At 69.6% G+C, this 57671-nt stretch carries 46 protein-coding genes (2 of these 46 running past the window's edge); 22 read left to right on the plus strand and 24 right to left on the minus strand.

The features are described from left to right. Positions 1 to 1857 carry the 3' portion of a phosphoenolpyruvate--protein phosphotransferase gene (gene ptsP / locus KO481_RS17760; protein WP_215918261.1) on the plus strand. Its footprint begins 876 nt before the window's first position, so 1857 of the gene's 2733 nt are visible here — the last part of the coding sequence; the start codon falls outside the window, past its left edge; the stop codon is at positions 1855 to 1857. An 89-nt stretch (positions 1858 to 1946) separates the two neighbouring features. Here ptsP and KO481_RS17765 read toward each other — a convergent pair whose 3' ends face one another. After that, the gene (locus KO481_RS17765) at positions 1947 to 3182 is read right to left on the minus strand and encodes a S1C family serine protease (RefSeq protein WP_215918262.1); all 1236 of its coding nucleotides are present in this window, start codon (positions 3180 to 3182) and stop codon (positions 1947 to 1949) included. Positions 3183 to 3418: 236 nt separating this feature from the next. On the opposite strand from KO481_RS17765, the gene KO481_RS17770 reads away from it, so the two are divergent. Then, complete coding sequence (locus tag KO481_RS17770) at positions 3419 to 5116, plus strand: molybdopterin-dependent oxidoreductase (protein ID WP_215918263.1); 1698 nt, start codon at positions 3419 to 3421, stop codon at positions 5114 to 5116. 280 nt (positions 5117 to 5396) lie between these two features. On the opposite strand, the gene KO481_RS44800 is transcribed toward KO481_RS17770, so the two are convergent. From KO481_RS44800 to KO481_RS17795, 5 genes are all read right to left on the minus strand, one after another. Continuing rightward, positions 5397 to 7778 (minus strand): DHA2 family efflux MFS transporter permease subunit, encoded by a 2382-nt coding sequence (locus KO481_RS44800; RefSeq protein WP_215918264.1) that lies wholly within the window; start codon positions 7776 to 7778, stop codon positions 5397 to 5399. A 77-nt stretch (positions 7779 to 7855) separates the two neighbouring features. Continuing rightward, on the minus strand, positions 7856 to 8554 hold the full coding sequence (locus tag KO481_RS17780) for a PadR family transcriptional regulator (protein WP_215918265.1): 699 nt from the start codon (positions 8552 to 8554) through the stop codon (positions 7856 to 7858). 244 nt (positions 8555 to 8798) lie between these two features. Then, positions 8799 to 12620 (minus strand): multifunctional oxoglutarate decarboxylase/oxoglutarate dehydrogenase thiamine pyrophosphate-binding subunit/dihydrolipoyllysine-residue succinyltransferase subunit, encoded by a 3822-nt coding sequence (locus tag KO481_RS17785; RefSeq protein WP_215918266.1) that lies wholly within the window; start codon positions 12618 to 12620, stop codon positions 8799 to 8801. A 243-nt stretch (positions 12621 to 12863) separates the two neighbouring features. After that, on the minus strand, positions 12864 to 16625 hold the full coding sequence (locus KO481_RS17790) for an ABC transporter ATP-binding protein (protein WP_215918443.1): 3762 nt from the start codon (positions 16623 to 16625) through the stop codon (positions 12864 to 12866). Between the two features lie 292 nt (positions 16626 to 16917). After that, the gene (locus KO481_RS17795; protein ID WP_215918267.1) at positions 16918 to 17550 is read right to left on the minus strand and encodes a DUF8737 domain-containing protein; all 633 of its coding nucleotides are present in this window, start codon (positions 17548 to 17550) and stop codon (positions 16918 to 16920) included. Positions 17551 to 17632: 82 nt separating this feature from the next. On the opposite strand from KO481_RS17795, the gene KO481_RS17800 reads away from it, so the two are divergent. Beyond that, entirely contained in the window at positions 17633 to 17971 is a 339-nt protein-coding gene (locus tag KO481_RS17800) for a winged helix-turn-helix transcriptional regulator (protein ID WP_215918268.1), read from the plus strand. A gap of 19 nt (positions 17972 to 17990) precedes the next feature. Here KO481_RS17800 and KO481_RS17805 read toward each other — a convergent pair whose 3' ends face one another. The 3 genes from KO481_RS17805 to KO481_RS17815 are packed head-to-tail and all read right to left on the minus strand — an operon-like array spanning position 17991 to position 20445. Then, positions 17991 to 18791: an ABC transporter permease gene (locus KO481_RS17805; RefSeq protein ID WP_215918269.1), complete on the minus strand. Its 801-nt coding sequence runs from the start codon at positions 18789 to 18791 to the stop codon at positions 17991 to 17993. Continuing rightward, entirely contained in the window at positions 18788 to 19732 is a 945-nt protein-coding gene (locus KO481_RS17810) for an ATP-binding cassette domain-containing protein (protein WP_215918270.1), read from the minus strand. The genes KO481_RS17805 and KO481_RS17810 overlap by 4 nt, the downstream gene beginning before the upstream one ends. Beyond that, complete coding sequence (locus tag KO481_RS17815) at positions 19732 to 20445, minus strand: hypothetical protein (RefSeq protein WP_215918271.1); 714 nt, start codon at positions 20443 to 20445, stop codon at positions 19732 to 19734. The genes KO481_RS17810 and KO481_RS17815 overlap by 1 nt, the downstream gene beginning before the upstream one ends. Before the next feature lie 93 nt (positions 20446 to 20538). On the opposite strand from KO481_RS17815, the gene KO481_RS17820 reads away from it, so the two are divergent. Then, the gene (locus KO481_RS17820; RefSeq protein ID WP_215918272.1) at positions 20539 to 21492 is read left to right on the plus strand and encodes a helix-turn-helix domain-containing protein; all 954 of its coding nucleotides are present in this window, start codon (positions 20539 to 20541) and stop codon (positions 21490 to 21492) included. After that, on the plus strand, positions 21449 to 21898 hold the full coding sequence (locus tag KO481_RS17825) for a VOC family protein (RefSeq protein ID WP_215918273.1): 450 nt from the start codon (positions 21449 to 21451) through the stop codon (positions 21896 to 21898). The genes KO481_RS17820 and KO481_RS17825 overlap by 44 nt, the downstream gene beginning before the upstream one ends. Positions 21899 to 21983: 85 nt before the next feature. Here the strand turns inward: KO481_RS17825 and KO481_RS17830 are convergent, their stop codons facing one another. Together KO481_RS17830 and KO481_RS17835 are read right to left on the minus strand one after the other, a co-directional pair. After that, positions 21984 to 23189 (minus strand): class I adenylate-forming enzyme family protein, encoded by a 1206-nt coding sequence (locus KO481_RS17830; protein WP_215918274.1) that lies wholly within the window; start codon positions 23187 to 23189, stop codon positions 21984 to 21986. A 97-nt stretch (positions 23190 to 23286) separates the two neighbouring features. Continuing rightward, complete coding sequence (locus KO481_RS17835) at positions 23287 to 24075, minus strand: enoyl-CoA hydratase/isomerase family protein (RefSeq protein ID WP_215918275.1); 789 nt, start codon at positions 24073 to 24075, stop codon at positions 23287 to 23289. A 105-nt stretch (positions 24076 to 24180) separates the two neighbouring features. Between KO481_RS17835 and KO481_RS17840 the strand changes: the two genes are divergently transcribed. Then, positions 24181 to 25215 carry a glutathione S-transferase family protein gene (locus KO481_RS17840; RefSeq protein ID WP_215918276.1) on the plus strand — a complete coding sequence of 345 codons (1035 nt, stop codon included), beginning with the start codon at positions 24181 to 24183 and terminating at the stop codon, positions 25213 to 25215. A gap of 260 nt (positions 25216 to 25475) precedes the next feature. Here the strand turns inward: KO481_RS17840 and KO481_RS17845 are convergent, their stop codons facing one another. After that, on the minus strand, positions 25476 to 26216 hold the full coding sequence (locus tag KO481_RS17845; RefSeq protein ID WP_215918277.1) for a tyrosine-protein phosphatase: 741 nt from the start codon (positions 26214 to 26216) through the stop codon (positions 25476 to 25478). Positions 26217 to 26755: 539 nt separating this feature from the next. Here KO481_RS17845 and KO481_RS17850 point away from each other — a divergent pair. Both KO481_RS17850 and KO481_RS17855 read left to right on the plus strand, forming a co-directional pair. Continuing rightward, positions 26756 to 27235: a TetR family transcriptional regulator gene (locus KO481_RS17850; protein WP_308166659.1), complete on the plus strand. Its 480-nt coding sequence runs from the start codon at positions 26756 to 26758 to the stop codon at positions 27233 to 27235. 96 nt (positions 27236 to 27331) lie between these two features. Beyond that, positions 27332 to 28501: an alanine racemase gene (locus tag KO481_RS17855; RefSeq protein ID WP_215918445.1), complete on the plus strand. Its 1170-nt coding sequence runs from the start codon at positions 27332 to 27334 to the stop codon at positions 28499 to 28501. Between the two features lie 118 nt (positions 28502 to 28619). Here the strand turns inward: KO481_RS17855 and KO481_RS17860 are convergent, their stop codons facing one another. Further along, entirely contained in the window at positions 28620 to 32216 is a 3597-nt protein-coding gene (locus KO481_RS17860; protein WP_245401056.1) for a bifunctional RecB family nuclease/DEAD/DEAH box helicase, read from the minus strand. Between the two features lie 257 nt (positions 32217 to 32473). Here KO481_RS17860 and KO481_RS17865 point away from each other — a divergent pair, with 257 nt between their 5' ends. The 4 genes from KO481_RS17865 to KO481_RS17880 are packed head-to-tail and all read left to right on the plus strand — an operon-like array spanning position 32474 to position 35748. Further along, positions 32474 to 33160 (plus strand): alpha/beta hydrolase, encoded by a 687-nt coding sequence (locus tag KO481_RS17865; RefSeq protein ID WP_215918278.1) that lies wholly within the window; start codon positions 32474 to 32476, stop codon positions 33158 to 33160. A 19-nt stretch (positions 33161 to 33179) separates the two neighbouring features. Then, positions 33180 to 33590, plus strand: a complete 411-nt coding sequence (locus KO481_RS17870; protein WP_308166660.1) for a hypothetical protein — start codon at positions 33180 to 33182, stop codon at positions 33588 to 33590. Continuing rightward, positions 33583 to 34929: a WXG100 family type VII secretion target gene (locus tag KO481_RS17875; protein WP_215918279.1), complete on the plus strand. Its 1347-nt coding sequence runs from the start codon at positions 33583 to 33585 to the stop codon at positions 34927 to 34929. Before KO481_RS17870 ends, KO481_RS17875 begins: the two co-directional genes overlap by 8 nt. A 60-nt stretch (positions 34930 to 34989) precedes the next feature. Further along, a complete protein-coding gene (locus KO481_RS17880) occupies positions 34990 to 35748 on the plus strand; it encodes an ESX secretion-associated protein EspG (RefSeq protein WP_215918280.1) in 759 nt (252 codons plus the stop codon). 179 nt (positions 35749 to 35927) lie between these two features. Here the strand turns inward: KO481_RS17880 and KO481_RS17885 are convergent, their stop codons facing one another. Next, positions 35928 to 37730, minus strand: a complete 1803-nt coding sequence (locus KO481_RS17885; RefSeq protein WP_215918281.1) for a DEAD/DEAH box helicase — start codon at positions 37728 to 37730, stop codon at positions 35928 to 35930. A gap of 62 nt (positions 37731 to 37792) precedes the next feature. On the opposite strand from KO481_RS17885, the gene KO481_RS17890 reads away from it, so the two are divergent. Beyond that, on the plus strand, positions 37793 to 38713 hold the full coding sequence (locus KO481_RS17890) for a carbon-nitrogen hydrolase family protein (RefSeq protein WP_215918282.1): 921 nt from the start codon (positions 37793 to 37795) through the stop codon (positions 38711 to 38713). A gap of 7 nt (positions 38714 to 38720) precedes the next feature. Next, positions 38721 to 39401: a phosphoribosyltransferase gene (locus KO481_RS17895; protein ID WP_215918283.1), complete on the plus strand. Its 681-nt coding sequence runs from the start codon at positions 38721 to 38723 to the stop codon at positions 39399 to 39401. On the opposite strand, the gene KO481_RS17900 is transcribed toward KO481_RS17895, so the two are convergent. Further along, the gene (locus tag KO481_RS17900; protein WP_215918284.1) at positions 39337 to 40065 is read right to left on the minus strand and encodes a hypothetical protein; all 729 of its coding nucleotides are present in this window, start codon (positions 40063 to 40065) and stop codon (positions 39337 to 39339) included. The genes KO481_RS17895 and KO481_RS17900 overlap by 65 nt on opposite strands. A gap of 238 nt (positions 40066 to 40303) precedes the next feature. Here KO481_RS17900 and KO481_RS17905 point away from each other — a divergent pair, with 238 nt between their 5' ends. Both KO481_RS17905 and KO481_RS17910 read left to right on the plus strand, forming a co-directional pair. After that, positions 40304 to 41476, plus strand: a complete 1173-nt coding sequence (locus KO481_RS17905) for an acyl-CoA dehydrogenase family protein (RefSeq protein ID WP_215918285.1) — start codon at positions 40304 to 40306, stop codon at positions 41474 to 41476. 64 nt (positions 41477 to 41540) lie between these two features. Further along, positions 41541 to 42662, plus strand: a complete 1122-nt coding sequence (locus KO481_RS17910; RefSeq protein ID WP_215918286.1) for an acyl-CoA dehydrogenase family protein — start codon at positions 41541 to 41543, stop codon at positions 42660 to 42662. A gap of 39 nt (positions 42663 to 42701) precedes the next feature. Here the strand turns inward: KO481_RS17910 and KO481_RS17915 are convergent, their stop codons facing one another. Continuing rightward, complete coding sequence (locus KO481_RS17915; protein ID WP_215918287.1) at positions 42702 to 43127, minus strand: hypothetical protein; 426 nt, start codon at positions 43125 to 43127, stop codon at positions 42702 to 42704. Positions 43128 to 43493: 366 nt separating this feature from the next. Here KO481_RS17915 and KO481_RS17920 point away from each other — a divergent pair, with 366 nt between their 5' ends. Beyond that, positions 43494 to 43745 carry a hypothetical protein gene (locus KO481_RS17920; RefSeq protein ID WP_215918474.1) on the plus strand — a complete coding sequence of 84 codons (252 nt, stop codon included), beginning with the start codon at positions 43494 to 43496 and terminating at the stop codon, positions 43743 to 43745. 133 nt (positions 43746 to 43878) lie between these two features. Then, positions 43879 to 44322 (plus strand): pyridoxamine 5'-phosphate oxidase family protein, encoded by a 444-nt coding sequence (locus tag KO481_RS17925; protein WP_215918288.1) that lies wholly within the window; start codon positions 43879 to 43881, stop codon positions 44320 to 44322. Between the two features lie 8 nt (positions 44323 to 44330). On the opposite strand, the gene KO481_RS17930 is transcribed toward KO481_RS17925, so the two are convergent. The 5 genes from KO481_RS17930 to KO481_RS17950 all read right to left on the minus strand — a co-directional run bounded on the left by KO481_RS17930 (position 44331) and on the right by KO481_RS17950 (position 49281). Continuing rightward, positions 44331 to 45239 (minus strand): hydroxymethylglutaryl-CoA lyase, encoded by a 909-nt coding sequence (locus KO481_RS17930; RefSeq protein ID WP_215918289.1) that lies wholly within the window; start codon positions 45237 to 45239, stop codon positions 44331 to 44333. Next, a complete protein-coding gene (locus KO481_RS17935; RefSeq protein WP_215918290.1) occupies positions 45239 to 46450 on the minus strand; it encodes a CaiB/BaiF CoA transferase family protein in 1212 nt (403 codons plus the stop codon). Before KO481_RS17935 ends, KO481_RS17930 begins: the two co-directional genes overlap by 1 nt. 297 nt (positions 46451 to 46747) lie before the next feature. Further along, a complete protein-coding gene (locus KO481_RS17940) occupies positions 46748 to 47323 on the minus strand; it encodes a hypothetical protein (RefSeq protein WP_215918291.1) in 576 nt (191 codons plus the stop codon). A 90-nt stretch (positions 47324 to 47413) separates the two neighbouring features. Then, entirely contained in the window at positions 47414 to 48343 is a 930-nt protein-coding gene (locus KO481_RS17945) for a TauD/TfdA dioxygenase family protein (RefSeq protein ID WP_215918292.1), read from the minus strand. A gap of 167 nt (positions 48344 to 48510) precedes the next feature. Next, positions 48511 to 49281, minus strand: coding sequence for a deoxyribonuclease IV (locus KO481_RS17950; protein ID WP_215918293.1), 771 nt, complete (start codon positions 49279 to 49281; stop codon positions 48511 to 48513). Positions 49282 to 49478: 197 nt separating this feature from the next. Here KO481_RS17950 and KO481_RS17955 point away from each other — a divergent pair, with 197 nt between their 5' ends. The 3 genes from KO481_RS17955 (at position 49479) to KO481_RS17965 (ending at position 54119) form a co-directional block, all read left to right on the plus strand. Next, positions 49479 to 50669, plus strand: a complete 1191-nt coding sequence (locus KO481_RS17955; RefSeq protein WP_215918294.1) for a serine/threonine-protein kinase — start codon at positions 49479 to 49481, stop codon at positions 50667 to 50669. 244 nt (positions 50670 to 50913) lie between these two features. Beyond that, positions 50914 to 51597: an ABC transporter ATP-binding protein gene (locus tag KO481_RS17960; protein ID WP_245401139.1), complete on the plus strand. Its 684-nt coding sequence runs from the start codon at positions 50914 to 50916 to the stop codon at positions 51595 to 51597. Positions 51598 to 51611: 14 nt separating this feature from the next. Further along, positions 51612 to 54119 (plus strand): ABC transporter permease, encoded by a 2508-nt coding sequence (locus tag KO481_RS17965; RefSeq protein WP_372452066.1) that lies wholly within the window; start codon positions 51612 to 51614, stop codon positions 54117 to 54119. Between the two features lie 211 nt (positions 54120 to 54330). Here KO481_RS17965 and KO481_RS45055 read toward each other — a convergent pair whose 3' ends face one another. Beyond that, positions 54331 to 54669 (minus strand): ADP-ribosylglycohydrolase family protein, encoded by a 339-nt coding sequence (locus tag KO481_RS45055; protein ID WP_215918296.1) that lies wholly within the window; start codon positions 54667 to 54669, stop codon positions 54331 to 54333. A gap of 175 nt (positions 54670 to 54844) precedes the next feature. On the opposite strand from KO481_RS45055, the gene KO481_RS43960 reads away from it, so the two are divergent. Further along, positions 54845 to 54970, plus strand: a complete 126-nt coding sequence (locus KO481_RS43960; protein ID WP_281066114.1) for a hypothetical protein — start codon at positions 54845 to 54847, stop codon at positions 54968 to 54970. Here KO481_RS43960 and KO481_RS17975 read toward each other — a convergent pair whose 3' ends face one another. Beyond that, positions 54971 to 56128: a VWA domain-containing protein gene (locus tag KO481_RS17975; RefSeq protein WP_215918297.1), complete on the minus strand. Its 1158-nt coding sequence runs from the start codon at positions 56126 to 56128 to the stop codon at positions 54971 to 54973. A gap of 46 nt (positions 56129 to 56174) precedes the next feature. Beyond that, positions 56175 to 57671: the 3' portion of a DUF5682 family protein gene (locus KO481_RS17980; RefSeq protein ID WP_245401058.1), read on the minus strand. The gene runs 903 nt beyond the window's last position; the window shows 1497 of its 2400 coding nt (coding positions 904–2400); its start codon lies off the right edge, out of view — the gene reads right to left on this strand; its stop codon occupies positions 56175 to 56177.

Below are 57671 nucleotides of genomic sequence, written 5' to 3' on the forward strand. Positions count from 1 at the left end.
GGGCACGGCATCGCGATCGCGGCGACGGAATCCGATGCCCGCGACACCGCTGCGGATCGGATCGCGGTGACGCGCAACCGGATCGGCGCCGAGGGTGCCCCGATGCCGGGAGAGCGGTCCACGAGCGCGGCGGTGGGCATCGACGGCGTGCCGGCCGCACGAACCGCGGGCCCGTTCCCGGCGTCCGCGGGAATCGCGATCGGGCCCGCCTGGCGGCTGGACACGGTCGAATTCGAGCTGCCGAGAGATCCTGCCGGGGACCCCGACGCCGAACGGGATCGGTTGGACGCCGCGATCGCGCAGGCCCGCGACCGGATCGAAGCCGATATCGACCGCGCGGACGCCTCCGGGCTCGCCGGACCCGAGGCCGACATCTTCCGGGCGCATCTGCTCCTGCTCGACGACGACGAGCTGATCGGCGAGATCCGCGCCCGGGTGGCCGGCGGCGCGGCGGCCGAGAGTGCCTGGGCTGCCGTATTCGACGATGCCGCAGGCGAATTGGCGCGCCTGCCCGACGAGTACCAGCGGGCGCGCGCCGCCGACATCCGCGCGGTGCGCGATCAGGTGCTCATGGCGCTGTTCGGCCACAGCGGCGACACCGTCGGCCGCCCCGGCATTCTGGTCGCGGCCGAGCTGACCCCGGGCCAGGTGGCGGCGCTGGACCGGGAGATCGTCACGGGAATCGTGCTGGCCGAGGGGAGCCCGACCGCACACAGCGCCATCCTGGCCCGCTCCAAGGGAATTCCCGCGATCGTCGGCGCCGGACCGCGCGTGCTCACCGTGGCCGAGGGGACCACGGTGGCATTCGACGGCGGCACCGGGCTACTGGTCGTCGATCCCGACCCGGGCACCCTCGCGGAATTCACCACTCGCGCAGCCGAACAGCGCGAGCGGCAGCGCGTCGCGGACGCGGCGGCGCGGCTGCCGGCACACACCCTCGATGGGGCGGAGATCCACGTGGCCGCCAATGTCGGCAGCGTCGCGGACGCGGCCGACGCCGTGCGGGCCGGCGCGGATCTGGCCGGACTGGTGCGAACCGAATTCCTGTTCCTGAACCGGGACCACGCACCGACGGTGGAGGAACAGGAGCGGGTGTACCGGGAGATCGCGCGCACCTTCGGCGATCGCCGGGTCATTTTGCGAACCCTCGACGTCGGCGGCGACAAACCGCTGCCGTACATCCGGCAGCCGCGCGAGGCCAACCCCTTCCTGGGGCTGCGCGGAATCCGGCTCGCCCTGGCCCATCCTGCGCTGCTGCGCGATCAGCTGCGCGCGATCGTCCGGGTCGCCGCCGACCATCCGGTGAGCGTGATGTTCCCGATGATCAGCGTGGTCGAGGAGGTCCGCGCCGCCCGGGAGTTACTGAACGAGCTTGTCCCGCAGGATCTTTCGATCGAGCTCGGCATCATGGTCGAGGTTCCCGCGGTCGCCGCCAAGGCCGCGGCGTTCGCACCCTACGTGGATTTCTTCAGCATCGGCACGAACGACCTGACCCAGTATGCGCTGGCGGCCGAACGGGGTAACGACACCGTTGCGGCCCTGGCGGATCCACTCGACCCCGGTGTGTTGCGCCTGATCGACCAGGTCTGCCAGGGCGCGGGGGACACCCGGGTCGCGGTCTGCGGTGAGATCGCCGCGGATCCGGCCGCGATCCCGCTGCTACTGGGCCTGGGCGTCACCGAACTCAGTGTCGCCCCGCCGGCCGTCGCGCTGACCAAGGCGGCCGTGCGCGAGCTGCCCCTCGCCGAGTGCATGACACTGGCCAGGTGGGCACTCACGCTCGAATCGGCCGCGCAGGTCCGGGCGTTGATGAAACCGGACCGAAGCACCGAGCCGTCGCCGGGGTGTACGGGTTGACGACGAGGGCGCCGCGGGGCGCCGGGCTCGCCATCCCGTGACATCGGAGGATTACCGGATGTCACGGGGTGGCCGGGCCCCCGGATCGATTACCCGACCGGTCCTTGGGCGAGGGTGACCTGCCCGGACTGGCTCTGCCCGTTCGGATCGGTGTACCGCAGCGTCACCTTGTCGCCGGGGTGATGCTGGTCCATCGTATTCGTCAGCGCCGTTGCGGAATCCACGTTCGTGCCGTTCACGCCGGTGATCACGTCGCCGGGGACGATGCCGGCCTGCGCGGCCGATCCGCCCCGGAAGACGTTGCGCACCAGCGCGCCCGCGCCGTTGGCGTCGGCGACCCCGACCCCGAGGAAGGCCGACTGCCCGATGTGGATGGTGCCGGAGGCGTTTCCGGACTGGATCTGCTTGGCGATGCCGACCGCCTTGTTGATCGGGATGGCGAAGCCCTGACCGCCGGTCTGCTGCCCGTTCTGGATGCCGATGCCCGGCCCGCCGGGCACGCCGAGGTGGAAGCCCTGCGCGGCCGACGCGGCGGTGTCGATGCCGACGACCTGTCCGGCGCTGTTGATCAGCGGGCCACCCGAGTCGCCCTCCTGAATGTTCGCCGCGACCTGGATGAGCCCGGTCAGCTGCTCGGCCGTGCCCGCACCGGCGTCGGACGCGGTGACCGACTGGTTCAGCGCGGTGACCTGTCCGGCGGCCGCGGTCGGGGTGCCGGTGCCGCCCGCATTGCCGACGCCGACGATGCTGTCGCCGACCGAGATCTTGTCCGAATTGCCCAGCGGCGCGGTCTGCAGGCCCGAGGCGCCCGACATGCGCACCACGGCCATGTCGTTGGTGCGGTCGTAGCCGACGACCGTGCCCGCATAGGTCTTGCCGTTGCCAACGTCGGTCACCGAGATCTTGGTGGCGCCCTCCACGACGTGGTTGTTCGTGAGGACCTGGCCGTTGGGGCTCAGCACGATCCCGGTGCCCGCGGCGGTGCCGTTCTGGTATCCGAGTTCGGTGTTGATGATGACGATGCCCGGGACGACCTTGTTGACCGCGGCGGTGAGATCCGCCGAACCGGTCTGGTTACCGATGGGCTGGGTGACGATGCCCGGCGATTGCGCCATCGGCGGGATCGACGACGTCTCGTGCACGGCGAATCGCCCGGCCACCAGGCCGATACCCACCGCGACGGCGAGCACGAGCGCGGCCACGGCGGCGAAGTTCCGGCCATGGCGCGGCCCGCGGCCGTTCTGGGGCGGGTACGGGCCGGGAGGTGCTCCGTACGGGCCCGGTTGCTGCCCGGGCCAGCTCCCCTGATTCGGATACACGGTCATCACGTCCTTTTGGTCAGGAACCCTCTGGATCCATTAAGCGCGCAATTCCTGAGAGGCAGCTGGGGAGACACCGTGCAACGACCACGGTGCGTGGAATCACACGCTTTGGCTACGAACGCCGGGCGCCCCCGGGTTCATCCGGGGCGGGCAGGGGTATTTCTGACGAATCCGTGACGACCCGGGTTCCGGTCCCGCGAGCCGGTCTCGGCGGTGGAATACCGCAGTACGCTCGGCATATGACGTCTTCTGGCCTCGACCTGCGCGGTAGCGCCGGGAAGCCCGGCTCCGCGGCGGCGCGCGGCGGATCCGGCTCGGGATTCCGCACGGCCTGCGGCATCGTGTCAGCGGGCCTTGCGGTGGGTGCGGCCGAGCTGGTGGCGGTGCCGGTCGGCTCGGGCAGCGCGCCCATGACCGCCCTGGGCGGCACGGTGGTGGACCATACTCCCGACAAGGTGCGGGAATGGGTCATCGGCATCGTCGGCACCAACGACAAGCTGGTGCTGTTCATCCTGATGACGGCGGTTGCGGTCGTCGTGGCGGGATTCGCCGGGCGCATCGAGCAGCAGCGCCGGCCGCTGGGTTCGGTATTGCTCGGCGTCTTCGGGGTGGTGGCCGCCTATGTGGCCGTGAATCGGCCCGCCGCCCCGTGGACGTGGGCGCTGCCGTCGCTGATCGGGGTGGCGTTGGCAATCGTGGTGCTGCGCTGGCTGATTCGGCGAGTCGATGCCTACGAGTCGGCCGCCGTGCCCCCGGCGGGGCAGGCGACCGGACCGGCCACCGGTCTCGAGGAAGCGGCCGGACCGGACACCGACGCCGATCGGCCCGAGACCGGCACCGGCGCAACGGCTTCGGGACGCCGGGACGACATGGCTCGCCGCGGAGTGCTCTTCGGCATCGTCGGCGTCGGCGTCGTGGCCGCCGCCGCCGAGACCGCGGGCCGGATCATCGGCTCCGCGCTGCACAGCGTCTCGGCCGAACGCGCCACCGTCCAGCTGCCGGCGCCCCCCACCCCGCTGCCGGCGGTCGATCCCGCGGCGGATCTCCGAATCCCCGGCCTGACTCCGTATCTCACCGCCAATCACGACTTCTACCGCATCGACACCGCCCTGATCGTCCCGCAGGTCAGCGCCGAGACCTGGTCGCTGCGCGTGCACGGCATGGTCGATCGCGAAATCCGGTTGAACTACGCGGATCTGAAGGCTCGCAAGCCCATCGAGCGGCTGGTGACCCTGACGTGTGTGTCGAATCCGGTGGGCGGCGATCTGATCGGCAACGCGCTGTGGCTCGGATACCCGCTCGCGGATCTGCTCGCCGAGGCCGGGCCGCACGCGGACGCCGACATGGTGCTCTCGCGCAGCGTCGACGGTTTCACCGCGGGCAGCCCCCTGGCCACGGTGACCGACGGCCGCGACGCGATGCTGGCCATCGGCATGAACGGCGTGCCGCTGCCGATCGAACACGGCTATCCGGTGCGACTGGTCGTCCCCGGGCTCTACGGCTACGTCTCGGCCACCAAGTGGGTGACCGACATCGAGATCACGAGATTCGATCGCGCACGGGCCTATTGGACCGAGCGCGGCTGGTCCGAGCGCGGCCCGATCAAGACCGGCACCCGCATCGACACCCCGCACGACGGCGCGAATCCGAAGCCGGGCACCGTCACCGTGGCGGGCGTGGCCTGGGCCCAGCATCGCGGCATCAAGGCCGTCGAGGTCCAAATCGACGACGGCCCATGGCAACCCGCCCGCCTGGCCGCGGACCCCTCCATCGACACCTGGCGCCAGTGGGCCTACGACTGGAACACCACCCCCGGCTCCCACACCATCCGCGCCCGCTCCACCGACGCCACCGGCCAGGTACAGACCTCCGAGCAGCAGGATGTCGTACCGGACGGCGCCACCGGCTACCCGTCGATCTCCGTCCGGGTGGGGTGACCAGAGGCGTGTCCCAGGGCGCGACCGGTCATCGGGTGGGCTGTTCGAGTGGCGGCATGCTTGCGGAGTCGAGTTGCTGGAGTGGCGGCATGCTTTCGGAGCCGGGTTGGTCGAGCGGCTGCAAGCTTGTGACGTCGAGCGGCGGCATAGTTATGGGAGCGAAATCGCGCCGCATTCTTTGTGGAGGCCCATATCTGGGCGATTCCGCAGACCGGACGGTGACCGGCGATTCGCCGGTCACCGTCCGGTGCGATGATCCAGTCGCCGTGGCGACCCCGGCTCACGAGCGGTCGGGCGACCCGTCGTAGCCGGTCTTGCTGTATTCGGCGGGCACGGCCTCGGGGGTGGCCTCGTAACCGAGGTTCACATCGTGAGTGAGGTTTGCGCCGTGGATCCATACTTCGCTGCTGACCTGGGGATATCCACGGGCTACGACGGTGTAGTCGCCCGCGGGCAGGTCCGGGATGCGGTAGTTGCCCTCGGCGTCGGTGAATACCGAGCCCATCACCCGGCCGGCCGAATCCAGTACCGACACCTGGGCATCGGCGACCACATCCGAAGACGACCAGGCTCGGCCGGTGAGCATCGCCGTCGCGGCCAGTTCGATGTCGTAGCGCAGCGTGCCCGACTCCGGAACGGTCAGCGTCACCGCGTGTGGCTGCCGGCCCTCGGCCACGGCGACCAGGGTGTACGTCCCCGCGACGGTGCCCTGGCAGGTGTAGGCGCCGTCGCCGCCTGTCACCCCGGCCGTGACGACCTCGCCGCGCGAATCGGTGAGCGTGATCGTGACCCCGGCCAGCGGATGCCCGCCACCGGCCGTGACCACACCGGACAGCTCGCCGTTTCCGCTCAGGGTCAGCTCCCACAGCGCGTGGCGGTCACCGGCGGTCACGTTGACAGCGGCGGGCTGATGGCCGCTGGCCGAGGCGATCAGGACGTAATGCCCGGCGGTCGGCGCCGCGATGCGATAGACGCCGTTGTCGCCACCCGCGGCGCGGGCGACCTGCTGTCCGCGCTGATCGATCAGCGTGACCGCCGCGCCCGACACCGGACGCCCGTCCTCGCGGTGCACCCGCACCGACAGCGGTTGTTCGCCTCCGGTGACCGCGGGCGCGAGCACCTCGACGTTCGCCCGATCGACCGGGACGACCTCGGCCGCCGTGGCGATGGCGGCCGGCGCCTCGCCGACCGGAAGTGCGGCGGCCCCTTCGGTTTCGGCGGAGGCGAAGACAAGGGTGTCGTCCTTGGTCCTGACGAACAGTGCGGAGGCGACGACGCCGATGAGCAGGATCGCGGCCGGCAGATACATCGACTGGCTCAGTGCGGTGCTGAACGGATGCACGATGAACGCCGGGAGCTTCGCCGAGCCCGAACCCTCGGAGAACTTGCCGCCGCCGAGATGCTGGGCGGTCATCCGGTTGGAGACCAGCGCGGCGATCACCGCACTGCCCAGGACCGATCCGATCTGCCGGGTCGTGTTGTACACACCGGCGCCGGCGCCGGCCAGTTCCATCGGCAGGTTGTGGGTCGCGGTCGAGGCCAGCGGCGCCCAGATGCAGGAGTTGGACAGACCGGCGACGCCGCCGACCACGATGAACGCCACGATCGAGCCGTCCGGCTTCATCAACGTGGCGAATCCGAAGATCGACGCCGCGAACAACACGAAGCCGATGGTCGGAATGATCCGCGGCGGCATCCGGTCGGAGATCTTGCCGATGAACGGCGCGGTGAGACCGGTGACGATCGCCATCGGCGCGAAAACCAGCGCCGCCCGCGTCGGCGAATACTCCCGCACCGCTTCGAGATAGAAGTAGGCCGGCACCATCAGGGCGGTGATCGCCGCACCCATCGACGCGATCGCCACGCTCGACAACGCGAAGTTCCGGTCGCGGAACAGGCGCATCGGCACCAGCGGCTCACCCTTGTTGAGGGCCTGGTTGACCACGAACAGGGCCAGCACCACCACACCGGCGATGATCATGGTCCAGATCCAGCGATCCCAGTTGCGGGTGTTGCCCTCCTGAATTCCGAAGACCAGCAGGAACATTCCGGCGGCCGAGAGCACCACGCCGACCAGATCGAACTTGTGCTGGTGCACCGGCAGCGCGGGCACCAGCCACACCGCCAGCGCGAAGGCCACGACGCCGATCGGGACGTTGATGTAGAAGATCCAGTTCCAGCCCAGCTGATCGACCAGGACACCGCCCAGGATCGGGCCGACCAGGGTGGCCAGTCCGGCCACACCGCCCCACAGGCCCATCGCCGCACCGCGCTTGTCCGGCGGGAAGGTGCGGGTGATGACGGCCATGGTCTGCGGTGTCATCAGCGCCGCGCCCAGGCCCTGGACCGCGCGGGCCGCGATCAGCATGTCGATGCTGCCGGACAGCCCGCACCACAGCGAGGCGAGGGTGAAGACCACCAGGCCGATCAGATAGAGGTTCTTGGGGCCGAAGCGATCTCCGAGCCGGCCGGTGACCAGCAGCGGCACCGCATAGGTGAGCAGATACGCGCTGGTCACCCAGATGACCTTGGTGATGTCGGTGTTCAGGTCGTGCATGATGGTCGGATTGGCCACCGCGACGATGGTCATATCGAGCAGGATCATGAAGAATCCGACGACCAGCGCGTACAGCGCGAGCCACGGATTGCGTTGCTTGGTCATGCGTTTCGGGTTCCTGTCAGATGCGATTCGCCCGCGGGCGAGTACGTGAAGTCGGTTGTGCGGCGCGCGAGTTCGCCTCATTGCTCGGCAGGGAGGACACCGCCCTTCCGCAGTTGGGCGAGCACGTCGTCGGTGACGGCCGCGCCCCAGTCGGGACCGAAATCGTCGGTGGCGTCGGTAATTCGCACGCCCTCGGGGGTGTATTGCTCCCATTCGAGCGTGCCGTCACGCAGCTCCCGCACGATGCGGCGCAGCCAGGTGGCCTCGGAATCGGCCTGTGCGCGTAGGTATTCCATGACCATCCAGTACCGGCGGGGAACCCCCTTGACGGGCAGGAAGGCCAGCACGGCGTCCATCTCGGCGATATGGGTGTCCAGCCAGCCGATGCGCTCGGTGAGCAGCGCGATCACCTCGCCCGCGGGCAGATCGTGCGCCTCGGACATGGCCACCGGGAAGATCGGATATTCGTTGACGGGCTTGCGCAGGATCTCGGCGATGCGGGTGCGCAGTGCGGTGCGGCCGGCCTCGGTGATGCCGTAGGTGGTGCGCTCGGGCCGGTTGCCGGCCCGATTCGTGCCCTCGGCGTGCACCAGATTCTGCTCGGCCAGGCGGGTGACGGTGTGATACAGCGAGCCGGGCCGGATCTTGACGATGTAGTCCTCCCGGCGCTGCAGCAGCAGCTGGTACATCTCGTACGGATGCATCGGCCGCTCCTCGAGCAGCGCGAGCGCCGACATCGCCAGTGGCGTCAGCGTGGCACTCGGCTGCTTGGTCATCACACTCACTCCCTCTGCGGTTCATCGCGACTCTAGCGATAGCCAACGACATAACCCGCTAGAAATATTCCACGCCGAATATACGACGTGGAACAGTAGGGCACAAGGGGTGATGGCCACCATCACAGGTGCGAGGGCGGTGCCGGACATACGACTGCGCCGGGCCGAAGCGCTCCGCGGGGAGCGGCTTCGACCCGGCGCAGTGACCGTGTCTACCCGGGCACAGTGCCCGGGAGGGGTTCGGTTAGACCGTCGGCGCGAACGCCTCCGCGACGATCTCGGCCTGCTCGACCGCGTGCACCTTCGACGAACCCGAGGACGGGGCCGACATCGCGCGGCGCGAGATCCGGCGCAGGCGGGTGAACCGGTCCGGCAGGATCTCCGGCAGGTTCAGGCCGAAGAACGGCCAGGCACCCTGGTTCGCCGGCTCCTCCTGCACCCACGCGATATCGGTGGCGTTCGGGTAGGTCGACAGCTTCTCGTTCAGCCGGTAGCCCGGGATCGGGTACAGCTGCTCGATGCGCACGATGGCGACGTCGTCGCGGCCCTTCTTGCCCTTCTCCGCGACCAGCTCGTGGTAGAGCTTGCCGCTGGTCAGCAGGATCCGCTTGACCTTGCTGCGGTCGCCGTCGCCGCTCTCGTAGGTGGGCTCCTCGAGCACCGAGCGGAACTTGGTGTCGGTGAAGTCCTCGATATTGGAGACCACGGCCTTGTTGCGCAGCATCGACTTCGGGGTGAAGACGATCAGCGGGCGGCGAATGCCGTCCAGCGCGTGGCGACGCAGCAGATGGAAGTAGTTCGACGGGGTGGAGGGAACGGCTACCGTCATCGAACCCTCGGCGCACAGCTGCAGGAACCGCTCGATGCGGCCCGAGGTGTGGTCCGGGCCCTGGCCCTCGTGGCCGTGCGGCAGCAGCAGCACGACCTCCGAGAGCTGGCCCCATTTGGCCTCACCGGAGGAGATGAACTCGTCGATGATCGACTGCGCGCCGTTGACGAAGTCACCGAACTGCGCCTCCCACAGCACCAGCGCGTCCGGATTACCCAGGGAGTAGCCGTATTCGAAGCCGACCGCGGCGTACTCGGACAACGCCGAATCGTGCACCGCGAACCAGCCCGGCGCGGCGCTGCCGATGTTGTGCAGCGGGGTGTACTCCGCACCCGTCTTGCGGTCGATGATCACCGAGTGCCGCTGGGTGAAGGTGCCGCGGCGGGAATCCTGACCCGTCAGGCGCACCGCGCGGCCCTCGTCGATCAGCGAACCGAAGGCCAGCAGCTCGGCGAAGGCCCAGTCGACCTTGCCCTCGTACGCCATCTCGCGGCGGCGCTCGAGCACCGGCTTGACGCGCGGATGCACGTTGAAGCCCTCGGGCACGTTCAGGAACGCGTCACCGATGCGCTGCAGCACCGTCTTGTCCACGGCCGTGACGACCGTGCCCGGAACGGTCTGCTCCTCCTCGACCGATTCGCTCGGCTCCGGCGGGTACTTCTCCAGCTCGCGAACCTCATTGAAGACCCGCTCCAGCTGACCCTGGAAGTCTCGCAGCGCGTCCTCGGCCTCCTTCATGGAGATGTCACCACGGCCGATCAGGGCCTCGGTGTAGGACTTGCGGACGCTGCGCTTGGTGTCGATGACGTCGTACATGTACGGCTGGGTCATCGACGGGTCGTCGCCCTCGTTGTGGCCGCGGCGGCGGTAGCAGATCAGGTCGATCACGACGTCCTTGTGGAACCGCTCGCGGTAGTCGACCGCCAGGCGAGCCACCCAGTCGCAGGCCTCGGGATCGTCGCCGTTCACGTGGAAGACCGGCGCGCCGATGAACTTGGCGATATCGGTGCAGTACTCGGTCGAGCGGCTGTACTCCGGCGCGGTGGTGAAGCCGATCTGGTTGTTCACCACGATGTGCAGGGTGCCGCCGACGCGGTAACCGCGCAGGCCCGACATGTTCAGCGTCTCGGCGACCACACCCTGGCCGGCGAAGGCCGCGTCACCGTGCATCATCAGCGGCACGACCGAGAAGGAGCGCGCCTCCTCGCCCTTGGTGATCAGATCTTCCTTGGTGAGCAGGTCCTGCTTGGCCCGGACCAGACCCTCCAGCACCGGGTCGACGGCCTCGAGGTGGGACGGGTTGGCCGTCAGCGAGACCTGGATATCGTTGTCGCCGAACATCTGGATGTAGGTGCCGTGCGCGCCGAGGTGGTACTTCACATCGCCCGAGCCGTGGGTGGCGGCCGGGTTCATGTTGCCCTCGAACTCGGTGAAGATCTTCGAGTAGGGCTTACCCACGATATTGGCCAGCACGTTCAGGCGGCCGCGGTGCGGCATGCCGATGACGACCTCGTCCAGGGCCTTCTCGGCGCACTGGTCGATCATCGAGTCCATCATCGGGATGACGGCCTCGGCGCCCTCGAGCGAGAAGCGCTTCTGACCGACGTACTTGGTCTGCAGGAAGGTCTCGAAGGCCTCGGCCGCGTTGAGCCGGGACAGGATGTACTTCTGCTCGGCGACGGTCGGCTTCGCGTGCTTCTGCTCGACCCGGTCCTGGATCCAGCGCAGCTGCTCGCGATCGAGGATGTGGGTGTACTCGACGCCGATGTGGCGGCAGTAGGCATCGCGCAGGATGGACAGCACATCGCGCAGCTTCATCCGCTCCTGGCCGTGGAAGCCCGCGACGTTGAATTCGCGGTCCAGGTCCCACAGCGTCAGGCCGTGCTGGGTGACGTCCAGGTCCGGGTGGCTGCGGAACTTGTCCTTGACCAGGCGCAGCGGATCGGTGTCGGCCATCAGGTGGCCGTGGTTGCGGTAGGCGGCGATGAGTTCCTGGACGCGGACGCTCTTGTCGACCCCCCGCTCCTTGATGTCCTTGCGCCAGCGCACCGGCTCGTAGGGCACACCCATGCCGTGGAAGATCTCGTCGAAGAGCTCGTCGGAGATCAGCAGGTTGTGGATGGTCCGCAGGAAGTCGCCGGATTCCGCGCCCTGGATGATGCGGTGATCGTAGGTGGAGGTGAGGGTCATCAGCTTGCCGATGCCCATCTCGGCCAGCTGCTGATCGCTCATGCCCTGGAACTCGGCCGGGTACTCCATGGCGCCCGCGCCCACGATCGTGCCCTGCCCCGGCATCAGCCGCGGCACGGAGTGCACGGTGCCGATGGTGCCCGGGTTGGTCAGCGAGATGGTGACGCCCGCGAAGTCCTCGGCGGTCAGCTTGCCGTCGCGGGCGCGCCGCACGACATCCTCGTAGGCGCTGTGGAACTGCGCGAAGTTCATCGACTCGCAGTTCTTGATGGCCGCAACGACGAGCGTGCGCTGGCCGTTCTTGCCCTGCAGATCAATGGCCAGGCCGAGGTTGGTGTGCGCGGGAGTGACCGCGTTCGGCTTCCCATCGACCTCGGCGTAGTGCCGGTTCATGTTCGGGAAGGCCTTGACACCCTGCACGATCGCGTAGCCCAGCAGGTGGGTGAAGGAGATCTTGCCGCCGCGGGTGCGGGCCAGGTGGTTGTTGATGACCAGCCGGTTGTCGATCATCAGCTTCGCGGGGATGGCGCGCACGCTGGTGGCGGTCGGGATGGTCAGCGACGCCGACATGTTCTTCACGATCGCGGCGGCGGGGCCACGCAGCACCTGGGAGGTGTCGGTCGCGGGCTCGGCCGCGGCGGCCGGAGCCGGCGCGTTCGAGGCCGGGGCCGGGGTGGTCTGCGGCGCGCGGGCCGCGGGCGGCGCGGCGGCGGCCGAGGCCGCGGCGGTCACCTTGGGCGCCGCCGGTGGGGCGGCGGCCGGAGCCGGTGCCGGCGCGGGCGTCACTGGAGCGGCCGGGGCCGGGACAGGGGCGGGCGCGGGGGCAGCGACGGCGGCGGGAGCGGAAGCGGCGGCAGCTGTCGCCGTGGCAACGGTTCCGTTGCCGGAGTCGGCCGGGGTCTCCGGCGTGTAGTCGGCCAGGAATTCATGCCAGCTCTCATCTACGGACGAGGGGTCTTGCTTGTACTTCTGGTACATCTCGTCCACGAGCCACTGGTTCTGTCCGAACTGGGATGTTGAGCTGCTCACAGCAGGTGTTCGCCTCATTTCGTTCTTCGCGCTGCGACGTTTGTGACGTGCCCGGCACGGGTATCGGCAAGATGCGCGCCGATGCGCCCTTTCTGAGGATAGGCCCCTGGGTGAAATGACGCCGCACGGTGGTACCCGTGGTTCGTTGTCTGTTTACACACGTTGCCTCTTCTCGACCCGTCGCGGCCCCGCACCCCGTCGGCAAACCCTGACGGGTGCCGGAATCGCCGGACTGACCGACCACCTTTATGACGACGAGTCCTAGGTCGAGAATATTCCTTCACTTGCACCCGCGGCCTCCCACAACCGGGTGTAGATGCCGCCCGCCTCGACCAGCTCTGCGTGCGTGCCGATTTCAGCGATCCGGCCGTCCGCGACGACGGCGATGCGGTCGGCGCGCGCCGCCGTCGCGAGCCGGTGCGCGACGATCACCGCGGTGCGCCCGTGGGTCATGGCGGTGCTCGCGGCCAGCACCTTCTCCTCGCTGACCGGATCGAGCACGGCGGTGGCCTCGTCGAGCAGCAGTAGGTCGGGACCGACCAACTCGGCGCGGGCGAGCGCGATCAGCTGGCGCTGCCCGGCGGACAGCCCGCGCCCGCCCTCGCCGACGGGCTGCCGCATCCCGCCCGGTAACCCGGCGATCATCTCCAGGGCGCCGACCGTGTCGGCGGCCCGCTCGACCTGGGCGGGAGTGGCGGTGGGCCGGCCGAAGGCGATATTGCTCGCGACATCGCCGGTGAACAGGTGCGCCTCCTGCGGGACGACGCCCAGGCGGGCGCGGTAGTCGGCGAGGCGGTAGTCGCGCACGTCGGCTCCGTCGACCATGATTGCGCCGGTGGGATGCGGGGCGGGATCCTCGCGTGGCAGATCGTAAAGGCGTGCGAGGAGTTTCACGATCGTGGACTTGCCCGCGCCGGTCTCGCCGACCAGCGCCAGGCTGGAACCGGCCGGAATGTGCAGGCGCACGCCGCTCAGGGCCTCGGCCGGGGCATCCGGATATCGGAAGTGGACTGTGTCGAATTCCACATCCGCCGCGCCCCGCACGGCGGCCGCGGCGCGCTCCCGCGGCGGATCCGGCTCGATGGACGACGGCGTGCGCAACAGGGTTTCGATCCGTTTCAGGCCCACGCGCGCCTGCTGATAGCCGTCGAACACCTGCGACAGCTGCACGATCGGGTTGATCAACAGGCCCAGGTAGAGGATGAAGGCGACCAGCGTGCCCGCGGTGGTGACCCCGTGCGCGATATCGCGGGCGCCGAGGTACACCACGACGGCCTGCGCGAGGTCGGCCCAGGCGACGATGAAGCCGAAATACACCGCGATCGCCTTCTGCGCCCGCATCCGGGTGTGGCGATAGGCATCGGAATATCCGGTGAAGCGCCCCTGGGCGTGCGGCTCGGAGCGGTAGGCCTGGGTGGTGCGCAGCCCGGCGATGTTCTCCTGGAAGTCGGCGTTCACGGTGGCGACGCGCTCCCGGGAGGCGGAGTATGCCGACGCCGAGATCTTGCGGAAGACCAGCGTCGCGATGATCAGCGGCGGCAGCGCCACGAAGATCACCAGCGCGAGCCCGGCATCGCAGATCACCAACGCCACCAGGACTCCCACCGCGGTGGCGACGCCGATCAGCGCGGTGCCCAGGCCGGTCTGCAGGAAGGTCGACATCGCATCGATGTCCGTCGTCATCCGGGTCATGATCCGGCCGGACAACTCGCGCTCGTAGAAGTCGAGCCCGAGCCGCTGCAGGTGGGCGTAGCTGCGGATCCGCAGACCGTAGAGCATCCGCTCGCCCCCGCGCGCGGACAGCATCGTGCCGATCGACTCGTCCAGCCAGCTCAGGCCCGCCAGGACCAGCGCTCCCAGCGCCGCGCCGGCCAGCGCCGCCCCGCTGTGTGCCGATACGCCGCGGTCCAGCGCGTAACGGGTCAGCGCGGGGAAGGCCACACCGATCGCCCCGTCCAGGGCCAGCAGCGTCACGACCGCAGCCAGCAGCCAGCGCACCGGATGCAGCAGCCGCAGCAGCCGGAAGTGCGGATCGGGGCGCTCGAGTTCGCGGATGTCGCCGCCGGGGAGTTCGGCGGCGGCGGGGAGCCGCGCGAGCGAGTCGCGGATCTCCGGCGGGATGTCGGAGTCGGCGATGCTCGCGGGCTCCCGCAGGGCCACGGTATCGCCCGGCGCCGGAAGTCGTTGCGGTGCGGCGCCTTCGGTGGAAGGTTGCGCGGAGATGGGCAACATCTCGATCGTGCCGCGGCCGTTGCCGGCCGTGACTGCCGCCGGATGGATTGCAGCGGTAGGGGTTTGGTCGGTGTCGGGCCAGAGATCGGCGACCTGCTCCCGATCCGGCTCCGGCAGGCGGATGACGCGATCGGCGTGCGCGAGGGTGGATTCGCGGTGGGCCAGGATGACGGTGGTGCGGCCGCTGTCGCTGGGGAGCGCATCGAAGATGGCGGCCTCGGTGACGGCGTCGACGGCGGAGGTGGCGTCGTCGAGGATCAGGATGCGCGGATCGGCCAGCAGGGCGCGGGCCAGGGCCAGGCGCTGGCGCTGGCCGCCGGAGAGGGTTAGGCCGCGCTCGCCCACCACGGTGTCGTAGCCCTCGGGCAGGGCGGTGATGAACTCGTGCGCGGCGGCCTGCTCGGCGGCGTGCCGGATCTGCTGTGCCGTGGCATCGGGGTGGCCGAGCGCGATATTGGCCGCGACCGTGTCGGAGTACAGGAACGGTTCGTCGAAGACGACCCCGATCGCGGCGCGGAGCTCGGCCGCGCGCACCCGCGCGATGTCGGCCTCGCCGTTCGCGCCCCGCAACGTGATCCGCCCGGCGTCGGGGGAGTAGAAGCGCGGGAGCAGCAGGGCGAGCGTGGACTTGCCCGAGCCGGCGGGCCCGATGATCGCTACGGTCTCGCCGGGGCGCACGGTCAGGTCGAAATCGTGCAGCACGGGACGGCCGGGATCGAATCCGAAGGTGAGCGAGTCGATCTCGATGCCGAGCGGCCCCTCCGGCACCGGCTGCGGGGAGGGCGGGTCGACGGTGTCGGGTGCCTCGTCGATCACCGCGAACACTCGCTCGGCGGCGGCCCGGGTGAGCTGGGCCATCACGATGACGCTCGCCACGACCCGCGTGCTGCCCGCGAGCATGGTGACGTACGCCGCGAACGCCAGGAAGGTGCCGACGCCGATCGTGCCGTGCAGCGCGAAGGCGCCGCCCAGCGCGATCACCGCGACCATGCCGAGCTGCGGAATCGCGGCGACGGTGGGGGAGAACCAGGAGTTGATGCGGGCCGCGCGCATCCGCTCGCCGTAGAGCGTGCGCGCATGCCGTTCCAGGACGCGCACCATCCGGGCCTCCTGCCCGAACCCCTTGACCACCCGCACCCCGGTGACGGTCTCCTCCACGTGCTGGGCCACATCGGCCGCCCGCTGCTGCGCCGACCAGGTCGCCGCGTGCAGCCGCGGCCGGACCCGGTATACGACCAGGATCAGGGCGGGGACGGTGAGCAGCGAGACCAGCGCGAGCGGCGGCGACAGCACCAGCATGACAACCGCGGCCAGCACCGCCAGCAGCAGCTGCATGGCCGACATCGGCGCCATCGCCAGAAACCCCTGCACCATCTGCAGATCCGAGATGGACCGCGACACCACCTGCCCGGTCCGCACCCCGTCCTGGCCCCGCCCGTCGTACCGGTGCAGCGCCGTCAGCAGCGCCACCCGCACGTCGTGCTGCACATCCAGCGCCAGCTGCCCCGCCAGCCACCGCCGCCCGATAGAGGTCCCGAACCGCACGACCGCCAGCACCACCAACACCCCGGTGATGGCCGCGATGGCGTGCACATCGCCCACCCGCGCCCGATCGAGCGCCTGCTTGGCTGCGACCGGCACCGCCACCTCGGCCACCGCCCCCGCCACGAGTACGGCAATCACTCCGGACAGCAGCCCCGGCCGCGTGCAGCACGCCACCCACAGCCGCCGTAACCATCCGCCCTGGCCGGTCTCCTCCACGTTGCCCCCGCTCGCGCCGATCACCCTCATCACCCATCGACATTACCGACCGGAACCGACAAGTCCGGCCGGTCCGAAGCTCGCCCGACCGCCCGGCGGCGGCATCGGGTTCATGACACCGCCGAGAAATTCGAACCCGGGCGTTGTTCCGGTTCCCACCGATCCGCCCCCGCGCGGTGCACCCTGCGCGAAATACAGCGCCGAACTCGACAGGGAACTCGGCGGCGCCGCGCGGTGAATGGTCACCCGCGTGCGGAAATGCCCGCCGGAGTCATGGCTGGATCCATGACTCCGACGAGCGGCTGTCGGCGGGGCAGAGTTGTCAGGCGTTCCAGCGGCGCAGGTGGGGCAGCGACAACAGGTGCAGGATCATCGTGAACGGAACGCCGAACACCGGGATCAGGCTCAGGGGCAGGGAGCCCATGGCGTTCGAATTCGCTCCGTGGGTGAGGAGTCCGATCGAGGAGTCCGTGTTGAGGATTCCCAGTGTGACCGCGTTGATCAGGTCGAATATGCCGAATGCGGTCCAGGCCACGAAGATCCAGCGGCGGCTGGTGCCGAGCACGAAGGTGGCGACCAGCGGCGCGGTGAGCGCGACGATGACGTCGCCGATACCCGCGGGGAGCGCGAACGAGCGGGGCAGGGAGCCCATCACGCCCAGGACCAGCAGGGTGAATCCGGCCACGCGCAGCATCTGGAGCTGAGTCAGCACCCGCAGATCGGCCTGCCGCGCCCAGGACCTGACGCGATCCGAGGTGAGCAACAGCGCGAGAATCGCCAGAGGCGGTCCGGCGCTGAAGATTCCGAGCGCGATGGGCGGGCTGGACACCGGGCCGCGGAACACCCCGGCGGCGCTCAGGACGATGGCAAGGGTCAGCCAGGCAGCGACCAGCGCGGAGAGCAGCGCCGGGGTGCGGCGGGCGGTCAGGGACGGGGCGACGAGGGATGCGGTCATGGGAAGCCTCCGTAGTGACTTGCAATTTTAAAGTCACTCTGGAGTGGTAACTTTAAATATGCAAGTGACTTCAGGAGGTTCCATGACGAAGAAACCGCGGTCGGAGTGTGCGATCGCCGGAACGCTCGACATCCTGGGCGACCGATGGTCGCTGCTGATCGTGCGCGACCTGCTGATCAGGGGCGAACTCCGCTACGGCGACTTCATGCTCGCCGGGGAGCAGATCCCCACCAACACCCTGGCCGACCGCCTCCGCAAACTCGAGGAGGCCGGCATCCTGACCCGCACCGCGTACCAGGACAACCCGCCCCGCTACTCCTACCGCCTGACCGACAAGGGGCGTGCCCTGGACTCGATACTGGACGCGATGGTGCAGTGGGGCCTGAGCCATATCCCCGGCACCCGCAGGCTCGACGCCTGAATTGCCGGGTGCGGGAGTTCTAGAACTCGCGCTTGCGCAGGTACCACCAGGCGGCGAAGCCCGCGGCGGCGGTCCACAGGATCAGCACCACCGCTGACGCGGCGCTGGGGGCGAAGAACGGGCTGCGGCTGAAGGATCCGACGGCGACCGCGCCGATGGTGGCCGAATCGGGAAGCAGCACAGCGAAACCCGGGATTCCCACGCCCCTCGCGACGAGCCAGATCAGGGGTTCGGCGACGATACACCAGCCGATCACGGCCGTGACGGCAATGGCGGTGGAGCGAACCAGCAGGCCCAGGCTCGCACCGATCACGCCCCAGCACACCGCAGCGAGCAGCCCGCCGCCGAACGCGCCCACCAGCTGCGGCCCGAACTGGATCTTGTCCCGGCCCAGCGCGGCCAGGCCGAGTGCGGCGCCGATCTCCGCGGACAGCCCCAACAACAGCGAATAGGCAGCCGCCACACCGAGTTTCGCGCCGAACAACACATCGCGATCCGGAATGAACAGCGCGGTCAGCGGCATGCTTTCGTACCGGTACTCCGCACCGGTGCTCAGGGCTCCGGTCACCGCGGACGCCACGATGGCCACCAGCAGCGCGAGATACAGCCCGACGGTCGCGGTTCCGGTGGCGATCTGCCCACTGGACTGCGGACCGCTGCCGACCTGGGCGCTCAGCAGCGTGGTAACCAGGCCGATCACCCCGCAGACCGCTACGAGAACCCACCCCGATCGCCGGGTGCTGATCCGGCGGATCTCGGACCGTGCGGCCCGGCGCACGGGGACCGGCACGGTGGGGAGGGCGGGCATGGTGAGGTTCATCGCGGCATCCCATACGACATCGGAGCGGTTCTGGTGGGCGCCGGGGTGGATCCGGTGAGCGCGGCCAGCACACGATCGGGGTGCACGGGTTCGGGGATCACCTCGGTCAGCCGCACCCGGGCCCGCCCGGCGGCGGATTCGATCTCGGAGCGGGTGGCCTCCGCGATCGCCAGCCGCCCGTCCGAGCGCATCACCGCGTCGGTGAATCCCTCCGCGGCGAGCATGGTGGCCAGCGCGATCGGGCTCGACGCGGCGACCACCAGGCGGTCGGGGTGGCTGCGCCGCAGCGAGCGTGGACTGCCCTGATACACCACCGACCCCCGGCTCAGCACGATCAGGTTGTCGGCCACCGGCAGCACGGCCGACAGGCTTTGCGCCGTGAGCAGCGTGGCGCCGCCGCGGCGGGCGTGCCGGTGCAGGTGGTCGGACAGCCAGGCGCGTTCGGCGGCATCCAGCCCGGTGAGCGGATCGTCGAGGATCAGGAACCGGGGATTGCCGAGCAGCGCTATCCCCAGCGCCAGCCTGGCCTGCATGCTCGGCGTCAGGGCCTGGGCCTTGGTGTCCGCGGCCGGGTCGAGGCGGGTGGTGGCCAGGACGGCGTCCACCTCGTCGTCGGGGATGCCCGCCGCCGCGGCATAGACACGCAGGTGCCAGCGGACGGTGCGCGCCGGATGCAGCCCGCGCGGCTGCAGCAGGGCGCCGAGCGAGCGGCCGCTGCCCGCCTCGGAGCCGGTGCCGCCGATCGACACCGTCCCGGAGGTGGGCCGGGCCTGTCCGAGCAGGATCTCCACAAGGGTGGATTTGCCCGATCCGGGCGGCCCGACCAGCGCGGCCGTGGTGCCGATCGGCACCGAGAAACCGACCCCGCGCAGCACTGTCACACCGTCGAATTCCTGGGTGAGCCCGGAGACGGAAAAGGCAAGCGGCCGTGCGGGACTCATTACTGTATCTTTCGATTGTCCAGGGCGGGCAGGGGATCCGCGTCGATGACCAGCGGCGTCGGCCACGCGAGCGGGGCCGGGCCGAATGCCCCGCGCGCGTTGGCGATCGTGCGCTTGCCGAGCGTGCGGTTGCCGAAACCGCCGATGGCCGCGCCGATTCCGGCGGGCAGGACCTTGCCGAACATCAGCGGGCTGCGCTCGGCCAGGAAGCGCAGCACGAACCGCTTCATCAGCGCATCGTTGAGGGCGGTGATGCCGGGGATGCGCCCGGCGAGCAGGGTGCCCCAGTTCTTCGCCGAATGCCCGACGTTCTTCTCCACGATCTGCATCCCGCTCTCACCGAGCACCACGGCCAGCACCAGCGCGCGGCGGCGCTCGGCGTCGTCGGGGGCGATGCCGTGCACGCTCGCCACGGCGAGGGTGAACACCGCCGAGGCCTCCAGGAAGAACATGGTCTCCGCGCTGACCGCGGCCAGGGAGGCGAGCGTGCCGATCGCGGGCACCGCGGCGGTGGCGCCGACCGCCGTACCGCTGCCGGTCACCGTGGTCAGGTACATCTTTTCGAGCCGCTCGACGATCTGGGCGGGTGATTCGCCGGGGTGGGAGCGCCGGAACCGGTCCACGTACTTCGTGACCGCGGGCGCCTGCAGCCGCGCGCCGTCGTCCAGCAGCGATCGCACCGTCTTCTCCACACCGGTCTTGAATAGCGGCACTTTTCACCCCTCTCGTCCGGGCCGAGTGTAATGGTGCCCCGCGCGACGCCGCCGACCGTCGACGTTGTCGGTACCCGGGGCTACCGTAGGGCCATGGGTGAGCTTGCGAGCGAACCAACCGCATACCGCGTGTCCGGGCGGGACCGTCTGGAGCACGGCGTTTCCAGGGGATGCCGGGGGCTTCCCGATCCGCTGCTGCGGCCCTTCGTGCACTCGTACAGCGGCTATCTGCTGTGTGGATTCGCACCGGGCATCCATGTCGGGATGCCCGCCACCACGCTCACCGTCATCATCACGATCGATGAGCCGATCGCGGTACCGGTGTCCTCACAGCCCGGCCAGCCCGGCGGCACCTGGGACGCCCTGGCCAGCGGCCTCACCATCCACCCGGCGACCATCGCGCACCGCGGCTACCAGCACGGCATCCAGCTGGCCCTGACGCCGCTCGGCTCGCGGGCGCTGTTCGGCGCCCCCACCGCCGAACTGGGGTCCTGGCTGGTCGATCTGGGCGATCTGCTCGGCCCGCGGGTGCGGGACATGCGCGAGCGGCTGGCGGCCACACCGAACTGGCCCGGGAGATTCGCGATACTCGACGAGGTGCTGCTGGGTGCGGTCCGGCAGGCGCAGATCGAGGCCGGGCTGGCCCAGGCGTGGCGCATGCTCACCGCGCCGGGCGCCCGGGTCGCCGAGGTGGCCGATGAGATCGGCTGGAGCAGAAGGCATCTCGCCGCGCGCTTCGGCGCCGAATTCGGCATCACGCCCAAGGATGCGGTGCGCCTGGCCCGTTTCGAGGCCTCGCATCGGCGGCTGCGCGTGGTCGCGACCTCTCCGCGGCCCGGCGCGACGCTCGCCGACGTGGCCGTCGCGAGCGGCTACTACGACCAGGCCCACATGGCCCGCGAGTGGCGCGAGATGGCCGGGATGCCGCCCTCGCGCTGGCTGGCCCTCGAGGAGTTCCCATTCGTCCAAGATCTCGATCCCGAGCTGTTGGAAGGTGGCAGTCATGACAGAGACAACCCAGACCAGCACGTCCGCAACAACTACTGAGACGGCCCGGCAGCCGGGCGGCACGGTGGTATGGCCGGCATTCCGCTATCGCGATGCCGTCGCCGCGATCGACTTCCTCGAGCGCGCCTTCGGTTTCGTACAGCGCGTCCGCTATCCCGAGAGCGGTCCCGTCGTCGATCACGCCGAGCTCGCATTCCCGCGCGGCGGGGGCATCATGCTCGGCTCGGTGCGTGAGGATTCGGTGCTCGCGGGCCTGCCGCCGGGGACGGGCTCGGTCTACATCGTCATCGACGACCCGGACGCACTCTACGAGCGTGCGAAGGCGGCCGGCGCCACCATCACCCGCGAGCTCTGCGATCAGGACTACGGTTCGCGTGAATTCAGCTGCCGCGACCCCGAGGGCGTGCACTGGAGCTTCGGGACGTACGCCGGAGCGCCTGCCTGACCGGCATCGGCGAGAAGTTCGGTGCCCGGTGGGGTCCGCGCCGGGGCCGACGACGGTGTAAGTCCCCGCCGATTCGGTGGCGCCGCTATTCGGCGCGGTGGACCAGCCCGTCCTGGTCGATGTCGACCTGGTTGCCGGTGTGGAACCAGGTTCCGGTGAAACGAGATTCGGTGGTCTGCGGATCGTTCCAGTAGCGGCGCGTGACATTCGGTCCGCGGCAGAGCAATTCGCCGTGACCCGAGCGGGCGCGGGGACCCCACAGCGCCAATTCCGTGCCGCCGAAGGGGAGTCCGAGCAGATCGCGGTGGTGCGGTTCGCCGTTGTCGGCCAGGGCCAGGCCGATCCCGCTGGTCTCGGTCGCGCCCCATACCGACCACTGCCGGGCCAGCGGGAACACCTCGCGCAGCGCGGCGGCCACGACCTCGCAGGTGCTCGGATCGGTAGCGGCCAGTTCGGCGCGATGCCCGGCGCTGCACACCTGCCGCACGCCGTCGGCGCGCAGCCCGGCCAGGTCCGGCAGCAGTCCGGCGAAGATGCGCGGCGTCGCGGAGATGGTGTCGACGCGTTCGGCGACAATGGTTTCCGCGATCAGCGCCGGATCGCCGGCCAGCACCACCGTGCCGCCGACGGCGAAGGTCGGCAGCATCTGATCCACGCTGCCGCTGGCATGGGCCAGCGGCAGCAGCACCAGATTGCGCAGCCCGTCGGTGGGCAGGTCGAGCGCGCCCACCATCGAGCGCACCGCCGAGAGCAGATTCTCGTTGGTCAGCTCGACGCCCCGGGACACCGCGCCGCTGGTGTAGCACAGCAGCGCCATTTCGCTCAGGGACGCGCCGTCGTCGATGAAGGCGGCGCCGTCGGGTAGCTCGTTCGCGGCGTCCAGGACGAAATCCGCGGAGCTGTCGTGCAGCACCTGCGCGGCGAGCGCATCGGGCAGCCCGTCGGGCACCAGCACCGGCACGGCGCCGGACAGCAGCGCACCCAGGAACGCCTGCACCCAGCGCGCACCGACGGGCATGCGTACCGCGACCCGGTCGCCGTAGCCGATGCCGTGGTCCTGCAGCCCGCCCGCGATCCGGGAGGCGCTGTGCCACAGCTGGCGATAGGTCAGTCGCGGCCCGCCGATCTCCACCACGGCCTCGCGGGTGGAGAACGCGTGCACCTGCACGTCCAGGAGTTCGGTGAGCGCCGGATTGAGGTTGCCGTAGCGCAGCACGCCGTCGGCGCCGCGCGCAACGGGGTTGCCGCTCCACGGATTTCGCGTCTGCGGATATTCGACCAGCTGCGACATCAGTCCCTCCGAGTGCCTCGATCCGGGCGGCACCAGTGACTATATGACGCACCTCACAGTCGTGGGCTGATTGTCCGCAAACGTGTCCCCGTGGGACTCAGCGCCCGGAGTAGGTCGCCTTCCCGGGGCCCACCTCCAGGAAGCTGCGTACCGCGCCGCGCAGGTCCTCGGTCGCGAACAGCGCACCCGAGACCACCGGCGTCACCGAATCCGCGTGCGCCACACCGCCGGAGCGCCACGCCTCGATGATCGCCTTCGTCGCCGCGTGCGCGCGGGTCGGGCCGTCGGCCAGCCGGGCGGCCAGGGCGCGGGCGGCGGTGTCGACGTCCTCGTGCACGGCATTGACCACGCCCCACTCGGCCATGGTCGCGGCGTCGTAGAGATCGCCGGTCATCACGAATTCCCGTGCTCGGCCCGATCCGGCGCGTTCGGCCAGGCGCTGCGGCCCGCCCATCGAGGGGGTCAGCCCGACGACCGTCTCGACCAGGCCGAACTTCGCCTTCGGCGCGGCCAGGATGATGTCGCACGCCAGCGCGATCTCGAAGGCCGCGGTGAGGGTCAGGCCGTGTGCGGCGAACACCACCGGGCACGGCAGCGCCTCGATGCCCTGGGCGAGCCTGAACAGCTTGCGCCACAGCTCGGTTCCCTGCTCGACGGACAGCCCGTCGAACTCGTGCACGTCGACCCCGCCGGAGACCAGTTTGCCCTCGGCGCGCAGCAGCAGCGCGCGCGGCGGGGCGGCGGTCAGCTCGTCGATGTCGGCGGCCAGCGATTCCATCAGGGCCATGTCGAACAGGTTCAGCGGCGGATGAGCGATGGTGATGATCGCCAGCTCAGCGCCACCCTCGGTCGCAGTGCATTCCAGGCGTGTGGGTTTGTCCGTCATGGGGCAAATGTATCCGCTACCCGATCAAAATAGATACATGTAGCATGAGATGTCTCAATTGACACGTGCCGGATGTGCGAGTCCTCGATCTGCGAAACTGGGCCGATGAGCGCCGAGCCGAATCAGTCCTCGTATGTCGAGCCGGGGGACTTCAAGCGGGACACCAACTACATCCCCACCCGCATCACCGCCGACGGGCGCGACGGCTATCCGGTCGAGCCGGGCCGCTACCGGCTGGTCGCGGCGCGCGCCTGCCCGTGGGCGAACCGGACGCTGATCGTGCGGCGGCTGCTCGGCCTCGAGGACGTGCTCTCGCTGGGCCTGTGCGGCCCCACCCACGACGTGCGCAGCTGGACCTTCGACTTGGATCCCGGCGGCGTCGACCCGGTGCTGGGCATCCATTTCCTGCGCGATGCCTATCTCGCGCGCTTCCCGGACTATCCGCGCGGCATCACCGTGCCCGCGATCGTGGACGCGCCGAGCGGGCAGGTGGTCACCAACGACTTCGCGCAGATGACGCTCGACTTCTCGACCGAATGGACGAAGTACCACCGTGCCGGCGCGCCGCAGCTGTATCCCGAGGCGCTGCGAGCGGAGATCGACGAGGTGAACCGGCGGGTGTACACCGAGGTCAACAACGGCGTCTACCGCTGCGGATTCGCGGGCGACCAGGAGGCCTACGAGGCCGCGTACGCGCGCCTGTTCACCGCGCTGGACTGGCTCTCGGAGCGGCTGGCGACGCGCCGCTACCTGGTCGGCGACTCCATCACCGAGGCCGATGTGCGGCTGTTCACCAGCCTGGTCCGCTTCGACCCGGTTTATCACGGCCACTTCAAATGCAACCGGAGCAAGCTGTCCGAGATGCCGGTGCTGTGGGCGTACGCGCGCGATCTGTTCCAGACCCCGGGCTTCGGCGACACCATCGATTTCACCCAGATCAAGCGGCACTATTACATCGTCCACGCCGATATCAACCCCACCCGCATCGTGCCCGCGGGCCCGGAGCTGTCGGGCTGGCTCACCCCGCACGGCCGGGAGTCGTTGCCCGGCAACCCATTCGGTGACGGCACCCCGCCGGCTCCGCCCGTCGAGAGCGAGCGGGTGCCGGCCTCAGCGAACCCGGCCTCGGCCCTGTCCTGATCCGTGCGGTCCGGCGCCGGCGACCCGGGACATGCGCATCTTCGCGCTGACCCGATCTGGTTCGGCGCGGTCACTACCGTGTCACTCCGTGCTCTCCGCTATCCCCGGGTGTGCTCGTGCTCGGCAATCTGTGGTCGGTGGGCAGGCCGCGTTCGGTGTACCGGGGCGCAATGGCCTCCCGCACACCGGCGTGCTCGTGGTCGGGGTGACCGGTCCGGGGTGCGGCTGGGTTCGCGAACCTGCCGGAGTGGCCGGAGCATCTATGCCAGCAGCCGCTCCCGCAGGCGCTCGCGCAGTTGCGCGGTGAGGCCGATTGTCGCGAAGTAACCCTCGAGGTCGGTGTGCAGGTCGTGCATCGCCTCGGTCCCGGCGGCGAGGTATTCCTCCCGGACGCCCAGCACCTCGGGCGGCAGGGTCAGGCGGCCGCCGGAGTTGCGGTCGACGTCGGCGGCCAGCGCGTCGATGGCGATATTGCTGCGCAGGAAGTCGTCGAGAATGTCCGATTCGGTGACGCCGATCGCCCGCAGCAGGGTCGCGATCGCCCAGCCGGTGCGGTCCTTGCCCGCGGCGCAGTGCACCAGCACCGCGCCCTCGTCGCGCAGGATCGACTCCGTGATCGCCAGCAGCGCCGCGTGCGCCTCGGGCATGGCCGGGAACGATCGATAGGTGTGCAGCATCTCGGTCAGCCCGTCGCGGGCGGCTTCGTGTGGTGGCTGTTCGCCGATGCGTGAATCGAAGGGGGTCAGCCGTAATCGGACGCCGGCGGGCAGCACATCCGCACCAAGGTGGTCGATCTCGCGGGGGCCGCGCAGATCGTGCACGGTGGCGACCCCCAGCTCGCGCAGCGTGGCGTGGCCCTGCGCGTCGAGCTGGCACAGGTGGGCCGAGCGCAGCAGCACGCCGCTGCGCAGCGTGCGACCCCGTGCAGTGCGTAGCCGGCCGACGTCGCGGTAGTTGAAAGTGCCAGAGATCTGGAAGTGATCGGGCCGCGAGGTGTTCATCAATCAAGGCTAAGGGCGGGCCGGTTGCGCAGGGGTTTCGTTCGTCGATCGAACCGGCAAATGTCGGGCGGCGTGTGGGATCTGCCACAGCGATGCGACGATGCGCATGTGTATCTGTAGAGTTTTTTTCGGATTCGCGACATGGCCTCCTGGTTGTCGGGGAAGATCGCAGGGGTGTCCGTTGGATCGCGGTGGGGTTCCAAGGGGGTAACAAAACATTCTTCCAGTCCGTATACGGCGGTGAAACAGGTCGTGATCCTTGAAAACCCTCTATATTGGTGAAATGTTGAACGGGTCGTCCGTGTCGGAGGGCTCGGTGCGATCACCGAAGATCTGCAGCCCGCTGAGCGACCCGCGCAGCCGAGGTGCGCGAGTTTTATCGCCCAAGGGAGTCGTCGTGAGCGAAGCGAACCATCAACACGGCGCGCCGCGCGCACGGTGCCGACGAGCGCCAGCGAGGAGGTGCGTCGTGAGCGAAGCGAACCGTCAACACGGTGCGCCTCGCGCACGGTGCCGACGAGCGCCAGCGAGGAGGTGCCGTGAGCGCTAGTGGAGAGATGGTCGAGGTCCGTACCGGGCCGGCGATCACTGAGGCTGTGGAGAAGGTATCCGCCGAAATCGACTTTTCCGGCACACGTGCGCTGCGGATCCTGCTGCACACAGGGATCAGCGCGCTGTGGCCGGCCATCAAGGCCGCGCCCGAGCGGCAGGTTCGCACCTACGAGGTGACCGTCGCGGCGCTGCGCCGCCGCTGGGAGGATCGGGTCGGCTGCGGTGAGGAGCCCGCGGTCTCGGGCGCGTTCCGGGATCAGGATGCCGAGATCGGCGCCTTTCTGCGGTTGTGCGCGGATCGTTCGCACACCGAGTGGATCGAGCCGGTCGAGGCGATCGCGGCCTATACCGTCGCGGTCATGCAGGGGACCGTGCTGCGCTGGCTGGCCGATTGCAACGACGAGACGACCCTCGTCGTGCTGGATGATCTGGTGTCGAGCCTGACCACGCGGGCCGTGGACAAATAGTTCAACTATCACAACTTTATGGACCGGCGCGATAGCGCCTCGCCGAGAAACTGGACGTGCGACCAACTTCGTGGTTCAGTGGATATCGTGACGAACATGTCGCCGATCACCGCCCTGCACGCGGCCACCGCCGATCTCGATCCGCCGCTGGCCGCTCTCGATCTGGCCGCGTTGCGGGCCAACGCCGCCGACCTGACGAGGCGGGCCGGGAGCGTCCGGATCAGGGTCGCCAGCAAGTCGGTGCGGTGCCGCTCCGTGCTGGAGGAGGTGCTGGGGTCCGGGCTGACCGCGTCCGGGGGATTCGCCGGCATCATGGGCTACTCCCTGCCCGAGGCGATCTGGCTGGCCCGCCGGGGCGCCCGCGACATCCTGATGGGCTACCCGACCGTGCACCGGGCCGCACTGGCCGAACTCGGCGGCGACGACACCCTCCGCGAAGCCATCACGCTGATGGTCGACGACCCCGCCCAGCTCGATCTGATCAAGACCGCCGTCGGCAGCGACCGGGTGCGCCCGCGGGTGTGCCTGGACGTGGACGCGGCGCTGCGCATCGGCTCGCTGCACCTGGGACCGCGCCGCTCCCCGATCCGCACTCCGGATGAGGCCGCGCGCCTGGCCCGCGCGGCCCTGGACCGCGGCTTCCGGGTCGTGGGCCTGATGACCTACGAGGGACAGATCGCCGGGCTGCCCGACACCAATGCGGCCGTGCGGCTGGTGAAGCGGGCCTCGACGGCCGAGATCCGCAAGCGGCGCGCGCTGGTCGTGGACGCCGTGCGCGCGGTGGCCGGCGAGCTGGAGATCGTCAACAGCGGCGGCAGTGGATCGATCGAGGTCAGCGTCTCCGCGCCCGAGGTCACGGAGGTCACCGCCGGATCCGGGCTGTACGTGCCGACGCTGTTCGACCACTACCGCAGCTTCACCCCGCGCCCGGCGCTGTACTTCGCCCAGTCGGTCGTGCGCCTGCCCGCGCCGGGCTTCGCCACCGTCTTCTCCGGCGGATACATCGCGTCCGGTCCGGCAGGTGCGTCCAGGGTGCCGAAGCCGGTGTGGCCCAAGGGATTGCGCCTCGTCGGCACCGAGGGGGCGGGCGAGGTGCAGACCCCGCTGTCGGGCGCGAATGGCCTGGCGATCGGCGATCGGGTGTGGTTCCGGCACGCCAAGGCCGGCGAGTTGTTCGAGCGCTTCGACAGCGTGCACCTCGTCGACTCGGACGGCACCCGCACCACCGCGCCGACCTACCGCGGCGAGGGCAAGAACTTCGGCTGAGCACAGACCATCATTTCTGCTGCGTCACAAGTCAACTCGTCTTCCGCGTGTGCTTCGGCCGGATCCACCGCGAGGTTCCGGCCGAAAGTGTGCCGGGATGACATGGTGCGGGCGGCCGTCAGGAGTCGGCGAGTTCGAGGAACGCCGCGAGATCCGTGAGCTGCTCGGGGGTTTCGGGCAGATACTCGGTGAGCAGGGCCGAGTGCACGATGATCGCGGCCCACATCGCGCGCGAGACCGCGGTGGTCAGCCAATGCAGCGACAGCAGAGTGTGGATGCCGTGCGGTGCCTCGCCCGGGGAAGAGGTGGTCATCGAGACCAGGACCACCGCCGCCTCCCGGCCCGCGAACCGCTCGGGGGTGCCGACCAGTACGTCCTCGATGCGCGCGCGCGAGAGCAGCGTCCGGATCCGCGCCACCTGCGCGTGATAGGGCGTCACCACCAGGATGTCGTGCGGATGCAGCCGCCTGGTCACCGCGCCCTGATGCCACGGCAGCCCGAGCAGATTGCGCACCCGGCGCACGATTTCGCGCGCCTCCTCGGCTGATTCGGTGCTGTTGCCGTGGTGATGGAGCGGTGCCATCCGTACGCCCGGCGGCACGCCCTCGAGATCCCGTGCGAGAGTGACGGTTTCGCTCGACCGCAACCGGCCGGCATAGCGCAGCCGCGACACCGGCCCGCACAGCTGGGGATGCATCCGCCAGGTGCGGTCGAGGAAGTACCCGAATTCCGGTGGCAGCGTGGGCAATCCGCCCAGCAGGCGGCCCAGCACCGAATCGTGCACCGGCTCGGGATGGGTGCCGTGCCCGGGCAGTGGCGCGGGATCCCCGAACAACAGCAGATTGCGCGCGCTGCCCGCCACCGCGACCGCGTCGGCCAGCGGGAAGTGTCCGGCGTCGGCGATCACCAGCAGGTCCAGCCCGCCCGGCGGCACCCGCGCGGCATCGGCGAAATCGCCCGGGAGCCCGCCGATCACGCAGCCGTTGACGGCGTTGTCCAGGAAACGTGAATAGCGGTCCGGATCGATCGACAGCCATTCCCGGGCAACCGACTGGGCGTCGGATTTGGCCACCAGCTCGGGCAGCACCCCGACCCGGACCAGCGCGTCCAGGACCTGCTCGACCGCCGCATGGCTCTGTGCGACCACCCCGACGCGCCACTTGTACCGGGTGACAAGGCGTTCGGCCACCCGCGCCCCGGTATCGGTCTTGCCCGTCCCCGACGGGCCCTGCACCGCGACATAGGACTCGTCCAGGTCGAGCACGGCCGCGGTGACCGCCGCGGCGTGGTCGCCGAACACCCCGGGCAGCGCGGTCTGCGAGCGCAGTCGCGGCGGGCGGCGCAACAGCAGGTCGAACGCGGCCGTCCGCGGCACCTCGGGCAGGCTGACCAGCAACTGCTGGGCCGCGAATTCCAGTGCGTCCGCGATGTTCTCGTCGTGTCCGGGCGGGCCCGGCGCGATCGCGATCGGGAGGTCGTCGTAGGGTTCGCAGCCCTCGGGCAGCAGCTCCTCGACCCGCACGGCATCGTCGAAGTTGGCATCGAGTGAGCAGCCCAGAATGGTGGCGTGGGCGGTGGCGCGGCGGCCCGGGGCGGTGGTCATGCCCGGCGCCGGGCGATCGTAGACGGTCAGCACCGGGGTGCCGGGCCGCGGCGCGCTGCCGGTGCCCAGGCGCCCGGTCAGCTTGAGGTAGCGGCGCATCGGTAGCTCGCCGGTGCTGTGCCACTTGGTGTCCACGCTGCCCCAGTCTGCGACGAGAACGCCCGGGGCGTCGTCCCATTCGGCGATCGGGTGGTGCAGGCGGTCGGTATGCGCCCAGTGCAGCGGCTGGCGCTCGCGGCGGTGATAGGCCAGGGCCGCGGCCATCAGCGCGGCGGCATGCTGTGCGGCGCTGCGGGATTCGTCGAAGTCGAAGGCGAATTCGCGCAGCGCGGCCTCCACTGCGGGGAGCGGTTCGGCGCTCGGGCGGTCCGGTTCGGCGGTGGGCCGCACGCCGTGCTGCGTGGCGAGCTCGAGCAGCCACCGGCGCAACCGCTGGGTGTACGAACACTCCGATTCCGGTGTGCCGGAGACGATCTCGCTCGCCGGATCGAACAGTTCGGCCAGATCGGTCAGGCGATACGAGCGCTGGCCGATGATCAGCGCCGAGCGCAGGATGGGATAGAGGTCCACCAGCGCGGCGAGCAGATCGTCGATGATCTGCTCGTCCGCGCCGTATCGCGCGCACAGCTGGGCGAGAAGGTGGCGGGCCTGGGTGCGGTAGTGGTAGATGCGCAGGTCCGGATGCTGTTCCTGGCGGTCGAGCAGATACTCCAGCAGGGCCGGTGCCTCGTCGGCGACGCCGAATGCGTGGAAGAGCATGGCCGGGTCCTCGCCGCCCTCACCGGGTTGCGCCGGCGCCACACCCACGCCGACGGCGGTGGCGGGCGAGCCGGAAACGGACAGGAAGACATCTCCCGGGGATGGCAGCGGCAGCGCGCCGAGCGCGACTGGATCGGTGACGGTGTAGACCGCCGCCGCGCCGCGCTCGTACCTGCGCTGCAGTTCGGCCTGGCGGCGCAGCGCGGAAAGGGTGTGCGCGGCAACCCCGGTGACCGCGGAATCGGCGGCGGCGAGCCGATCGACGGTCGTGATGCCCGCATCGCGCAGCTGCGCCCGCACGGCAGGGCGCATGCCCGCCACCAGGAGCAGATCCCGGCCCGCGACCAGCGCCGCGGTGCAGGTCGGGCAGTCGCCGCAGGCCAGATAACGCCGGTCGCCCCACTGCACCGGCAGCAGCTCGTTCTGCTTGTCGGCCAGGATCGTCGTCAGGCGGCGGCGCCGGGCGCGATGCACGGCGGCAGCCGCGGCGAGGTCGTGGGTCGCGGGCGATCCATCGGGTAGGCGCAGCTGTACTCGTGGGTCGACCCGGAAGCCGTTCTCCTGGAGGGCTTGTGCGCAGGCGGCCAGCTCGATCAGGGTGGCGACGGGGGAGTCCTCGGATGCGACGCCGAATATGACATAACGGGGTGCCTCGGCGGCCGAGGCGGAATCGGTGCCGGGCGCCGCAGCGGTGTTGCCGAGCGATGCGACCGCGCCGCCGGGCATCCGGGCCGCGGAGCTGGGCGACGCCGCATAGGCGAGGTGCGCATACGCGCCGGGGGCCTCGGCACGGTCGGTGACGAGCCCCGACGAGGTGGCGATCAGTGAGGTGTGGAGGGCATCTCCATCCAGCACCGTGTCGGTGTCGTCGTCGGTATCCGCATGTGGCTCGCCGGGATCGGAATCCGGGCCGGGGCGGCCGTCGTCCGGGTTGCACAGGTCCGCGCGGACGAGCGCGGCGCACGCGGCGGCGAACTCTCCATCGAAGAACCGCGCCCCCACGATCACCCCGGCTCCCGCATGCAGGGCGGCGAGCGTCCGTTCGTGTCCCTGGCGCAGGGACGCCACTGTCGTATCCGGGTCGCCGTCGGAGGGCCGATCGATGTGGATTACGGCGTCGCGCTGTGTGAGCAGATCTGCCAGGCGCGCGCTCATCGGTGCGGGCAGTGCCTCGGAGAGGGGCGCGGTGACGTGCGGGGACAGGGCAGCGGACAGCGGCGTATGCGTGCCGCCCGCGACGGGGGGCACGAGGCCCAGTTCGGCATCGAGCGCGCGCAGCAGCGCGAACTCGCAGCGCGCCGCCTCCACCAGGTCTCCGGTGCTGCACACGACACGATCACCGAACAGAATCAATCGCGGCCCTCCTGTGTCTCGGGACACCCGCACCCGGCGGGACGCACCGTTGCGTGCCGAGTCGCGCAACAGCGTAATCACTCGGAATGGACGCCAGTGGTGTACGAGGGGCGTGTCGTCACGTGAAGTCAGCGCCGACAAGTCCCAGGTCCCGCATCGAGTTTATGGGAACCCCGCCCCGCGGTTCCGCGAGGTGGGAGCTTCGGGCCGGGCGGGGTGGCGCGGATCGGGCCCGGGACCGGTGAAAGTATTGCGGCATGCCGTTTTTCGAGGGCGCTCGCGGGCGGCTGCACTATCGGCGCTGGCCGGTACACCCGCCCGAGGCGCGAGAACACCCCACGGCACTGGTGCTGTGGTTGCCGGGCACCGGTCAGCACAGCGGCCACTACCACCGGTTCGCCCGTGCCCTGGGCGCGCGGAATATCGAGGTCTGGGGCCTGGACACCGCCGGGCAGGGGCTCAGCGAGGGGGATCCGGCGGCGCCCGGCACCCTCGACGAGCTCGCCGCCGACGCAAGACTGCTCGCCACGCTGATGCGCCGGGACTCGCCGGGAGTTCCCCTGATCCTTGCGGGGCACTCGTTGGGCGCCGCCACAGTTCTGGCGCTCGTATCCGGTGCCGCGGGAACGGCGTCCGGCCCCACCGGCCCCGCACCCGAGTGGGCCGGACTGGTGCTCACCGGCACCCCGAAAAGGGCTCTCAGCGGCGATGTTTCCCTGCCGGACGGGCTGCGCGCACTGGCCCTGCACGGCGTCGACGATCGTCGTGCGCCGATCGATGTCGTGCGCGACTGGACGTTGCGGCGTCAATCGGTAGGGTTGCGTGAGTATGCCGATGCCGGGCACGATTTGCTGCACGAACCGGTGCACGCACGGGTCGCCGCCGACATCGCGGAGTGGATACAGGATGTCGTCGCGGGCACGGCGCGCGCATCGGTGGAGTGAGCTCGAGAAAGGGGGACCGGTGCAATCACAGGAGACCGGGGATGTGCGCAGCGATGTCGCTGCCCTGAGCCATGCGGTGGACGACGGTGAGCTGTGGATGGACGGTGTCTTGGTCACCGACGGCGTCCACGAGCGCTGCGCGCGTCGCTATGAAACCCTCGCCGAACAGGTCGAACAACAGATGAAGGTGCTGCACGCGGGCGTCTCGCTGCCCGGTTTCGGCGGCTTTGAATCGGGCGGTTCGCTGCGGCGCGGCTTCGAGGGCAAGGCCACCGACGCGCTGGAGCGGATGCAGGAATACGCCGACGCCGCCCGCCAGCTCGCGCAGACGCTCCGCGCGGCCGCCGCGGCGTACACCCAGCACGATGCCGATATAGCCGTCGCCCTGGGCAAGACGACCACCGATGTCGTGGGGGCCGGGCATGCATAACATCAGCGGCACCGGCACCAAGGTCGAAACCCCGCACACCGACCCCGATTACGCGCCGACGGTCGAGGTGTTCGACCATCTCGGCTATGACGAGATCTACCGCGGCGTCATGCAGTTGCAGCCCGAGGTGCTGACCGCGGGCAAGCACGCGTGGCAGACCTCAGCCAGTGGGATGGCGCAGGCGGTGCAGGAGGCCAATGCGGAGGTGCGCGCCGCGATGGCCGACGGCTGGCGCGGTAGCGCGGCCCAGCTGGCATCCGAGGCCATGCAGGCCTTCGAGTCGCTGGGGCAGCACCTGTCCGATGTGATGGCCGAGGTCGGCCGGCGGCTCGGGCAGGCCAACGATGCGGCCGAGTCGCTGCGCTCCTCGCTGTCGCAGCCGGTGTCCTCCTCCGTGGATCTCGAGGGTGCGCTGCTGGATCCCAAGCACGCCATCACCACGTCCGAGATGCAGAAGACGGCCGAGAACGTGCGCCTGGATGCGGTGCGGGTGATGAACTCGGTCTACGCCGGAGTGTTCATTCCGACCGGGAACAACGTGCCCGGCTTCCCCGTGGGCGGGATGTACCCGCAGGCGCCGGTTACCGCGCCAGGTTCGACGGTCGTGGCTCCCGGCGGTGGTTCGGCGGATGTGGTCACCCCGGGCCTGATTCCCGCATCGGGTCCGCATACGACTGCGGCGCAACCGGATTCGGTGCACCGCACCGAGCATCCGGCGGCCGCGCAGCAACCGGCCGCCGATCGCACCGCGGCCCCCGCGGCGGTGGATCCGGTGGGCGTCGCCGCACCCGCGGTCCCCTCCGCGCCCGCCGCCGCGACGCACACCTCGGCCGTGCAGGCGGCGCCCGTGGAGCCGAATGCGACTGCGCCACAGGCCGATCGGGCCGCTCCCGTCGCACCGTCCACCCCGGCCGCGGGGGCGATGGTGGCCCCGGGCGCGGTCAAGCCGTCGAGCGCGTCCACCAAGCCACAGAGCGCGTCGACCAAGCCGCAGAGCGCCGACGCCACGTCGCAGAGCTCCGACGGTGATCGCAAGGACAAGAATCAGCAGGGCGATCAGTCCTCCGGCGACACCGCGTCCGGAATGGGTGCGGGCATCGTCGGTGGACTGGCGGGCGGCGCGGTGGCCTTCGGCGGCGACACCGCTCGCCCGGCCAACTCGGTTCCCCGGCCGCCCAAGCAGTCTCCGGACGACGAGGACTACGACGAGGACGAGTACTACCCGGACTTCGACGAGCCGACCTTCCTGGAACCGGCCGAGCCCGGCACGGAACTGGTGGGGCATCTCGAGCCCACCACCCCGCCGGTGGTCGGCGAGTGGGCCGACGATGAGGAGTGAGTCGCGGATCCGATCGGCCCGCGGGCTCGGCGGCTGTGAGCTAGAGGTGGGCCGCCGCAGGTGAAATGGACGCTCACCCCCGATCAATTCGCATTGGCGTGGGAGCGCACCGACGGCGACCGGATCCCCTATCCGCTCGCGGTGCGCCTGTCCGCCCGCGACAGCGGGGAACGCGATGCGCAACTGCCCGAGCTGCGGCAGTGGTGTTCGCGCGCACTCGATGCGGACCTCGAGGCGGCGCTGCGTGTGCTGGCCCGGCCGACCATCCGGGTCGAGGTATTCGGCCGGCAGGGCCCGGGGCAGGACGCGCCGCCGGTGCGGGTCCTGGGTGCGGCGGCCGGGCATGTCACCGTCGTCGCGGCCCAGCGGCCCGGTGACGGCCCCGATCGCGGCGGCGAGCTGCGGTTGTTCGTCGGCGCTGCGAAAGCCCTTGCACCCCGGGTGATTTCGGTGCTGCCGGAGCGGGCCGCGGGCAGTCAGCCGCGCTACAGCGCACCGCTGGGCCGGGTGCGCGAGGACAGCCGCGATCTGGTGACGGTGCCAATCTCCGGTCCGTCCGAACCGGCCCGCATCCGCCGCCTGCTCAAGCAGCCCCGCGACGGCATCGGCCAGATCGTGGTCTCCGCGCGCCGTGCCGACGGCGAACTGCGTCCGCTGGGCGTGCTGTGCTGGATCGACGTCACCGGCGACGGCCGCTACACCGTGCACACCCGCAACGAGGTCGCCGTCGCGCCCGTCACCGCCGAGGCCTTCGCCGCGCAGCTGCGGCCCATGCTCAGCGCCGCCGAACGTATCGTTGCCGACGCCGAGGGCTGGTAGCGCTCGCGCCGTACGGGGCGCGTACGAGATCTCGCACGCGCCCTGCGCTCCCCGATTGTCCTACTTCGCAGCGGCTTTGGCGCTCTGCTGCTGGGATAGCTGAATCGGCGCGGCGAGCAATCGTCCGGAGCCGGACGCCGGACGGTCGCGCCGCCGCCGCCCGGCCCATGGCGACTCTGCTACGAGCGCGGCTTGCGGCGTTCGAAGCGCTTGGGCTCGCCCCGGCGCGGGCCGCGGGCGGTGGAGCGCTGTCCGGGCGGGCCCTGATCGAGCTGGAGCTGGATCAGAATTCCGCTGATTCTGGTGCGGCGCAAGGCTTCCAGGGTCTCCGAGGACAGGTCGGCGGGGAGTTCGACGAGGCTGTGGTCGGGACGGATGCTGATGTGCCCGAAGTCGCTGCGGCGCAGGCCGCCCTCGTTCGCGATGGCACCGACGATCGCACCGGGGGCCACGCGGTGGCGCTTGCCGACGGCGATGCGGTAGGTGGCCATGTTCTCGCCGGTGGCGCGATGCTTGCTCGGACCCTCGGAACGGCGATCGCCGCGATCGCCGCGATCGTCGAACGGGCGGTCGTCGAACTTGCGCGGAGTGCGTTCGCGCCGTGGCGGTTCCGGCTCGGCCTCCATGAAGAAGTTCTCGCCGTCGTTGGAACCGATCGCGAGGGCCGCGGCGATGTCGACCAGCGGGATATTGTGCTCGGCCTCGTAGTCCTCGATGAGCTTGCGGAACAGTGCCACGTTCGCCCCGGACAGGTTCTCGGTGATGGCGTCGTGGAACTTCACTACGCGCTGCGCGTTCACGTCGTCGACGCTGGGCAGCTGCATCTCGGTCAGCGGCTGGCGGGTGGCGCGCTCGATCGCATCGAGCAGGCGGCGCTCGCGCGGGGCGACGAACAGCAGCGCCTCGCCGGTGCGCCCGGCCCGGCCGGTGCGGCCGATGCGGTGCACGTAGGACTCGGTGTCGTGCGGGATGTCGTAGTTGAGCACGTGCGAGATGCGGTCCACGTCCAGGCCGCGCGCGGCCACATCGGTGGCCACGAGGATGTCCACCGAGCCGGACTTGAGCTGCCCGATGGTCCGCTCGCGCTGGTTCTGGGCGATGTCACCATTGATCGCGGCCGCGGAATACCCTCGCGCGCGCAGCTTCTCGGCCAGCTCCTCGGTGGCCTGCTTGGTGCGCACGAAGATGATCATCGCCTCGAAGGATTCGACCTCGAGGATCCGGGTGAGCGCGTCCAGCTTGCGCTGATAGGACACGTGCACCCAGCGCTGGGTGATGTTGGGTGCCGTGGAGGTCTTGGCCTTGACCGTGATCTCGACCGGATCGTGCAGGTACTGCTTGGAGATCTTGCGGATCGCGGTCGGCATCGTCGCGGAGAACAGCGCGACCTGCTTGTCGGCGGGCGTGTCGCGCAGGATGCGCTCGACGTCCTCCTGGAAGCCCATCTTCAGCATCTCGTCGGCCTCGTCGAGCACCAGGTACTGCAGCTGCGACAGGTCCAGGGTGCCGCGCTCCAGATGGTCGATGACCCGGCCCGGGGTGCCCACGACGACCTGTGCGCCGCGCCGCAGCCCGGACAGCTGCACCGCGTAGTTCTGACCGCCGTAGATCGGTAGTACGTGCAGGCCCGGCAGGTGCGAGGAATACCGGCCGAACGCCTCGGCCACCTGGATCGCCAGTTCGCGGGTGGGGGCCAGCACCAGCGCGCGCGGCGCCTTGGACCGGCCCTCGGTGGCCGCGAGCCCCATCAGGATCGGGATGGCGAACGCGGCGGTCTTACCGGTGCCGGTCTGGGCCAGGCCCACCACGTCGGCGCCCGCGATCAGCGGGGGGATCGTCGCCGCCTGGATCGGGGACGGCGACTCGTAACCGACGTCGGCGATGGCCGCCAGGATGCGGTCATCGATGCCGAGATCGGCGAAGGACGGGTCGGCGGCGTCCCTCTCGTCGGGCTGGGAGCTGTCGACCTCTGAGGTATTCATTGACCAGCAGTTTACTGCGTGGCGGTGGCAACCCCGACCATCGGCCCAATACGGTGAGACGTATGCAACCGCAGCAGCCGCCCCAGGCCTCCGCTACCGCCCCCGCGGGCGTTCCGACCAGCGGGTCTGTTATCGCGCCCGCGACTGCCGCGACACGCAGGACGCTCGATGTCGCGGTTGTGCAGTTCGATCCCTACACGGACAAGGACGCGAACCTGGCGTTGCTGCGCGCGCAGGTGCGCGAGGCGGCCGAGCACGGCGCGCGGGTGGTGATCGCGCCCGAGTATTCGATGTTCGCGGTGAAGCGGCTCGACGAGCGGGTCGTCGCGGCGGCCGAGCCGCTCACCGGGCCGTACGTCACCGGGTTGCGCGGGCTGGCGGCGGAGTTCGGGGTGCATGTGGTGGCGGGCGTGGTGGAGGCGCCCGGCGCGATCGAGCGGGCCGACGGCGAGTCCGGGAAGGTATACAACACTCTCGTCGCCGCCGCGCCCGATGCCGAGTTCGCGGCCGTCTACCGCAAGGTGCACCTCTACGACGCCTTCGGCTTCCTCGAATCCGATACCGTGCTGCCGGGTCCCATCGCCGAACCGGCGACGTTCACCGCCGATGGCGTCGTTTTCGGCCTGCAGACCTGCTTCGACCTCCGCTTCCCCGAGGGGTGCCGCCGGGTCGCCGCGGCCGGGGCGCAGGTGCTCGCCCTTCCTGCGCAATGGATTCCGGGCCCGGGCAAGGTCGACCAGTGGACGACGCTACTGCGGGCGCGCGCCATCGAGAACACCGTCTACGTCGCCGCCGCCGATCATGCCGCGCCCCGCGGTGCGGGGGCCTCGATGATCGTCGATCCGGCGGGCCTGGTGCTGGCCGAACTCGGCGAGGCGCCCGGAATCGCCACCGCACGCGTCGATCTCGAGCACCTCGACGCGATTCGTGCCGCCAATCCGAGCCTTACCCTGCGGAGATTCACCGTTACGCCACTAGACTGAAGGCACCATGATCTATCCCGATCGGTTGGCCGCCGGTCGCTCGCTGGGTGGGTCGCTGCTGCACCTGCGAGCGTCGGACCCGCTGGTGCTGGGGCTGCCCCGGGGCGGGGTTCCGATCGCGGTCGGCGTGCACGCGGTGATCGGCGGTGAGGTCGACATTCTGCTCGTGCGCAAGCTCGGCGTGCCGTGGCAGCCGGAGCTGGCGATGGGCGCGATCGGCGAGGGCGGGGCGCGCGTGGTCAACGACGACGTCATCCGGCACAGCGGCGTGACATCCGATCAGATATCCGCCATCGAGGCCCTCGAGCGCGTGGAACTCGAACGGCGGCAACGCATTCTGCGTGATCGTCCGCCGATTCCCCTGAAGGACCGCTGCGTGGTGATCGTGGACGACGGGATGGCAACGGGCGCAACGGTCGCCGTGGCCTGCGAGGTGGCGAACCTGCACGAGCCCCGCAGCCTCACCGTCGCGGTTCCGGTCTCGTCCATCGAGGCCCTGCGCCGCATCCATCCCCTGGCCGACGAGACCATCTGCCCCCTGGTGCCCCGGATCCTCGGTGGGGTGGGCGGCGCCTACGACGACTTCCACCAGCTCACCGACGACGAGGTCCTGGCTCTGCTCGCTAGGGCACCGGGATCTGGACCTGGGGCTCGGTCGGACCCTTCTGATCCGGCAGCGGGGCGTTGAAAGTCGGGTTGGGCGCGTTGTAGACCGTGATGGCCCCGACGGTCGGTGCCATCACGCAGGTGCCGCCCGGGTAGTTGATGGTGCCCCACATCACCGAGATCACGGTGCCCGGGCCCGTGGCGACCGTCTTGGACAAGCTCGGCAGCTTGTACTCGGTCATGTCGTTGAGCGGGGTGATGCCGCTGCGGCCGTTGCCGGTGTTGAGCCAGGCGACGTTCAGGCCCGACCCGATCGGGTAGCCCGCGGCGGAGGGGGTGGCCTGATAGCGCACGGTGCCGTAGCCGCCGTTGAGGCCGTTGCTGACCCCGTTGCTGCCCGCCTCGCCCGAGGCGATGGTCAGGCTGACCGGGTTCCCGGGGCATCCGAAGGTGGGCGCGGCGAAGAAGAACGGCTGGAACGCGCCCGCGATGTGATCCAGCTTGCTGGCGGTAAGCAGGCGCGAGGTCTCGGCCAGCTTGGTCACCGCGGCCTTGGCGGCCGCATTGGTTCCCGCGGCGGCGTCGAGGTGGTCGATCGCCGTGTCCACGGTGCTGTGGGCCGGGGCTGCCGGGCTGTGGGTCGGGGTGGGGGCCGGGGCGGCCGTACCGGTGCCCACGGCCGTCGCGGTTCCGAGGCCGATGCAGGCCGCTACCGCGGCCAGACGCGCGAGGGTCCTGCCGTTCACTCGTCGTACTCCTTAGTCGTGAACTCGTCGCGGCCGCCGTCTACACCCAGCCGGCCCGGGCGGTCGCGACCTACTTCCGGAGCAACCTACCAGCTCGCGCCCGGTCGGGTGCGGCGGACTACAGGCCGCCGGTCCGGTTCGCCGATGTGACGCAGCCGACAGTTCCGCGCTACCGGGGAGTAAGTTCTACTACGAACAGCACTTTACTCCGCCACACCCGACACGGTGGGAGATGCCCATGAAACTTGCCCTGTCACCCGATGCGGTGGCCTTCCGCGACGAACTGCGCGAGTTGTATCGGACCGTGATTCCCGAGTCCATCCGGGACAAGGTGAAGTACGGCAGCGAGCTCTCGCGCGAGGACATCCGCACCGCGCACCGGACCCTCAACGAGCACGGCCTCGCGGTTCCGAACTGGCCGGTCGAGTGGGGCGGTAAGAAGTGGACCCCGCTGCAGCGCCACATCTGGGAGGACGAGCTGCAGCTGGCGTGCGTGCCCGAGCCACTGACGTTCAACGCCAACATGATCGGCCCGGTGATCGCGCAATTCGGCTCGCAGGAGCTCAAGGAGCGCTTCCTGCCGCCCACCGCGTCCCTGGACATCTGGTGGTGCCAGGGGTTCTCCGAGCCCGAGGCCGGCTCGGACCTGGCCTCGCTGCGCACCACCGCGGTGCGCGACGGCGACTCGTACATCGTCAACGGCCAGAAGACCTGGACCACCCTGGCCCAGTACGCCGACTGGATCTTCTGCCTGGCGCGCACCGATCCGAACGCGCCCAAGAAGCAGGCGGGCATCTCGCTGCTGCTGTTCGATGTGAAGACCCCGGGGGTGACGATCCGCCCGATCAAGCTGATCGACGGCCATCACGAGGTCAACGAGGTCTTCCTCGAGAACGTCCGGGTGCCCGCGGATCAACTGGTCGGCGAGGAGAACATGGGCTGGACCTACGCGAAGTTCCTGCTCGGCAACGAGCGCACGGGAATCACCGGTGTGGGCCGCACCAAGGTCAAGCTCGCGGTGGCGAAGGAGTATGCGGCACAAACGGTATCGGGTACGAGCACGCTGTTGAGCGATCCGGTGTTCGCCGCTCGGCTGGCCGAGCTGGAGAACGAGCTGCTGGCCCTGGAACTGACGCTGCTGCGGGTGGTGGCCAATTCCAGTGAGGGCAAACCGAATCCGGTCTCCTCGGTGCTCAAGCTGCGCGGTTCGGAGCTGCAGCAGGCCGCCACCGAACTGCTGCTGGACATCGCGGGCCCGGATGCGCTGCCGGTCGGCGCCCCATCGATCGCCTCGCCGGACTGGGCCCAGCGCAGCGGCCCCGGCTACCTGAACTACCGCAAGACCACCATCTACGGAGGATCGAGCGAGGTGCAGCGCACCATCATCGCCTCCACGATCCTCGGGCTGTAACTTACCCACCCCGGTCGGCTCCGCAAGCTCCGCCGACCTACCATCCCCGTGAGAGGGCGCCGCCATGGATTTCGAACTCACCGATGAACAGGGCATGCTGCGCGACACCATCCGCGAGCTGCTGGCGCGCAATTACGATCCGGAATCGCGCCTGAAGACGCTGGACACCGAGCTGGGCTGGAGCCGCGAGGTGTGGGCGCAGCTCGCCGAATTGGGCGTGCTGGGACTGAGTTTCGCCGAGGAGGACGGCGGGGTCGGCGCCGGGCCCGTGGAAACCATGGTCGTCATGGAGGAATTCGGCCGCCGGCTCGCGCCGGAACCGCTGCTGGATGCGGTGTTGCTGCCGGGTGGGGTGATCGCCCGCGCGGGCACCGCCGCGCAGCGCCGGCGAGTGCTGCCGGAGGTGGCGGCCGGGGACAAGTTGCTGGCCTTCGCTCACGACGAACCCGGAAGCAGGTGGCCAGCAGTGGAATTGACGACCACCGCGGTCGCCGACGGCGACGGATACCGGATCACCGGGCTGAAAAATCCGGTGCCGCACGGCGATTGCGCCGACCTGCTGGTCGTCAGCGCCGCGCTGCCGGACGGCGCGGCGGGGCTGTTCCTGGTCACCCCCGATGCCGTGACACACACTTCCTATCGCACTTTCGACGGCCTGCGTGGTGCCCAGCTCGAATTCGACGGCGCCCCTGCCGAACTGCTCGGCGAGCCCGGCGACGCGTCGGGCGCGATCGTCGACGGGATCACCGCCGCGCAGGCGAGCCTGTGCGCGGAATCGGTCGGCGCGATGGCGGAGGCGCTCCGCTTGACCACCGAATATCTCAAGACCCGCAAGCAATTCGGGGTCACGCTGTCCAAGTTCCAGGCCCTCACCCAGCGCGCGGCGACGATGTACGTCTCGCTGGAGCTCGCGCGCAGCATGAGCATGTACGCCACCGCCTCGCTCGCCGACGGGGATCCCGATCCGGTCGTCGCCTCGCGCGCCCGCCTGCAGGTGAGCCGCTCGGGCCGGCACATCAGCCAGGAGGCCATCCAGATGCACGGCGGGATCGGCATTACCGCCGAATATCCCGTCAGCCACTACGCCGCCCGGTTGACCGCGATCGAGCGCACCTTCGGCGCCGCGTTCGAACATCTGCGGGTGCTCACCGACCGGGTGGGGGAGTACGGGCTCGTCGAGCTGTAATCACCCGGGCCGACCTCCGCCGGCGGGCGCCGGGGGAGGTCAGGGCGGCCCGGACGGGGTGGTCGTGGAGTCGAACGGGTCGTCGGTGCTGATCGAGGGCGGCGGGATGTAGGCCGGGGCCGCGTAGCCGGGCCCGTCGCCCGGGGACTGGGCATAGCCCGGAGTGGTGGGCGTGAGCGGCACGGTGGTCGGCGTCCGCCGCGGCGGGGTGTTGACCGCGACCCGCCAGGACGGCGAGGGCGGGATGTACACCTCGTAGGTGGTCGACGTCGGGGCTCGGGTGCCGGCCGCGGATGGCAGATTCGCGGACAGCGGTGGCGGCGCGACGTAGGTGTCGTGGGGGCGCAGGCCGCACGCGCCGATCACGACGAGTCCGAGAGATATTGCGCCGGCGGCGATTGCGGGCCCGGCGACCTTGGGACCCAGGCGTCGTGGAGTGGTCTCGGCAACTAGATTGTCGCGCATGCCGCTGCCTCCGGGCCTGGCCTCATCGGGCGGTGTGGGGTCTCATCGGCGTGTTCCCCCACGTCCGCCGTCCTGCCATGCATCGGTGTACAGCTCCTCAATAAAGTGTTCGCCCCACACTAACCGAGCGCCCGGGGGTCGGGCCAGACGAGTTGCGGCGTCGGCAAAATACCGATCGCGTATGTCAAAGGTCTGTGACTCACATATCGAAACGGTCACTTCGGCGTGTCATGCGCGTGTCGTGTGGAGATTTGACAACGGAGACGTAGCGTGTTTGCAAAGTTACACGCACGACGCCGGAAATGTACCGAGGGACACCGCGAATTTTGTGCCCCGAAGTGCCGCGGCGTCACCGAGGAGTTGGTGATGGGAGCTTACTCGACGTCCCCGCTGCGTGCGGCGTCGCAGAACGATTCGGCCCCAACCGAATCCGCGCGCTCCGCCTGGGCGATCATCGCCCGCTTGATGGCCTGGCTGATCTTCGCCGGCGGTCTGGCGGGAGCGGTGATGGGCATTGTCGATCTACGGGTGCTGGTGACCGTCGCCGGTCTGATGCTGGCCTGCACCGCAGGGCTGGTCCTGCTGAAACTGCGCGCGGATTCCCACGGTTCCGCCTGAACGCGGAGGCCCTCCGGATCCGCACAGTCATCGAGTGTGATTCGGCGGCGGCGCGATTCAGTGCCGTCGGCGGACCGGTCCGGCTTCGGGAGAACCGACCATCATTTCATGGTGCCTTGGCAGATAATGGGTTATGGCGGAACACGGCCACCGGGAGTTGCGGGAGCTGACGAACGCGGATTCGCTGCGACTTCTCGGGACCGTGCGGTTCGGCCGAATCGCCTTCGCGCGCTATGCATTGCCCACCATTCGTCCGGTGAACCACGTTGTGGACGGCGAGGACGTGATCGTGCACGCCAACCTCGGCATCGTGCCCCTGCACGTGGACCGGCAGGTCGTCTCCTATGAGGTCGACACGATCGACCACGAGACCCAGCTCGGCTGGTGTGTGATACTCACCGGCACCACCGCGGCCGTCACGGACCCGGCGGACATCGCGTACTACGAGCGCCTCATCGACCCGTGGCTGCCCGGCGCGCCCCATCGCATCATCCGGATCCAGCCCGACATCGTCACCGGCATCGAGCTGGTCGGGCACGCCGAGATCCCCGATGTGGGACCGATCGCCACGCCGTAACTCGTCGGCTATGGCTGGCGCACAACCCATTCGAAGGCATCGGCCTTGGAGACGGCGCCCTCGGCGGTGCGGGAGCGATTGGGTTCGCCGAGGTCAGCGAGGAGCTCGCGGGACATGTCCACCAGCGTTGCCAGGGTGCCGGGGGTGAACCACTCCGGGCGGGTGGCGAACAGCAGGTCCTCGCTGGAGGTGTTGCCGCTGGCGCCGGGGGCGAAGGGGCAGCCGCCCAGGCCGCCGAGGGAGCCATCGACCATGGTGGCGCCGGCGGCGAGGGCGGCCAGCGAATTGGCCACGCCCATGCCCCAGGTGTCGTGCCCGTGGAAGACGATGCGGCGGTGCGGTGTTCGCGACCGGACCGCGGCGACCAGGTCGGTGACCTGGGCGGGATGGGCCTGGCCCAGGGTGTCGGCGAGCACGATGTCGGTGGCGCCGGTGGCGCGGGGGTCGTTCGCGATCGCCAGCACCCGCTCCGGATCGATCGCGCCCTCGAACGGGCACGTGAAAGTCGTTGCCATGCAGAGCTGAATGGACCCGCCCGCGGCCTGGGCCAGCCGGATCGCCTCGGGCATCGCGGCCAGGCTGTCCTCGGTGGTACGCCCGATGTTGGCCTTGTTGTGGGAGTCGGAGACCGAGAAGCAGTACTGGAAGTTGCGCACGCCCGCGGACGCTGCCCGCTCGACGTGCCGCGGCGTGGCCACCCACACCCAGCAGCGTTGCAGCTCTTCGGGATCCAGTGCGGCGATCAGATCCATGGTGTTGGCCATCGGCGGAACCAGATCGGGGCGCGCCATCGAGCCGATCTCCAGGGCGGGCACGCCCAGGCCCAGCAGGGTGCGCACGATCTCGACCTTGCGCTCGGTCGGCAGTACCTTGCCGGTCAGTTGCAGGCCGTCTCGCAGCGTCACATCGCGCAGCATCAGTTCGCCTCCAGTGCATCGATATCCGCGTCCGACATGCCCAGCAGCCCGGAGAGCACCTCGCGGGTGTGCGCGCCCAGGTCGGGGCCAACGCTGTGAATAGGCAGGGACTGCTCGCCGATCACCGGCACGATGCCGGGAAAGCCGACCGACTTCGGTTCCGGCTCACCGACATCGACCGGGAAATGCTGAATCATGTTGCGCGCCCGGTATTGCGCGTCCTCGGCGATATCGGCGGCGGTATAGATGGCGCCGCTCGGGATCGCGGCACCCTCCAGGATTTTCAGCGCCTCGTCCCGGGTGTGCCGACGCGTCCACTCGGCGATCGCGGCGTCCAGCCGCTCCCGGTGGCGCCAGCGCCCGGCGTTGTCGGCCAGCTCCGGGTCCGCGGCTAGATCGGGGCGCTCGATCACCTGCATGTAACGCTGGAAGATGCTGTCGGCATTGCCGCCGATGATGATGCTCAGGCCGTCCGAACAGGGGTAGGCGTTGCTCGGAGCGATGCCCTCCATCCGGCCGCCGGTCCGCTCGCGGGTGATGCCGTAGGCGTAGTAGTCGGGCACCAGCGATTCCATCACCGACAGGATGGACTCGTTCAGCGCCACATCGATCACCCGCTGCGGCAGTGGAATTCGCTCGCCGGATCGTTCCCGCTGGAACAGCGCCATCACCGTGCCGAAGGCCGCGTAGATCCCGGCGATGGAATCGCCGATCGACACCCCGGTGCGCACCGGTGGCCGATCCGGGTCGCCGATCAGCTCCCGCAGGCCGCCCACCGCCTCGGCGACGGCCGCGAATCCGGGCCGCTGCGACAGCGGCCCGGTCTGCCCGTAGGCGGAGATGCGGGTGATCACCAGATCCGGATTCGCCGCGCTCAGCGCGTCCGGCCCCAGGCCCCACTTCTCCAGCATGCCCGGCCGGAAGTTCTCCAGCAGCACATCGCAGTGCGCGACCAGATCCAGCACGATCGACCGCCCGGCGTCCGAGCGCAGATCCAGCGTGATCGACTTCTTGTTCCGGTTGACCGTGCGGTACAGCATCGACGTGTCGCCGCCGTACAACCGCCAATTGCGCAGTTCGTCCCCGGTTTTCGGGCGTTCCACCTTGATTACCTCGGCGCCGAAGTCCCCGAGGATCCGGCCCGCGGTGGGCGCCGCGATGTAATTGCCCAGTTCCAGTACCCGAACCCCGTCCAGCGGCCGACTCTCCATGCGTCGATTGAACCAGCCGGGAGAGGTCGCCGACAGCCGCCCTCGGTCGGCAGGAACGCGGGGCACGCGATGACGTGCGTTGGGCGGATGCTCGGCCTGGCGTCGATCACCTGTGGCCACGCTTCCTTCGTGCCGAGCTCCACGCGATAGGTCACCGCAGCCTTGCCGCTGGGCGCGAAGACGACCGCCTTGCCGCCGACTCGGGCGTAGTGCGACCGACGACTGACCCGTACCGCTCGCGGCCGACATCGTCGACGCCGGGCCGGCGGTAGCGCGGGTCGATGACGCCGGCTCAGCTCACAGCCCGAAGCTGCCGCTCGGAGGCAGGGGCAGGGCGGGCGCAGGCGGTAGATGGGGCTGAGCGGGGACGGCAGGTCCCGGGCCGACGTGGGGCCCAGAGGTTCCGTGATCGCCCTGACGGCACTGACCGGCGCGACTACATCCCGAGCGGTTGTATCCGAAGCGGTCGTAGCCGTACCGGTCGTAACCCCAGTGGTCGAATCCCGATCGGTCGTAACCGAATTGGTCGAAGCCGTCGATGCCGTAGCCGTCGGGGCTGCACGGCGGCAGGCCGCAGTTCGCCACGGGCGGGGGCGGCGAGGGCACCGTGGGCGTGGTCATCGTCGGCGTCGGCGTCGGCGGTGTGAAGGTCGGTGTCTGCGGGGCCAGGGTCGGTACCGGTGCGAGGGGCGTCGGCGGTGCCACCGCCGGGAGTGTTTCGGCCGGAATCGCGGGTACGTCCGGTGTTTGGGCCTCCGCGACCACGGCCAGGGCCAGCGCGGCGGGAACCGCCGCGAGCAATGCTGCATATCGCCAACGCCGCCGTGACCGCTGGGATGGGACGATCTCAGTGCCGATCCGTCCGGTACTCAATAGGATTCCTCTCCGCGACCCGACCCGAGATTCAGCGTACCGACTGTTCGTTCCCGCGCCGAAAAGTCTCAGCCGCTTGGCAACTGGAGTTCAGGCGGCCCGCTCGATCACCGAATAATGCTCGGCATTGCCCGCGATGACGGTGCTGGGACGGCCGTCGACGCCGACGGGGATATCGCCGGCCAGGGTGATGCGGGTGAGCCTGCGGTGCTCGGCGCCGTCGTAGTCGTCGATGGCGTAGTGCTGGGTGGCGCGGTTGTCCCAGATCGCGACGTCGCCCGGCGCCCAGTTCCAGCGGGTGGTGTGCTCGAGCCGGGTGACTCGATCCTGGAACAGGCGGAACAGCGCATCGGATTCGACCTTGTTCAGGCCGACGAACTGTTTGACGAAATGCCCCAGGAGCAGGGCGCGTTCGCCGGTTTCGGGATGTACGCGCACCACCGGATGCTCGGTCTCGAAGTAGGCCGATTCGAACTCGGCGCGATACGCCTGGGACTTCGGGGTGGGTTCGGCGCCGTGGCGTGCGGCGTAGTCGTAGGTATTGGTGTGTCGCGCGCGCAGTCCCTCCGCGAGACGCCGCAGCGGTTCGGGCAGGGACTCGTAGGCGGCGACGGTGGACGCCCAGGTGGTGGAGCCGCCGTAGCTGGGCAGCGCGACCGCGCGCAGGATCGAGGCCTTCGGCACCCGGTCGACGAAGGTCACATCGGTGTGCCAGCTGTTGGCGCGCCCGGTTTCCGAGTCGATGGCCAGGCTCTTGACCCCGTGCGAGCTGACCGTCGGATGCGGGGTGGTGGGTGTGCCGAGCAACTGGGCGAACTCGTACTGGCCGTCCTCGGTCAGATGGTCCTGGCCGCGGAAGAAGATCACCTTGTGTGCGTTCAGCGCGTCCCGGACGGCCGCGACGGTCTGCGCGTCCAGATCCCCGCCGAGACGAACCCCGTCGATTCGCGCGCCGATGTGGGTGCCGAGCTTCACCACCCGAACGGAGGTGCTGGTCTGTGCTGCGTAATCGGCGGACATGGAAGGCCTTTCGCTGGAGCGGGAATGCCTTGCGAGCACACCAGTTCGGCACGGCACGAACCAGGTTTGCCCTCACCTGGATCGAAACCGTCGCGGGGTGCGGCTCTTCCATCCAGAGGCGATCGACCAGATCGTTTCGGCGTCGCCCGCGCGCGTGGTCGGGCGTTTCAGCCGATGTGTTCGCGCAGGTAGGCCATGTCCTCGGCGACACCCTCGGCGGGAGTCTCCAGGATCACCGGCGCATCGGCAGTGCGGCACACCTCGGCCAGCAGCTGCGGGTCGATGGTGCCGTCGGCAAAGTTCGCGTGACGGTCGGCGCCGGAATTGAATTCGTCGCGCGAGGAATTCAGGTGGACGAGGTCGATGCGGCCGGTGATGGCCTTGATCCGGTCGACGACGCCGACCAGCTCCTCGCCGCCCGCCCAGGCATGGCAGGTATCCAGGCAGAAGCCCGCGCCGTACTCGCCGACCGCATCCCACAGTCGGGCGATGGAATCGAAATACCGGGCCATGGCGTGGTTTCCGCCGGCGGTGTTCTCGATCAGGATCGGCACCGCGAAACCGCCCTTGGCCTCCTGACGCTCGAACAGCTTGCGCCAGTTGTCGATACCGGTCGCGATCTCGCTGTCGGAGCGGACGTGCCCGCCGTGCACGACTAGGCCGAAGGCGCCCAGATCGGCCGCGGCCTGCGCCTGCTGCGCGACCGCCGTGCGCGAGGGCATGCGCAGGCGGTTGTTGGTGCTGGCCACATTGATCTGATACGACGAGTGCACCACCACATCGATGGGGCTCGACTTGATCTGCTCGGTGAGCGGATGGGGCGTGGGTTTCTCCCACCCCTGCGGGTCGATCACGAACATCTGGATGACCTCGGCGCCGAGCTCTTCACCGAAGCCGATCGGATCGCTGTCCTGCCTGACGTGGGCTCCAATGCGCATGGGACGAGGGTATAGCCACCCACCGACAGGTCGGCGCGCAGCAGCGGGATCGCAGCGGACCGAAGCGAAGGCCACGCGCACAGCTGCTATGGTTTCGGTGTTTCCCGTGGTCGGCACCAGGGCGGCGACGGAGTTCATGCGGTACGGCCGTGCGCTGGCGGGTCCCGGTGCGCGGCATGGGAAGTGGGAGCGCTGAAATGGTGGCCAACGGTGAGGTCTTCGCCGGATATCTTGTCGAGCAGTTGCTCGGTCGCGGGGGTATGGGCTCGGTCTACCTCGCCAAGCATCCCCGGCTGCCGCGCAAGACGGCGCTGAAGCTGCTCAACCGGGAGATGGTGTCCGACCAGGAGATTCGCGCCCGGTTCGAGCGTGAGGCCGATCTGGTCGCCCAGCTGGACCACCCCAATATCGTCACCGTGTACGACCGCGGCCTCGAGGACGGCCAGCTGTGGATCTCCATGCAGTACATCGACGGCATCGACGCCGCCAGCGTGGAACCGACGCGGCTGCCGCCCGAGCGCGCGGTGCAGATCATCGCCGAGGTGGCCGAGGCGCTGGACTACGCGCACGGCAACGGCGTCATGCACCGCGACGTGAAGCCCGCGAACATGCTGCTGGCCCGCTCGACCGGGGGTAAGGGCGAGCGGGTCTACCTGACCGACTTCGGCATCGCGCGACTGCGCGACGACGGCGGCCACCTCACCCAGACCGGCACCTTCACCGCGACCCTGACCTATGCCTCGCCCGAGCAGCTCACCGGCGCCCAGCTGGACGGCCGCTCGGACCAGTATTCGCTGGCCTGCAGCCTGTTCTGGCTGTTCACCGGTGCCGGTCCCTTCGCGGCGAGCAATCCCGCGGCCGTGATCCGCGGGCATCTGCAGGAGCCGCCACCACCGCTGAGCACGGTGCGTCCCGGACTGCCCCCGGGGTTGGACGCGGTGCTGATGAAGGCGATGGCCAAACGCCCGGACGACCGGTTCGCCAGCTGTGCGGATTTCGCCGCCGCCGCCCGGCGGGCCCTGGCCCTGCCCAGCGCGCCGCAGATGCCGGTCGCGCCGCGGGCGTACACCGGTCCGGCGATGCAGACGGTCAACCAGCCGATGGGACCGCGCACCGGTCAGCCGATGCCGAATCAGGCGCCCATGCCGACCGCGGGCCCCATGCAGATGCCGACCTCGCCCCCGGTGCTCGCGCCGATGCCGAATCCGGTGCCGCAGCCGATGTACACCCAGCAGAATGCGCCCTTCGCCCAGCAGGGCAACTTCGGCGGATACGCACCGGCGCAGATTCCACAGCGCAAATCCAATACGGGTCTGATCATCGGCATCATCATCGGTGCGGTGATCCTGCTGCTCATCGTGCTGATCATCATCGGTTCGGTGGGCTGAACCCCACCGGTCCCACGGGCTCATCCTTCCCCCGGTAGGGGGACCCGGGACAATTGGGGGCTATTCCCGATAGCGCGGCCGGGCCGGTTTCGGAACACTGGACAGCATGACTGCCGATGCCGTGGGCACCGAAACCTCAGCCGCCGCCGAAGGCGGCGCGACCGCGCAGGACAACATTGCTTCCGCCGCAGCCGGCCCGGCCCGCATCGCGGCCCGGGCCGCCGACCTGGTCAAGCTGTACGGCATGGGGGATACCCAGGTCCGGGCCCTGGACGGGGTGAGTGCCGAATTCGCACCGCGCGAGTTCACCGCGATCATGGGTCCGTCCGGCTCGGGTAAATCCACGCTGATGCACTGCCTGGCCGGGCTCGACGCGGCCACGTCCGGCACCGTGCAGATCGGCGACACCGACCTGACCACGCTGTCCGACAAGCAGATGACGCGGTTGCGCCGCGACCGGATCGGCTTCGTCTTCCAGGCGTTCAACCTGGTGCCGACACTGACGGCGCTGGAAAACATCACCCTGCCGCTGGATATCGCGGGCCGCAAACCGGATCAGGAGTGGCTCGAGACCGTGATCAAGCGCCTGGGCTTGGGGGATCGGCTCTCGCACCGCCCCAGCGAGCTGTCCGGCGGCCAGCAGCAGCGGGTCGCTTGTGCACGGGCGCTGGCGGGCAAGCCCGACATCATCTTCGGCGACGAGCCCACGGGCAATCTGGACTCGCGGTCCTCGGGCGAGGTGCTCTCGATCCTGCGCGCGGCGGTGGACGAATTCGGGCAGACCGTCGTGATCGTCACCCACGAGCCGCACGCGGCCTCCTTCGCCGACCGGGTGATCTTCCTGGCCGACGGCCGCATCGTCGACGAACTGCGTGATCCCACCGCCGAATCGGTGCTCGACCGGATGAAAAAGCTGGAGAACCTGTGATGGCCATGGGCCCGATGCCCAAGGTTGCCCTGCGCAATCTGGCGGCGCACAAGGTGCGCCTCGCGTTGACCGTGCTGTCGGTGATCCTCGGAACCGCCTTCATCGCGGGATCCTTCATCTTCACCGACACCCTGCAGCGCACCTTCGACGGCATCTTCGCCAGCCAGGCCCAGGGCGTCGACGTCCGGGTCGAGCCCAAGGCGCAGCAGTCGCTGGGTGTTCCGGTCGACGTGGTGAATACCGTCTCCGCGACACCGGGCGTGCGCGCGGTGGCGCCCGCGACGCAGGGGCCGATCGTGCTGCTGAAGAACGGGCACGCGGTGCAGACCGGCGGCGCGCCGAGCTGGGGCCAGTCCTATCTGCCGCCGGACCGGGCGGTCGCCGATCCGGCCAAGTTCGTCGCGGGTGTGCCGCCCGCCCAGCCGGGGCAGGTGGCGATCAATTCGGGTGGGGCGCAGCGGGCCGGGCTGTCGGTCGGCGATCACGTCACGATCCTGGTGCCGTCGAAGGGCAATATCGACGTCACCGTCAGCGGTATCTACACCCTGTCGTCGTCGGACAGCGGCGGCTTCATCGGGGTCTTGTTCGACGATGCCCAGGCACGCGAGCTGTTCACCGACGGGCAGCACGTGGCGTACGTGGATATCGCTGTCGTGAAGGGAGTTTCGGCGGATACCGTGCGCGACCGGCTGGCACTGGTACTGCCGGATTACAAGGTCCACGACGGCACCCAGGTGCGCGCGGATCTGAAGGCGCAGGTCGGCAACGCGCTGAAATTCGTGAACTACTTCCTGCTCGCCTTCGGCGCGATCGCGCTGCTGGTGGGCACGTTCATCATCTACAACACCTTCTCGATGATCGTGGCACAGCGGCTGCGGGAGCTGGCGCTGCTGCGCGCGGTCGGTGCGAGCCGCGGGCAGGTGGGCTGGTCGGTGGTCGCGGAGGCCGCGGTCATCGGATTGATCGGCAGCGCACTGGGTCTGGCCTGCGGGATCGGCCTGGCGTTCGGACTCTCCGGTGTGCTCAATGCCTTCCATCTCGGGCTGCCCACCGGATCGATGCAGGTGCTGCCGCGTACCGTGCTGGCGGCGCTGGGCCTCGGGCTGGTGGTCACCGTCGGCAGCGCATACGCGCCGGCGCAGCGGGCGGCGAAGATTCCGCCCGTGGAGGCGATGCGCGAGGAGTTCGCCTCGGCCGGGGAGTCGCTGCGGTTGCGCACGGGCATCGGGGCCGTGCTGGCGGTCGTCGGGATCGTGCTCGTCGTGCTCGGCTCCCGGCACACCGGCGGCAATGCCGCGCTGGTCGTCGGAATCGGCGCGGCGGCACTGGTTTTCGCCGTGCTGTTCGCCTCGCCCGCGATATCGCGGCCGGTGCTGACGGCGCTCGGGGTGCTGACGCGGCCCTTCGGGCCGATCGGGCGGATGTCGCGGAACAATGCCGTGCGAAATCCGCGGCGCACCGCCGCGACCGCGTTCGCGCTCACCCTCGGGTTGATGCTGGTCTCCGCGATCGGAATGCTCGGCTCCTCGGCCAAGGCCAGCGTCAGCGATCTGGTCGACAAGGGGGTCAAGGCGGACTACGTCCTGACCGGGCCGCAGCTCATCGGGGTGCCCCTGGACGCGTCCAAGGCCGCGAAATCCGTTGCGGGAGTTACCGATGTGGTGGCGTTCCGGGGCGTGGCGATGAAGGTCGGCGACCAGCAGGTGTACGGCATCTCGCCCGACGGACCGATGAGCCAGGTGCTGAACTACGAGATGCGCAGCGGCAGCGGCACGCTCGGCGGCGACGCCATCCAGGTCTCGGAAACCGAAGCCGGGAAGCATAATTGGCACGCCGGGCAGAACGTGCAGCTGACCGGGCTGGACGGGACGAAGTTTCGAGTGGCGGTGTCCGGGATCTACAAGGACACACAGCTGCTCGGGTCGATGGTGGTGTCGCCGGCCCTGTACGAGCAGGTGATGCCGGTCGCCTTCCGCACCGACGTGCTGGTGCTGATCACCGCCGCCCCCGGCGCCGACCTGAACCTCATGCGGGCGAATCTGGTCAAGGCGACCGACCCGTATGTCGTTGTGCAGGTGGAGGACCGCGAGGAATTCAAGGGCTCCGAGGGTAAGCAGATCGACACCATGCTCGCGATCCTGTACGGGCTGCTGGCGCTGGCGGTGGTGATCGCGGTGCTGGGCATCGTCAACACCCTCGCGCTCTCGGTGGTGGAACGCCGCCGCGAGATCGGGATGCTGCGCGCGGTCGGCATGCTGCGGCCGCAGGTCCGCCGGACGATCTACCTCGAGTCGATGCTGATCGCGGTGTTCGGCGCGGTCGTGGGCGTGGTGCTGGGCCTTGGACTGGGCGTCGGATTCCTGCGCACGCTCAGTGAGCTGGGTATCAGCACGATTACCGTGCCGTGGGGGCAGATCGCGCTGATGCTGATCGGTTCGGGTGTGGTCGGCGTGCTGGCCGCGTTGTGGCCGGGGATTCGCGCGGCGCGCACGCCGCCGCTGGCGGCCATTGCCGATCTGTGAGGGACGCTTACGGACCGACCGGAGGGGCAGCGGCAGGGTAGTTCAGCGGGTTTGCGGGCCTACCACGCCAACGGCCTTCTTTGCGGCCGCGTCGACCCAGTCCAGCACGCTCTTGTCGCTGGTCAGGTTGATGTAGATGCCGGTGGCCTGGATGAAGTACCGATGATTCGACAGTGACCACTGGGATTTTGTGGCGCCCGCGATGTCGCCGCTACAGGCTGAGTGGCCGACTCCCGTTGTCGGGCACCAGATTGCCCAGTCCTGGGTGACTCCCTTCAGGGCGCTGTAGGCGAGGTTGACATCGACCGTGTCGGGAAAGGTCAGGACGTTCACCGAGACCAGGATGTGCTGGGCGCTGTCGACGTAGGACCCGGACATGTTGTTGGTGCAGTTGTTCTGGCGCAGTGCGTTCTTCACACTCCACGGGCGCACCCAGGGCGTCGCCGATTGCCCCGCCGAGCAGGCAGCCGTGCACGATCGGGTAGCGGGTGGAGGGGACGCCTGCATCGCCGGGCGGAGCGGCGAACTCCGGTGGGACGGGACCAAACACACGTCCACGCTACTGAGGTCCCCGCGTCGACACCCTCGCCGCGGATTCGGGGTGCCAGGCATCGCGGGCCATGACATCGGCGTGGCGGATATGCATACGTCCGGTCTGTAGACCGTAGGATCGGCCCTGTCCCTTTGCCTGTTCCTGCGATGTTCGGACAAGGAGTGTCGAGACTATGAATCCCTTCGGCATGATCGGCGGACTGCTCAACATTCTGAACTCGGGTTCAAGCGTGGCCCAGTCCGTCATGGGTTTAGTGGAGAGCATTACTTCCTTCGGCAGCAGCGACTTCGGGGCCTGATCAGCCCACGTTGCTGTTGGCCCAGCGCTGCACGTCGCCGCGGTCCAGGGCGACGGCCAGCAAGTCCGGGAATTTATCAGGGGTGCAGGCGAAGGCCGGTACGCCTAAGGCGGTCAGGGCCGTGGCGTTGCCGTGGTCGTAGGAGGGGGCGCCGTCGTCGGACAGGGCGAGCAGCACCAGCACCTGCACGCCGGATTCCTTCATGGTCGCGATGCGGCGCAGCATCTCCTCGCGGACGCCGCCCTCGTACAGATCGGAGATCAGTACGAACAGGGTGTCGGCCGGGCGGGTGATGAGCTGCTGGCAGTAGGCGATCGCCCGGTTGATGTCGGTGCCGCCGCCGAGCTGGGTGCCGAACAGCACCTCGACCGGATCCGAGAGCTGGTCGGTCAGGTCGGCCACGGCCGTGTCGAAGACCACCAGCGAGGTCTTCAGCGATCGCATCGAGGCCAGCACCGCGCCGAATACCGAGGCATACACCACGCTCGAGGCCATCGAACCGGATTGGTCGATCGCCAGGACGACGTCGCGGTGCACGGCCCGGGCCTTGCGCCCGTACCCGACCAGCCGCTCCGGCACGACCGTGCGATGCTCGGGCAGGTAATGGGCGAGATTTCGGTGGATGGTGCGGTCCCAGTCGATGTCTCGTAGCCGGGGGCGCGAGACGCGAGCGGCCCGGTTCAGCGCCCCCGACACCGCGGCGACGGTGCGGGCGGCGATGCGCCGCTCGATCTCGCGCACCACCTTCTCCACCACCGTGCGCGCGGTGGATCGGGTGGTCTCGGGCATCACCCGGTTGAGGCTCAGCAGGGTGCCGACCAGGTGCACATCGGGTTCGACCGCCTCGAGCAGTTCCGGCTCGAGCAGCAGCTGGGTGAGGTCGAGCCGCTGCACCGCATCGCGCTGCATCACCTCCACCACGGTGGACGGGAAGTAGGTGCGGATATCGCCGAGCCACCGCGCCACCTTGGGCGCCGAACCGCCCAGGCCGCCGGAGCGCTTCTCCGTTGCCGCGAGTTCGTCGGCGTTGTAGAGCGCCGTGAGGGAGCGATCCATGGCGGAGTCGTCGCCGGAACCGAGCCCGCCGAGGGATGATTCCGCGGCGGTGCCGAGCACCAGACGCCAGCGGCGGGCCTGCGCCTCATCGGGATCCGTCATGTCGTCCGCCTTTCCGTCCGTGACCGCGTGGGAGACCGCCGGCACATCAGTTCACCGCCAGGATTTGGGTGACCGTGCGCAGGGCCGAGATGCCGCGATCGAGGTCGTAGTCCGCGGACCGCCGCCGGTCGGCCGCGACCGGCCCGCCATCGCGGACGGCCTGCGCGATGGCCTGGCGCTCACCGGATTCGAAGGCGCCGAAGGTGCGGCGCAGCAGCGGGAGGGTCGCGACGAACTGATTCTCGTCCAGGCCGCGGAGCCAGGTGTCGATGCGGCTCAGCAGATCTCGGTCGTGCACCAGCAGCAGGCCGCGGCCGCCGAGGAAGCCGTCGATCCAGGCCGCCTTCTCCGCGGGCGCGTGCCCCACCGACAGCGCGGCCGAGAGCCGGCGGGCGGACTCGGCATCGTCGAAGATGCCCGCATCGGATAGCAGCCGCACCGCGCGACCCACCAGGGCGCCGTGCACGTCGTCCCGGTCAGCGAGTGTGTGCAGGGCGCCATGCCATTCGGCGGTCGCCCACGTGTCATCGCGGGTGGCCAGCGCCAGATGGGCGGCATCGAGCTGGGTGCGCAGCGCGGTGGCGGCATCGGCGTCGAGACCGGTGACGGCCCGCGGCAAGCCCGCGCAGATGCGGACCAGCAGGCCATCGGCGACGTGCGCCAGGGCCTCGACATCGGTGCCCCGGACGTCGCCGTAGCGCAGGGTGCGCACCAGGCCCGGCAGGGCGGCCAGCAGATTGGTGACGTCGTGGTCGAGGGCGGCCACCGCGGCCAGCCGGGCGACCAACTGCTCGACGGCCCCACCGAGATCGGCGAGCAGGGCCAGTTCCAGCGCGCCGCTCACCCCGCCGACCGAGGCCTGCGGCGAGGCGACCACATCCAGGATCTTCGCCTCGGCCGCCGCGAGAATCGTGGTGCCCCAGCGCGAGGCCTCGATGACCGCCACGGCGAGTTCGGGCTCCCAGCGCAGCGTCCACGTCTCGCGGAAGGTGCCGGCATTGCGCACCTCGCTCGATGCCGGTGTGCCCCAGCCTATTCGGAGCAGGCGCAGCCGGTGGAGCAGATGCGAGCGCGCCACGTCGCGATCCTTGCGCAGATCCAGGTCCAGCTGCCGGGACAGCGCCTGCCGGGTCAGGCGCAGCGTACGGGCCCGCGCTCGCAGGTCCGCTTCCAGCGGCACCGCCGGGGTGCTGTCCGGCACCGTTCCCAGGGCCTCGCCGATCACCAGTTCCTCGCCGATCAGTCGCAGCTTGGCTTCGTCGCCCTCGCACAGCACCGAGCGAGTCGCGTCGGTGACCTCCGACAGTCCGGGCAGCGGACGCCCCCGCAGCGCGGCGAGAGTGTCTGCCAGACGGACGGATTCGATGATGTGCGCGCTGGATACCGGCAGGTCGTGCGCGCGCAGGGTCACCGCCACCTTGGTGAGCCACCGCGCGATCGGCCGATCGGTCTCGGTGAACAGGTGGTGGTACCAGCCGGGCGAGGTCACACCCGCCCCGTACCCGGAGGCCCCCGCAAGCCGCGAATGCGTCCACGGCACCCA

This window comes from Nocardia albiluteola (assembly GCF_018860155.1).
Lineage (GTDB): Bacteria > Actinomycetota > Actinomycetes > Mycobacteriales > Mycobacteriaceae > Nocardia > Nocardia albiluteola.

Bases quoted from the DNA above. Each gene is read 5' to 3' on its own strand.
- KO481_RS17765 (WP_215918262.1), bottom strand. From the start codon at position 3,182: ATGACCGTGTATCCGAATCAGGGGAGCTGGCCCGGGCAGCAACCGGGC.
- KO481_RS17770 (WP_215918263.1), top strand. From the start codon at position 3,419: ATGACGTCTTCTGGCCTCGACCTGCGCGGTAGCGCCGGGAAGCCCGGC.
- KO481_RS44800 (WP_215918264.1), bottom strand. From the start codon at position 7,778: ATGACCAAGCAACGCAATCCGTGGCTCGCGCTGTACGCGCTGGTCGTC.
- KO481_RS17780 (WP_215918265.1), bottom strand. From the start codon at position 8,554: ATGACCAAGCAGCCGAGTGCCACGCTGACGCCACTGGCGATGTCGGCG.
- KO481_RS17785 (WP_215918266.1), bottom strand. From the start codon at position 12,620: ATGAGGCGAACACCTGCTGTGAGCAGCTCAACATCCCAGTTCGGACAG.
- KO481_RS17790 (WP_215918443.1), bottom strand. From the start codon at position 16,625: ATGAGGGTGATCGGCGCGAGCGGGGGCAACGTGGAGGAGACCGGCCAG.
- KO481_RS17795 (WP_215918267.1), bottom strand. From the start codon at position 17,550: ATGACCGCATCCCTCGTCGCCCCGTCCCTGACCGCCCGCCGCACCCCG.
- KO481_RS17800 (WP_215918268.1), top strand. From the start codon at position 17,633: ATGACGAAGAAACCGCGGTCGGAGTGTGCGATCGCCGGAACGCTCGAC.
- KO481_RS17805 (WP_215918269.1), bottom strand. From the start codon at position 18,791: ATGAACCTCACCATGCCCGCCCTCCCCACCGTGCCGGTCCCCGTGCGC.
- KO481_RS17810 (WP_215918270.1), bottom strand. From the start codon at position 19,732: ATGAGTCCCGCACGGCCGCTTGCCTTTTCCGTCTCCGGGCTCACCCAG.
- KO481_RS17820 (WP_215918272.1), top strand. From the start codon at position 20,539: ATGGGTGAGCTTGCGAGCGAACCAACCGCATACCGCGTGTCCGGGCGG.
- KO481_RS17825 (WP_215918273.1), top strand. From the start codon at position 21,449: ATGACAGAGACAACCCAGACCAGCACGTCCGCAACAACTACTGAGACG.
- KO481_RS17830 (WP_215918274.1), bottom strand. From the start codon at position 23,189: ATGTCGCAGCTGGTCGAATATCCGCAGACGCGAAATCCGTGGAGCGGC.
- KO481_RS17835 (WP_215918275.1), bottom strand. From the start codon at position 24,075: ATGACGGACAAACCCACACGCCTGGAATGCACTGCGACCGAGGGTGGC.
- KO481_RS17840 (WP_215918276.1), top strand. From the start codon at position 24,181: ATGAGCGCCGAGCCGAATCAGTCCTCGTATGTCGAGCCGGGGGACTTC.
- KO481_RS17845 (WP_215918277.1), bottom strand. From the start codon at position 26,216: ATGAACACCTCGCGGCCCGATCACTTCCAGATCTCTGGCACTTTCAAC.
- KO481_RS17855 (WP_215918445.1), top strand. From the start codon at position 27,332: ATGTCGCCGATCACCGCCCTGCACGCGGCCACCGCCGATCTCGATCCG.
- KO481_RS17865 (WP_215918278.1), top strand. From the start codon at position 32,474: ATGCCGTTTTTCGAGGGCGCTCGCGGGCGGCTGCACTATCGGCGCTGG.
- KO481_RS17875 (WP_215918279.1), top strand. From the start codon at position 33,583: ATGCATAACATCAGCGGCACCGGCACCAAGGTCGAAACCCCGCACACC.
- KO481_RS17885 (WP_215918281.1), bottom strand. From the start codon at position 37,730: ATGAATACCTCAGAGGTCGACAGCTCCCAGCCCGACGAGAGGGACGCC.
- KO481_RS17890 (WP_215918282.1), top strand. From the start codon at position 37,793: ATGCAACCGCAGCAGCCGCCCCAGGCCTCCGCTACCGCCCCCGCGGGC.
- KO481_RS17895 (WP_215918283.1), top strand. From the start codon at position 38,721: ATGATCTATCCCGATCGGTTGGCCGCCGGTCGCTCGCTGGGTGGGTCG.
- KO481_RS17905 (WP_215918285.1), top strand. From the start codon at position 40,304: ATGAAACTTGCCCTGTCACCCGATGCGGTGGCCTTCCGCGACGAACTG.
- KO481_RS17910 (WP_215918286.1), top strand. From the start codon at position 41,541: ATGGATTTCGAACTCACCGATGAACAGGGCATGCTGCGCGACACCATC.
- KO481_RS17915 (WP_215918287.1), bottom strand. From the start codon at position 43,127: ATGCGCGACAATCTAGTTGCCGAGACCACTCCACGACGCCTGGGTCCC.
- KO481_RS17920 (WP_215918474.1), top strand. From the start codon at position 43,494: ATGGGAGCTTACTCGACGTCCCCGCTGCGTGCGGCGTCGCAGAACGAT.
- KO481_RS17925 (WP_215918288.1), top strand. From the start codon at position 43,879: ATGGCGGAACACGGCCACCGGGAGTTGCGGGAGCTGACGAACGCGGAT.
- KO481_RS17930 (WP_215918289.1), bottom strand. From the start codon at position 45,239: ATGCTGCGCGATGTGACGCTGCGAGACGGCCTGCAACTGACCGGCAAG.
- KO481_RS17935 (WP_215918290.1), bottom strand. From the start codon at position 46,450: ATGGAGAGTCGGCCGCTGGACGGGGTTCGGGTACTGGAACTGGGCAAT.
- KO481_RS17945 (WP_215918292.1), bottom strand. From the start codon at position 48,343: ATGTCCGCCGATTACGCAGCACAGACCAGCACCTCCGTTCGGGTGGTG.
- KO481_RS17950 (WP_215918293.1), bottom strand. From the start codon at position 49,281: ATGCGCATTGGAGCCCACGTCAGGCAGGACAGCGATCCGATCGGCTTC.
- KO481_RS17955 (WP_215918294.1), top strand. From the start codon at position 49,479: ATGGTGGCCAACGGTGAGGTCTTCGCCGGATATCTTGTCGAGCAGTTG.
- KO481_RS17960 (WP_245401139.1), top strand. From the start codon at position 50,914: ATGGGGGATACCCAGGTCCGGGCCCTGGACGGGGTGAGTGCCGAATTC.
- KO481_RS17965 (WP_372452066.1), top strand. From the start codon at position 51,612: ATGCCCAAGGTTGCCCTGCGCAATCTGGCGGCGCACAAGGTGCGCCTC.
- KO481_RS43960 (WP_281066114.1), top strand. From the start codon at position 54,845: ATGAATCCCTTCGGCATGATCGGCGGACTGCTCAACATTCTGAACTCG.
- KO481_RS17975 (WP_215918297.1), bottom strand. From the start codon at position 56,128: ATGACGGATCCCGATGAGGCGCAGGCCCGCCGCTGGCGTCTGGTGCTC.